51 protein-coding genes are annotated in these 57,671 nt (G+C 42.3%); 21 read left to right on the top strand and 30 right to left on the bottom strand.

Annotation, left to right across the window (positions count from 1 at the left end; translation table 11 throughout):
• Positions 1–879 precede the first annotated feature (879 nt).
• Positions 880–2,424: a M17 family metallopeptidase gene (locus tag AAEY93_RS11510; protein ID WP_351077000.1), complete on the bottom strand. Its 1,545-nt coding sequence runs from the start codon at positions 2,422–2,424 to the stop codon at positions 880–882.
• Positions 2,425–2,606: 182 nt separating this feature from the next.
• On the opposite strand from AAEY93_RS11510, the gene AAEY93_RS11505 reads away from it, so the two are divergent.
• Entirely contained in the window at positions 2,607–4,070 is a 1,464-nt protein-coding gene (locus AAEY93_RS11505; RefSeq protein ID WP_124012089.1) for an aminoacyl-histidine dipeptidase, read from the top strand.
• A gap of 87 nt (positions 4,071–4,157) precedes the next feature.
• Here AAEY93_RS11505 and dinB read toward each other — a convergent pair whose 3' ends face one another.
• The 19 genes from dinB to AAEY93_RS11410 form a co-directional block, all read right to left on the bottom strand.
• Positions 4,158–5,237: a DNA polymerase IV gene (dinB, locus tag AAEY93_RS11500; RefSeq protein ID WP_124012090.1), complete on the bottom strand. Its 1,080-nt coding sequence runs from the start codon at positions 5,235–5,237 to the stop codon at positions 4,158–4,160.
• A gap of 137 nt (positions 5,238–5,374) precedes the next feature.
• Positions 5,375–5,842 carry a bacterioferritin gene (gene bfr / locus AAEY93_RS11495; RefSeq protein WP_124012091.1) on the bottom strand — a complete coding sequence of 156 codons (468 nt, stop codon included), beginning with the start codon at positions 5,840–5,842 and terminating at the stop codon, positions 5,375–5,377.
• A 12-nt stretch (positions 5,843–5,854) separates the two neighbouring features.
• Positions 5,855–6,325, bottom strand: coding sequence for a bacterioferritin (gene bfr, locus AAEY93_RS11490; RefSeq protein WP_101032541.1), 471 nt, complete (start codon positions 6,323–6,325; stop codon positions 5,855–5,857).
• 232 nt (positions 6,326–6,557) lie between these two features.
• Positions 6,558–6,782: a (Na+)-NQR maturation NqrM gene (nqrM, locus tag AAEY93_RS11485; protein WP_101032542.1), complete on the bottom strand. Its 225-nt coding sequence runs from the start codon at positions 6,780–6,782 to the stop codon at positions 6,558–6,560.
• An 86-nt stretch (positions 6,783–6,868) separates the two neighbouring features.
• Positions 6,869–7,891, bottom strand: a complete 1,023-nt coding sequence (locus tag AAEY93_RS11480; protein ID WP_124012092.1) for an FAD:protein FMN transferase — start codon at positions 7,889–7,891, stop codon at positions 6,869–6,871.
• Between the two features lie 122 nt (positions 7,892–8,013).
• The gene (nqrF, locus tag AAEY93_RS11475; protein WP_124012093.1) at positions 8,014–9,261 is read right to left on the bottom strand and encodes an NADH:ubiquinone reductase (Na(+)-transporting) subunit F; all 1,248 of its coding nucleotides are present in this window, start codon (positions 9,259–9,261) and stop codon (positions 8,014–8,016) included.
• Between the two features lie 46 nt (positions 9,262–9,307).
• Complete coding sequence (gene nqrE, locus AAEY93_RS11470; RefSeq protein ID WP_101032545.1) at positions 9,308–9,916, bottom strand: NADH:ubiquinone reductase (Na(+)-transporting) subunit E; 609 nt, start codon at positions 9,914–9,916, stop codon at positions 9,308–9,310.
• Between the two features lie 5 nt (positions 9,917–9,921).
• Positions 9,922–10,554 (bottom strand): NADH:ubiquinone reductase (Na(+)-transporting) subunit D, encoded by a 633-nt coding sequence (locus tag AAEY93_RS11465; RefSeq protein ID WP_101032546.1) that lies wholly within the window; start codon positions 10,552–10,554, stop codon positions 9,922–9,924.
• Complete coding sequence (locus AAEY93_RS11460; RefSeq protein WP_124012094.1) at positions 10,554–11,339, bottom strand: Na(+)-translocating NADH-quinone reductase subunit C; 786 nt, start codon at positions 11,337–11,339, stop codon at positions 10,554–10,556. Before AAEY93_RS11460 ends, AAEY93_RS11465 begins: the two co-directional genes overlap by 1 nt.
• Entirely contained in the window at positions 11,332–12,531 is a 1,200-nt protein-coding gene (locus AAEY93_RS11455) for an NADH:ubiquinone reductase (Na(+)-transporting) subunit B (RefSeq protein ID WP_101032548.1), read from the bottom strand. Before AAEY93_RS11455 ends, AAEY93_RS11460 begins: the two co-directional genes overlap by 8 nt.
• Complete coding sequence (locus tag AAEY93_RS11450) at positions 12,531–13,865, bottom strand: Na(+)-translocating NADH-quinone reductase subunit A (RefSeq protein ID WP_124012152.1); 1,335 nt, start codon at positions 13,863–13,865, stop codon at positions 12,531–12,533. Before AAEY93_RS11450 ends, AAEY93_RS11455 begins: the two co-directional genes overlap by 1 nt.
• 456 nt (positions 13,866–14,321) lie before the next feature.
• Entirely contained in the window at positions 14,322–16,397 is a 2,076-nt protein-coding gene (locus AAEY93_RS11445; RefSeq protein WP_351076988.1) for a TonB-dependent receptor domain-containing protein, read from the bottom strand.
• A 201-nt stretch (positions 16,398–16,598) separates the two neighbouring features.
• Positions 16,599–17,108 (bottom strand): S-ribosylhomocysteine lyase, encoded by a 510-nt coding sequence (gene luxS, locus AAEY93_RS11440; protein ID WP_101032551.1) that lies wholly within the window; start codon positions 17,106–17,108, stop codon positions 16,599–16,601.
• A gap of 90 nt (positions 17,109–17,198) precedes the next feature.
• The gene (locus AAEY93_RS11435; protein ID WP_124012097.1) at positions 17,199–18,323 is read right to left on the bottom strand and encodes a TRAP transporter substrate-binding protein; all 1,125 of its coding nucleotides are present in this window, start codon (positions 18,321–18,323) and stop codon (positions 17,199–17,201) included.
• A 150-nt stretch (positions 18,324–18,473) separates the two neighbouring features.
• Positions 18,474–18,773, bottom strand: coding sequence for a BolA family protein (locus tag AAEY93_RS11430; RefSeq protein ID WP_124012098.1), 300 nt, complete (start codon positions 18,771–18,773; stop codon positions 18,474–18,476).
• 142 nt (positions 18,774–18,915) lie between these two features.
• On the bottom strand, positions 18,916–20,337 hold the full coding sequence (locus tag AAEY93_RS11425) for a DASH family cryptochrome (RefSeq protein WP_351076983.1): 1,422 nt from the start codon (positions 20,335–20,337) through the stop codon (positions 18,916–18,918).
• A 370-nt stretch (positions 20,338–20,707) separates the two neighbouring features.
• A complete protein-coding gene (locus AAEY93_RS11420; RefSeq protein ID WP_124012100.1) occupies positions 20,708–21,367 on the bottom strand; it encodes an alpha-ketoglutarate-dependent dioxygenase AlkB family protein in 660 nt (219 codons plus the stop codon).
• A 31-nt stretch (positions 21,368–21,398) separates the two neighbouring features.
• Positions 21,399–22,367, bottom strand: a complete 969-nt coding sequence (locus tag AAEY93_RS11415; RefSeq protein WP_351076978.1) for a magnesium transporter CorA family protein — start codon at positions 22,365–22,367, stop codon at positions 21,399–21,401.
• A gap of 41 nt (positions 22,368–22,408) precedes the next feature.
• Entirely contained in the window at positions 22,409–22,735 is a 327-nt protein-coding gene (locus AAEY93_RS11410) for a winged helix-turn-helix domain-containing protein (protein WP_124012102.1), read from the bottom strand.
• 228 nt (positions 22,736–22,963) lie between these two features.
• Between AAEY93_RS11410 and AAEY93_RS11405 the strand changes: the two genes are divergently transcribed.
• The 3 genes from AAEY93_RS11405 to AAEY93_RS11395 are packed head-to-tail and all read left to right on the top strand — an operon-like array spanning position 22,964 to position 25,863.
• A complete protein-coding gene (locus AAEY93_RS11405) occupies positions 22,964–23,689 on the top strand; it encodes a PH domain-containing protein (RefSeq protein WP_351076974.1) in 726 nt (241 codons plus the stop codon).
• Positions 23,682–25,298, top strand: a complete 1,617-nt coding sequence (locus tag AAEY93_RS11400) for a PH domain-containing protein (RefSeq protein ID WP_351076971.1) — start codon at positions 23,682–23,684, stop codon at positions 25,296–25,298. The genes AAEY93_RS11405 and AAEY93_RS11400 overlap by 8 nt, the downstream gene beginning before the upstream one ends.
• Positions 25,299–25,302: 4 nt before the next feature.
• A complete protein-coding gene (locus AAEY93_RS11395) occupies positions 25,303–25,863 on the top strand; it encodes a DUF924 family protein (protein ID WP_351076968.1) in 561 nt (186 codons plus the stop codon).
• Positions 25,864–25,900: 37 nt separating this feature from the next.
• On the opposite strand, the gene AAEY93_RS11390 is transcribed toward AAEY93_RS11395, so the two are convergent.
• Positions 25,901–26,332: a universal stress protein gene (locus AAEY93_RS11390; protein ID WP_101032560.1), complete on the bottom strand. Its 432-nt coding sequence runs from the start codon at positions 26,330–26,332 to the stop codon at positions 25,901–25,903.
• 328 nt (positions 26,333–26,660) lie between these two features.
• Between AAEY93_RS11390 and AAEY93_RS11385 the strand changes: the two genes are divergently transcribed.
• Positions 26,661–28,082: a coniferyl aldehyde dehydrogenase gene (locus AAEY93_RS11385; RefSeq protein WP_351076965.1), complete on the top strand. Its 1,422-nt coding sequence runs from the start codon at positions 26,661–26,663 to the stop codon at positions 28,080–28,082.
• A gap of 141 nt (positions 28,083–28,223) precedes the next feature.
• On the top strand, positions 28,224–28,826 hold the full coding sequence (locus tag AAEY93_RS11380; RefSeq protein WP_101032562.1) for a TetR/AcrR family transcriptional regulator: 603 nt from the start codon (positions 28,224–28,226) through the stop codon (positions 28,824–28,826).
• A gap of 309 nt (positions 28,827–29,135) precedes the next feature.
• Here AAEY93_RS11380 and AAEY93_RS11375 read toward each other — a convergent pair whose 3' ends face one another.
• Positions 29,136–29,453: a DUF1289 domain-containing protein gene (locus AAEY93_RS11375; RefSeq protein ID WP_101034727.1), complete on the bottom strand. Its 318-nt coding sequence runs from the start codon at positions 29,451–29,453 to the stop codon at positions 29,136–29,138.
• Between the two features lie 234 nt (positions 29,454–29,687).
• On the opposite strand from AAEY93_RS11375, the gene AAEY93_RS11370 reads away from it, so the two are divergent.
• The 3 genes from AAEY93_RS11370 (at position 29,688) to AAEY93_RS11360 (ending at position 31,821) form a co-directional block, all read left to right on the top strand.
• Positions 29,688–30,224, top strand: coding sequence for a DUF4136 domain-containing protein (locus tag AAEY93_RS11370; RefSeq protein WP_124014047.1), 537 nt, complete (start codon positions 29,688–29,690; stop codon positions 30,222–30,224).
• 157 nt (positions 30,225–30,381) lie between these two features.
• Positions 30,382–31,026 carry a DUF2913 family protein gene (locus tag AAEY93_RS11365; RefSeq protein ID WP_124014044.1) on the top strand — a complete coding sequence of 215 codons (645 nt, stop codon included), beginning with the start codon at positions 30,382–30,384 and terminating at the stop codon, positions 31,024–31,026.
• Positions 31,027–31,077: 51 nt separating this feature from the next.
• Entirely contained in the window at positions 31,078–31,821 is a 744-nt protein-coding gene (locus AAEY93_RS11360; protein WP_124014043.1) for a substrate-binding periplasmic protein, read from the top strand.
• Positions 31,822–31,828: 7 nt separating this feature from the next.
• Here AAEY93_RS11360 and AAEY93_RS11355 read toward each other — a convergent pair whose 3' ends face one another.
• The gene (locus AAEY93_RS11355; RefSeq protein ID WP_351076961.1) at positions 31,829–32,401 is read right to left on the bottom strand and encodes a DsrE family protein; all 573 of its coding nucleotides are present in this window, start codon (positions 32,399–32,401) and stop codon (positions 31,829–31,831) included.
• Positions 32,402–32,515: 114 nt separating this feature from the next.
• Between AAEY93_RS11355 and AAEY93_RS11350 the strand changes: the two genes are divergently transcribed.
• The 4 genes from AAEY93_RS11350 to AAEY93_RS11335 all read left to right on the top strand — a co-directional run bounded on the left by AAEY93_RS11350 (position 32,516) and on the right by AAEY93_RS11335 (position 34,175).
• Positions 32,516–33,010: a GNAT family N-acetyltransferase gene (locus tag AAEY93_RS11350; RefSeq protein WP_164839519.1), complete on the top strand. Its 495-nt coding sequence runs from the start codon at positions 32,516–32,518 to the stop codon at positions 33,008–33,010.
• Positions 33,011–33,124: 114 nt separating this feature from the next.
• Positions 33,125–33,220, top strand: a complete 96-nt coding sequence (locus tag AAEY93_RS11345; RefSeq protein WP_351077032.1) for a DMT family protein — start codon at positions 33,125–33,127, stop codon at positions 33,218–33,220.
• Positions 33,221–33,383: 163 nt separating this feature from the next.
• Positions 33,384–33,638, top strand: a complete 255-nt coding sequence (locus tag AAEY93_RS11340) for a DUF2960 domain-containing protein (protein WP_124014040.1) — start codon at positions 33,384–33,386, stop codon at positions 33,636–33,638.
• Between the two features lie 27 nt (positions 33,639–33,665).
• Entirely contained in the window at positions 33,666–34,175 is a 510-nt protein-coding gene (locus tag AAEY93_RS11335) for an RDD family protein (protein WP_101032569.1), read from the top strand.
• An 84-nt stretch (positions 34,176–34,259) separates the two neighbouring features.
• On the opposite strand, the gene lptG is transcribed toward AAEY93_RS11335, so the two are convergent.
• Both lptG and lptF read right to left on the bottom strand, forming a co-directional pair.
• Positions 34,260–35,318: an LPS export ABC transporter permease LptG gene (gene lptG, locus AAEY93_RS11330; RefSeq protein WP_124014039.1), complete on the bottom strand. Its 1,059-nt coding sequence runs from the start codon at positions 35,316–35,318 to the stop codon at positions 34,260–34,262.
• Positions 35,315–36,427 carry an LPS export ABC transporter permease LptF gene (gene lptF, locus AAEY93_RS11325; protein ID WP_124014038.1) on the bottom strand — a complete coding sequence of 371 codons (1,113 nt, stop codon included), beginning with the start codon at positions 36,425–36,427 and terminating at the stop codon, positions 35,315–35,317. Before lptF ends, lptG begins: the two co-directional genes overlap by 4 nt.
• Positions 36,428–36,700: 273 nt before the next feature.
• On the opposite strand from lptF, the gene pepA reads away from it, so the two are divergent.
• Complete coding sequence (pepA, locus tag AAEY93_RS11320) at positions 36,701–38,209, top strand: leucyl aminopeptidase (protein ID WP_351076954.1); 1,509 nt, start codon at positions 36,701–36,703, stop codon at positions 38,207–38,209.
• Positions 38,210–38,349: 140 nt separating this feature from the next.
• Here pepA and punR read toward each other — a convergent pair whose 3' ends face one another.
• The gene (gene punR / locus AAEY93_RS11315; RefSeq protein WP_101032574.1) at positions 38,350–39,252 is read right to left on the bottom strand and encodes a DNA-binding transcriptional activator PunR; all 903 of its coding nucleotides are present in this window, start codon (positions 39,250–39,252) and stop codon (positions 38,350–38,352) included.
• 207 nt (positions 39,253–39,459) lie between these two features.
• Between punR and punC the strand changes: the two genes are divergently transcribed.
• From punC to AAEY93_RS11285, 6 genes are all read left to right on the top strand, one after another.
• Positions 39,460–40,743, top strand: a complete 1,284-nt coding sequence (gene punC, locus AAEY93_RS11310) for a purine nucleoside transporter PunC (protein ID WP_351076951.1) — start codon at positions 39,460–39,462, stop codon at positions 40,741–40,743.
• 367 nt (positions 40,744–41,110) lie between these two features.
• Positions 41,111–41,560, top strand: a complete 450-nt coding sequence (locus AAEY93_RS11305) for a DNA polymerase III subunit chi (protein ID WP_124014035.1) — start codon at positions 41,111–41,113, stop codon at positions 41,558–41,560.
• 33 nt (positions 41,561–41,593) lie between these two features.
• A complete protein-coding gene (locus AAEY93_RS11300; RefSeq protein ID WP_351076947.1) occupies positions 41,594–44,506 on the top strand; it encodes a valine--tRNA ligase in 2,913 nt (970 codons plus the stop codon).
• A 145-nt stretch (positions 44,507–44,651) separates the two neighbouring features.
• Positions 44,652–44,990, top strand: a complete 339-nt coding sequence (locus AAEY93_RS11295; RefSeq protein ID WP_101032578.1) for a PBPRA1643 family SWIM/SEC-C metal-binding motif protein — start codon at positions 44,652–44,654, stop codon at positions 44,988–44,990.
• Between the two features lie 169 nt (positions 44,991–45,159).
• Positions 45,160–46,695 (top strand): MFS transporter, encoded by a 1,536-nt coding sequence (locus AAEY93_RS11290; RefSeq protein ID WP_124014033.1) that lies wholly within the window; start codon positions 45,160–45,162, stop codon positions 46,693–46,695.
• 421 nt (positions 46,696–47,116) lie between these two features.
• Positions 47,117–47,284: a hypothetical protein gene (locus AAEY93_RS11285; protein ID WP_351076943.1), complete on the top strand. Its 168-nt coding sequence runs from the start codon at positions 47,117–47,119 to the stop codon at positions 47,282–47,284.
• A gap of 158 nt (positions 47,285–47,442) precedes the next feature.
• Here AAEY93_RS11285 and AAEY93_RS11280 read toward each other — a convergent pair whose 3' ends face one another.
• The 4 genes from AAEY93_RS11280 to AAEY93_RS11265 all read right to left on the bottom strand — a co-directional run bounded on the left by AAEY93_RS11280 (position 47,443) and on the right by AAEY93_RS11265 (position 54,686).
• Positions 47,443–49,836 (bottom strand): OmcA/MtrC family decaheme c-type cytochrome, encoded by a 2,394-nt coding sequence (locus AAEY93_RS11280; protein WP_351076940.1) that lies wholly within the window; start codon positions 49,834–49,836, stop codon positions 47,443–47,445.
• 421 nt (positions 49,837–50,257) lie between these two features.
• A complete protein-coding gene (locus tag AAEY93_RS11275; RefSeq protein ID WP_351076937.1) occupies positions 50,258–52,615 on the bottom strand; it encodes an OmcA/MtrC family decaheme c-type cytochrome in 2,358 nt (785 codons plus the stop codon).
• A 336-nt stretch (positions 52,616–52,951) separates the two neighbouring features.
• Positions 52,952–53,908: a LysR family transcriptional regulator gene (locus tag AAEY93_RS11270; RefSeq protein WP_124014030.1), complete on the bottom strand. Its 957-nt coding sequence runs from the start codon at positions 53,906–53,908 to the stop codon at positions 52,952–52,954.
• Positions 53,909–53,978: 70 nt separating this feature from the next.
• The gene (locus AAEY93_RS11265) at positions 53,979–54,686 is read right to left on the bottom strand and encodes a 16S rRNA pseudouridine(516) synthase (RefSeq protein ID WP_351076934.1); all 708 of its coding nucleotides are present in this window, start codon (positions 54,684–54,686) and stop codon (positions 53,979–53,981) included.
• Between the two features lie 81 nt (positions 54,687–54,767).
• Here AAEY93_RS11265 and glnD point away from each other — a divergent pair, with 81 nt between their 5' ends.
• Positions 54,768–57,419, top strand: coding sequence for a [protein-PII] uridylyltransferase (gene glnD, locus AAEY93_RS11260; protein WP_351076931.1), 2,652 nt, complete (start codon positions 54,768–54,770; stop codon positions 57,417–57,419).
• Positions 57,420–57,671 lie beyond the last annotated feature (252 nt).

Genomic DNA, 57,671 nt, shown 5'->3' with positions numbered 1-57,671 from the left:
CTACAGATGAGGATGCGGTAAGCCATATACCGCTTAACATTGTCACTACGTCGACATCTTTACAGAGGGCTTACTTTAATGCGGGGGAATTATAAGTACTTACGACCTTGATAGCTATAAATAGCCTTTTTCCTGAAAGATTTCAGTTTTTTATATAGCGCACGAAACTGCGACAATTCAGCTAATAACATCCTAAATCAATGCCGCTAACACTAAAACGATCCCAAATCACTACAACTAAATTATCACACCAAAATTGGGACAAAAAAAAGCCTACTCAATAGAGTAGGCAGACATGTTACAAGCATCCCATATGGGGAGAGGAAAACTAGCATCACTTAACATGATGAGGCGATAAATTAATTTACCACCCTGTCTAAAAACGTCAAACAAGACGAACAAAAGGTTGATGAATATTAAAACGACGTAAAGAGGGTCAATTCTTAACGTTTCATGGCGAATATACCGCCACGTAAAACGGTTACATCAGCAAACCAAGTGTTTTGCCAATAAAATTTGCTGTTACCTGTATAAGACATGGTCTTCTCCTGAATAATGTAAAGTTGCATAAACCTAGTAAAGCTTGGCTCGATTCCCTGGAACGTACATTTCTCAAATCCATTGAGACAACTTGTCACTCAGATCCTTGGAGGCTATATCCATCCTGGATTAACTAGAGCCGACAACCACAATGCTTGTCGACCCGATGAATTATACCGAACTGTAATTAAATTACAAGTATTATCGGCTTTAATTCACAAAAAACGCATTAAAAGTGACTTTATTACATTAAACCCGGATTATAATTATGTAATTATATTGTAAATAGCATGTTTTATTTATATTAAAATCTATAATATCATGCACTTAATAAGGTATTTACCACAACTTAGACAAGTGTAATAAAGCAACCAAAGGGCTTGCCGTTGGCTTACCATAGAGAGGATCGCCCTCAACAGCACTGCCAGCAATATCAATATGAGTGAATGCCAGTGTTGTTTGCATTAGTCCAGAGGCTTTTATTAAGAATGCTGCAGGATATTGATGTCCGCGAGCCGTAATTGAAGACGGTCCATTATTAGAAGACACCACATCGGCAACGCCATTTTTATCGGCAACCTTGTCAAAATCCTCAGTGCGTAAGCGAGAGACCTCGAACGGCTCACCCCATAATTCACCCACGTCTGCTAATAATGCGGCGACGCCTTGCTGTTTAGCGGCGCTATTTTCAACTAATGCTGGATAACCACCGTACGCGCGCACGACGTGACCGGTTAATGTTGCCAACGAAAATAATTGTGGATTCACAGCTGTTTGTGCCTGTATACGCAAATGTGATAACAAGTCAGCTAACACTAAACGACCTTCGGCATCAGTATTACCTATGCGAACTCGTACACCCGCATGGCTAGTAATAATTTCATCGGTGACAAACGCATCACTGCCGATACTATTTCTAACCAACCCAAGCTCTGCAACCACTTTGATACCTTTAGGTTTAAGTATCGACAATGCTTTCATTAATCCGGCGACAGCAGCTGCACCGCCTTTATCACGACTCATACCTGCCATAGAACCGGCCACTTTAATGTCAGCCCCGCCAGTATCGTAAATCACCCCTTTGCCCGCAAAGAATAACGTTTTTGTTATTGTTCCTTCGCCAACATATTCAAGCTTTACCACTCGAGGATGATGACGTTCAACCCCAAATGAGCTTCTGCCAACCGCACTCAATAGGGGATATTGCGCCTTCAACTGCTCCACTTGATCAATCACAGACACAGCTAAACCGCTATCAGCAAAAGCATCAATACAATATTGTGCAAACCCAATAGCGGACATCCGCTCAGGCTCTGTACCGCAGAGATCGCGTGCCAACACTCGCCCGGACTCCGCAGCATTAAGTAACATACTGTGTGCCGATGTATTCAATAATCCGATAGCCTCTAAACTTGGTAGTAATGACTTTGCTTCTCGCGCCTCTAAGGGTTGCCATAGCTCTTGCCCACACGCCAATGCTGCAACTTGTTCTGCATAGACAAAACGTTTATCGCTCACGGCGGGGACCACTAACAAAGGTTTAATGGCTCCCGCTGCTTTGGCAATGGCAATACCTTCTCGGGCGGCTTTAGCAAAAATTCTGACATCGCTGTACTCGTTAACGCTATCGGTCACGGGCGAGATAATCAAGCGACCGCCGGCTAAGCCAGGTGCAAATAATAGTGTTGCACTTTTACCGACACGCATATCGATTTGACTGGCGTGCGCCGCCAGTAAACTGATTTCATCTTGCTTAATCTCAGCCAAACTTGTCGCGACGACGACTACCGCATCCCAACCTTCACCTTCAAAAATGGCTTCATCACTGGCGACATCAATAATGGGCACTTGAAATGCAGTAACAGCTTTGTTTGCTTGGTTCATAAAAAATCCTTAATCAATGGGTATACCGGTAGATTGATGGGTTCATAATTATTTACAGGTTTTGTGGACTAAACCTTGGCAAATTGATATCGCAATATCAAGTAACCGCGCAGAATATGTTAAAATAAATGACATTATATTTTGTGTCGTATATCGACTAAATTCATCTTAGAGGGCGTTTCGTGACTGCATTAACTCAATTATATCCTCAGCCTCTTTGGCAATGGTTCGAACAAATTTGCGCTATTCCACATCCATCAAAACATGAACATGCGTTGTCGCAACACATTCAACAGTGGGCAAAAGCCCAAGGCCTTGAGGTTGTTGAAGACAAAGTAGGTAATTTAATCATCCGTAAGCCTGCCACTGCTGGAATGGAAAACTGTAAAATAGTGGTATTGCAAGCACACATTGATATGGTGCCACAAAAAAATACTGACAAAGTACATAACTTTGAAACGGACCCAATTGAAGCCTATGTTGATGGTGATTGGGTTAAAGCCAGAGGGACAACGTTAGGATCAGATAACGGCATTGGTATGTCTTCAGCGCTTGCGGTATTAGGCAGTAAAGACATCAAGCATGGGCCACTGGAAGTACTGCTCACCATTGATGAAGAAGCCGGTATGACAGGTGCTTTTGGTTTAGAAGCAGGTTACCTTGATGCAGACATCTTGATCAACACCGATTCTGAACAAGAAGGTGAAATTTACATGGGTTGTGCAGGCGGAGTTGATGCACATATCAGCGTACCTATGTCATGGCAAGCCCCTGAACACACAAATAGCAGTTTTCAGCTGACATTAGCTGGACTTAAAGGCGGTCATTCAGGGGTGAACATTCACCTTGGTCGCGCCAATGCAAACAAACTACTTGCCCGCTTTTTGTTTAAACACAGTGATGAACTGGCATTAGAACTTGTCAGCTTTAGCGGTGGCTCATTACGTAATGCCATTCCGCGTGAAGCCCATATCAGCTTTATGCTTCCTGCTGAAAATGTTGATAAATTACATCAAGCGATGGAGGCTTTCCAAGCATTAGTAAGACAAGAGCTCGCGCTCGTCGATCCAGCAATGGTGCTCAGCCTAGAGTCCATTGACGCCCCCACCAAAGTGATGGATGAAGAGGCACAAAATACCTTAATCGACTTATTGCATGCGAGCCCTAACGGCGTGATCCGCATGAGTGATGAAGTTCAAGGTGTGACTGAAACCTCGCTTAATATCGGCGTGATCAGTACCGAAGATGAAAGCGTTGAAGTCTTGTGTCTTATTCGCTCGCTAATCGATTCTGGTCGTGAAGAAGTCACAGGAATGCTCACCGCTCTGACTAATTTGTCGGGTGCAAGCATTGACCTAAGTGGTGCTTATCCCGGTTGGAAGCCAGATACAAGCTCACCCATTATGGCGATTGTGCGTGAAACTTATAACGACATTTATAAAAAAGACCCAACCATCATGGTGATCCATGCTGGTCTTGAATGTGGCTTATTTAAACAACCTTATCCACTTATGGACATGGTCTCAATTGGGCCAACCATTCGCTATCCCCATAGCCCTGATGAAATGGTCAACATCACCACCGTTGGTCAGTACTGGCAATTGCTACTTGCGGTACTAGAGCGTATTCCAGCTAAAGATGCTTAATCCGTTTTAGTGATGACGTTATCAACACAATAAACAAATTAAAAGGCGACAATAATGTCGCCTTTTAATTTTTGTATTGTTCCAGTGTTAAAACTGTAAATCGAGCTGGGTGATTTTATCCGCACCATTATCTGTCGCTGCCAACGTCACGTCGGCTAAACCAACACTCACGCCAATCAAACGAATACCCCGCCCTTGGCTACGCTGCAAAGCTTGTTGCAGCAAGTCATGAAACAAGTTAATCGAAATCTCATCACTGCGATGCTCGATTGTGGTCTGTTTAAAATCATTAAATTTAAGCTTAACAACCTGTTTGTGGATCTGTCGGTCTTTAGCACTGCGATGTACCCGAGCACTGAGTTCTTGAATAAGCTGTGGTAACACTTGATGACATTGTTCTAAGGTAAAAATATCCTTGGCTAAGGTGGTTTCAACCCCAACAGACTTACGCACTCGGTGTGGACTAATTTGCCTTGAGTCGATCCCTTGTGCACGCTCAGCCAACACATGGCCAAATTTACCGAAAGCCTTAATTAATTGAGCCTTAGGATATTGTTGCACGTCATAACAAGTGGTTAAGCCAATATCGGCTAACTTTTTTGAAGTAACCTTGCCAACGCCAGGAATTTTACTCAGTGGCAAGTCTTTTACAAAATCACTAATTTGATTAGGGGTGATCACATATTGACCATTGGGCTTATTTAAATCGGAAGCGATTTTGGCTAAAAACTTAATCGGTGCAATACCCGCTGAAGCCGTTAATCCTGTGGCCTCAAAAATATCGTTGCGAATGGCTTTAGCAATTAATGTGGCACTGCCTTGGTGAACGTTGCAATCGCTGACATCAAGGTAAGCCTCATCTAAAGATAATGGCTCAACGAGATCTGTGTATCGATGAAAAATCTCACGAATTTGCAATGAAACCGATTTATACACTTCCATGCGTCCAGGCACTAAAATTAACAGCGGACACAACTGCAGTGCATGATAACTGGACATCGCGCTACGCACCCCAAATTGACGGGCCTCATAACTGCATGTGCTTATTACACCTCGGCGATCACTTCTGCCACCGACAGCAATAGCTTTGCCTCGTAGTTCAGGAAAATCTCGCATTTCAACGGCAGCGAAGTAGCAATCCATATCGATGTGAATGATTTTACGCATTCTATGACCATCATCATTAACTCAATTACCATGATGATACTGTATATATAAACAGTATTCAATCATTGTCTCACTGACACAAAAAAGCCCAAACTCAGTTGGGCTTTAGTAAATGGTAACCTGTATCAATGGATACGTTACATTTTGGTCTGTAAATAATTCTGTAAACCAACCATCTCAATCAGACCTAATTGCTTTTCTAACCAGTACATGTGATCAGACTCAGTGTCATCCAACAACACCTCTAAAATTTCGCGAGTTTGATAATCACTTTTGTCTTCGCATAGCGCGATCACCTTACGTAAATGATCAGCAACATGATATTCATAGGCTAAATCACTTTTAAACATTTCTTGCACATCTTTACCAATGTTCAACGCTTCACGACTGGCAACATCGGGAGTGCCTTCAAGAAATAAAATCCGTTGGACTAATTTAGCAGCATGCAACTTTTCGTCGTCTGACTCGTGCAAAATTCGGGTATACAGTTCGTTGAATCCCCAGTCTTCGTACATATGAGCATGGACGAAATATTGATCCATGGCAGACAACTCGCCGGTTAATAAACTATTTAGTGCATCGATGACTTCTGGATGGCCTTTCATGATAATTTCCTATTAGTCGTTAATTTGTGATTGAAGATAATTTTGAATACCCGTTTGATTGATAAGCTCTTGTTGCGACTCAATCCAATCTAAATGTTCTTCTTCATCTTCGAGTAAATCTTCAAATAAATCGCGGCTAACATAATCTTGCTGAGTTTCGCATACCTTAATGGCTTCACGCAAAAGCGCAATTTGTGCTGTTATAGCCGCCAGATCGCAGTTGAGCATTTCTTCAGCATGCTCACCGATACGCAATTTATCTAATTGTTGCAGATTAGGTAAACCTTCAAGAAACAATACACGTTCAATCAGCTTATCAGCATGCTTCATGTCTTCAATCGATTTTTTATATTCTTTCTCATTAAGCTTTTCCAATCCCCAATGTTTAAACATGCGTGCATGTAAAAAGTATTGGTTAATGGCAGTCAGCTCACAGGTAAGTACTCGATTGAGTTGGCTAATGACTTTAGGATGACCTTTCATAGTAATGCCCTCGATAAATAACGTGATCTAGATCAATTACAAATAGAATAAAACACTATAGGGGAAAAGGCAAATTTTCCTTTCTTTTCACACACTTACTATTGATAACCATTATCATTATAACTAAGATTTGTAACTCACTAGTAATACACAAACATAAAAAAAGCCTTCAAAATGAAGGCTCTTTACAAAGCATTAGTTTGGTAACCTAGGCTTTAAATGACAAACGTCGTTAAATAATTCGATTTTGATTAAGCAACTCATTTCGAGCTTGCTCTTTTTCCATACGGCGTTTGCGGCTATCACATGGGTCGTCACAGTCACACGCCTTCTCAATACCTAAAACGCCTAAGCCACCACAACTGCCTGCTACGGCTTTCTTCTTTACAATATAACCCACAGACATAAATAAAAAGAACAATAATAATACTACAAACGCTGCAATAAATGTGCTCATCACAAACTCCAATTAACTCATTTAGATTAGGGTACTACTAGTTGAATCAATCAGTCGTTTAATCAACTAGTTTAAAAATAAGGAACCTACTCAAGATACGATTTAAACGCATCGCTGTAATAGACCTGATATCCCTGCTCTTGCTTCTCAATTAACATTACGGCTAAATTTTTCTCTCTAGCAAGTGTCAATGAAGCTTGTGTACCTAACACCATCATGGCCGTTGCATATCCATCCGCTGTCATACAACTAGAGTGTAACACGGTTGCAGAAGCAAGTTGATGCTTTATCGGGTAACCGTTACGAGGATCAATTAGATGTGAAAAGCGTTCGCCATTGTCTTGATAAAAGTTACGATAATCACCCGATGTTGCTAATGACATAGTCCCGGGCTCAATCACTTGCTGCACCGCTTGTCCTTCGCTTGTTGGCTGTTCTACTGCAACTCGCCAGGCGACATTATGGGCTTTAGTGCCTTTAACATTCAGTTCACCACCAATTTCGACTAAATAACCAGACACGTGATATTTGTCTAATATTGATGCAATTTTATCGACACCAAACCCTTTTGCTATTGAGGATAAATCAACATACAAGTCTGCATTGTGCTTAATTAATGTTAAGCCTTTTATCGACAGTTCCTTGATCCCCATCTTAGCTTTAGCGGCGTCAATTTGAGCTTGAGTCGGGATCGTTGTAGGCCGCTTATCGGGGCCAAACCCCCACAGGTTAATCACTGGCCCTAAGGTGATATCTAACGCACCATCAGTCTCTTGATAAAGACGCATGCCCTCTTTTATGACTTTAATAGTATCGGCCGATACTTTAACGCTTTGCTGTACTTGCAATTGATTAAACTTAGACAGTTCTGAGTCATGTCGGTAAGTCGACATTTGATTGTTAACCACGTCCAATGCCATATCAATTTCGGCTTGTAATAATTGTGGTCCTGGCAAGCTGCCATTGGGGACCACTTTAATATGATAAGTGGTCCCCATGGTACTACCAGATAATGAAATAATCGGATCTGGTGAGCTGCAGCTACTGGTCAATAATATTGGCAGTAACAATATTGGCAGTAACACTTGCTTGATTGATTTTACAGTCATCTCAAATTTACACTTGTATTAAATGAACAAAAAAAATTGCAGCGTGCAAGACTCGTGTTTGACCACCCTGTCTGCACTGCTGCAATTTAATGACTTACATGTCAATGTTATAAGTTAACGCATTAACCACCAAAATCATCTAATAAGATGTTTTCGTCTTCGACACCTAAATCTTTTAGCATACCAATAACCGCTGCGTTCATCATTGGAGGTCCACACATGTAAAACTCACAATCTTCTGGCGCATCATGGTCACGTAAGTAGTTTTCATACAATACGTTATGAATGAAGCCTGTATAACCAGTCCAGTTATCTTCAGCTTGCGGATCCGATAACGCTACATGCCATTTGAAATTTTCATTTTCAGCCGCTAAGCCGTCAAAATCTTCAACGTAGAACATTTCACGTTGCGAACGCGCACCGTACCAGAAGCTAATCTTACGTTTAGATTTAAGACGCTTTAACTGATCGAAAATGTGTGAACGCATTGGGGCCATACCGGCACCACCACCAATGAATACCATTTCCGCATCGGAGTCTTTAGCAAAGAACTCACCAAATGGACCAGAAATAGTCACTTTATCGCCAGCTTTTAAGCTCCAAATATACGAAGACATTTTACCACAAGGCAAGGTTAAATTACGTGGCGGTGGCGTAGCAATACGCACGTTTAACATAATTATGCCAAACTCTTCTGGGTAGTTAGCCATAGAGTAAGCACGAATAGTTTCTTCGTCTACTTTTGATTCTAACTTAAAGAAACCAAAGTGTTCCCAATCGCCACGGTACTTATCAGGCACTTCAAACTCAGCATATTTAATATGATGAGCAGGCGCTTCAATCTGAATATAACCACCGGCACGGAAAGGCACGGTTTCGCCATCAGGGATTTGCAGCTTAAGTTCTTTAATGAACGTCGCTTTGTTATCGTTAGAGACAACGTCACATTCCCATTTTTTGATGCCGAATATTTCTTCATCAAGCTCAATTTCCATGTCAGTTTTCACGTTTACCTGACAAGATAAACGACACCCCTGACGGGCTTCGCCTTTACTAATGTGGTCAAGTTCAGTGGGTAGAATATCACCACCACCAGACATAATGTTGACACGACACTGGCCACAAGAGCCACCGCCACCACAAGCACTTGAAATGAAGATACCGTTGTCGGCTAAAACGCCAAGTAACTTGCCGCCAGCACCTGTTGTAATTGTTTTATCTGCGTTGCCGTTAATACCAATCATGATATCACCGCTTGCCACCAGTTTTGATTTAGCGAATAAAATCACTAATACCAACACTAAGACAATCACAGTAAACATACTCACACCTAGATAGACATCTAGTGGAGTAGATTCAAGAATACCCATTCACTTATCCTTAAAGGTTCAAATTAATGTGTCGACTCAGTGACTCTTACAGAGAAACACCTGAGAATGACATGAAACCTAGAGCCATAAGGCCTGCTGAAACGAAGGTTATACCTAGGCCACGTAAGCCATTTGGCACGTCAGAATATTTCATCTTTTCACGAATACCGGCTAACAATACAATTGCTAATGCCCAACCAATACCAGAGCCGATACCAAATACTACGCTCTCGCCAAGGTTATAATCACGCTCTACCATGAAAGAGACTGCACCAAAAATTGCACAGTTCACGGTAATTAAAGGTAAGAAAATACCTAACGCGTTGTACAAAGGTGGGAAATATTTGTCTAACGCCATTTCCAAAATTTGTACCAATGCTGCAATCACACCGATAAAGGTGATGAACTTCAAGAAGCTCAAATCAGCTTCAGGCAAACCAGCCCAAGCTAATGCGCCTGGAGCCAGTAAACTTTGATAAATAATTTGGTTAGCTGGAACCGAAATAGCCAGTACCACAATAACGGCAACACCAAGTCCCATCGCAGTAGTCACTTTCTTTGATACCGCTAAGAAAGTACACATACCTAAGAAGAACGCTAGCGCCATGTTTTCAATGAAAATTGAACGAATTAATAAACTAATATAATGTTCCATTGCGTTTACCCTTTTGCTTCAACTTGCTCTGGCTTATAAGTACGGATCAACCAGATCAACCCACCGATCAAGAAGAATGCACTGGGTGGCAACAGTAATAAACCGTTAGGCTGATACCAACCACCATCAGAGATTTTGCTGAGGATTTCTACGCCAAATAATGAACCATTACCAAATAGTTCTCGCACAAAACCAACAGACAATAGAATAGCTCCATAACCTAAACCGTTACCGATCCCGTCCATAAAGCTCATCATAGGAGGCGTTTTCATTGCGTAAGCTTCAGCACGACCCATTACGATACAGTTAGTAATAATCAAACCAACAAATACTGACAACTGTTTAGAAATGGCATAAGCATAAGCTTGCAGTAGTTCGTCTACTACAATCACTAATGAAGCGATAATGGTCATCTGTACAATAATACGCACACTGCTTGGAATATGATTACGAATAAGCGAAATAAACAGGTTAGAAAACGCTGTTACCGCTGTTAATGCAATCGTCATTACCAATGCTGTTTCTAATTTACTGGTCACAGCAAGTGCACTACACACACCCAAAATTTGCAATGCAATTGGGTTGTTATTGATAATTGGTCCGGTCAGAATCTGTTTAAGTTCTTTAGCGTCAGCCATTAGCTTAACCCTCCGTTGCGTGCTTTAGCGATAAAGTCAGCAAAACCTTCTTTACCTAACCAAAAATCCAATGAGTGTTGAACACCGTTACTGGTCAATGTTGCACCGGAAAGTGCATCAACACCATGAACAGAGCTCGCCACTACAGGGTTTTTAGTTACACTAATTGCCAAGTTACCTTGAGCATCAAATAACTCTTTACCTTTCCACAATGCTTTCCATTTTGGATTTTCAACTTCGCCACCTAAACCAGGGGTTTCACCTTGGTCATAATAAACGAGTCCTTGCACCGTATTTAGGTCTGTGTCTAATGCCAAAAATGCATACATGGTTGACCACAAACCATAACCGTGGATAGGTAAAATCACGCTAGTCAGTTTACCTTCGTCATTACGAACAAGGTACACAACCGCTTTATCTGCAACACGTTTGATTGAGGCAACATCATTTTCAGGGATAGATGACCGGGCAGTATCACGAGAGGCTTTACGTTGATCATAAACGTTAGCATCACCCTCAACAAATTCACCGGTTTTAAGGTCAACTAACCGAGCTTCAACATATTGCTCGTACTTGCTTAGAATTTCTTTTTTGGTGACGTTACCTTCTTTGGTATTGATAAGGCTCGCCGCATCAAGAATATACTTTTGCTTATCGAGTAACTTATTTTCTTGCTGAATAGGTTTTAATAACACCGCCGCAGTTGAAACAAGCACTGAACAAATAAGACATAAGCCGACAACAACAAATAGCGTTCTACCGAACGAATCTTTATTACTAGCCACGAGCAATCCTCCGCTTAATATTTGCCTGTACTACAAAGTGGTCAAATAATGGCGCAAATAAGTTAGCAAACAGAATAGCTAACATAATGCCTTCAGGGAATGCAGGGTTAACCACACGGATAAACACCACCATTGCACCAATAAGGAAACCGTATGCCCACTTAGCCGTACTCGTAAACGACGCTGAAACAGGATCTGTCGCCATAAACATCATACCAAAGGCAAAGCCACCTAACACTAAGTGCCAATACCATGGCATTGCAAACATCGGGTTTGTGTCGCTACCAATCATATTAAGTAGAGTAGAAATTGCCACCATACCTAAGAAGACACCACCGACAATACGCCAAGATGCAATACGGGCATAAATAATAACTAGACCACCTAGTAAAATAGCAAAGGTAGACCCTTCACCTACAGAACCGGGGATAAAGCCCATGAAAGCATCAATCCAGTTGGTGGTTGAGGCATAGTCGAAAGTACCTTGTGCCGCTTGACTTAACGCCGTTGCACCAGAGTAACCGTCAGCGACAACCCATGTAGTATCACCAGACATGCTTAAAGGGTAAGCAAAGTATAAGAAAGCACGGCCAGCTAATGCAGGGTTTAAGAAGTTACGCCCTGTGCCGCCGAAGATTTCTTTTGCAACTACCACACCAAAGGTAATACCTAGTGCGACCATCCACAATGGGATAGTTGCTGGTAAGGTCAGTGCAAAGAGAACCGAAGTAACGAAGAAACCTTCGTTAATTTCATGGCCACGCACTGACGCAAACAGCACTTCCCAAAAACCACCGACAATAAAAGTCACTGCATAGATAGGTAGGAAGAAGCACGCACCATAGAACATCAAGGACGCAATGCCAGAGTCTGCAGAAAGTTGAGCTCCAAATAATTCAAATAAGCCTACTTGCCAAATATCGGGGGAACCGAAATCGGCGCCCATCGCGATTTGAGCTTGTAAACCTACGTTGTACATACCAAAAAACATTGCTGGGAATGTACATGCCCAAACCGTAATCATAATACGTTTTAAGTCAACATTATCGCGAACATGGGTTGCCCCGTGATTCACTTTACCTGGAGTATAAAATACTGTGGCAGCCGCTTCATAAAGGGCATACCACTTTTCGTACTTGCCGCCTTTTTCAAATTGCGGCTCAATACGTTCGATAAAATCTTTCAAACTCATTAGCCTTCCCTCTCGATCGTATCTAGACAGTCACGCAAATATGAACCGTAGTCATACTTACCTGGACATACGAACGTACACAATGCCAAGTCTTCTTCATCTAACTCTAATGCGCCTAAACGGGCTGCGCCGTCAAAATCACCAGAGAGTAAATCACGAAGTAGCATAGTAGGTAGGATGTCTAGAGGCATCACGCGTTCATAGTTACCAATAGGCACCATTGCACGGTCTGAACCGCAAGTGCTAGTGGTCATATTAAATAGACGCGATGGGCTTAAGTGACCTAAGAATGCACGAGTGATAGAGAACTTATCGGCACCAGGCATAGCCCAACCAAATAATTCTTTCTCATTACCTTCTTCCAGTACACTTACCTGTTGATGATATCGACCCAAATAAGCTTGAGGTCCTACCGCAGTAAGGCCGCTTAACACTGACCCCGAAATCACACGAACACCATCACCAACCGTTTCATCAGCAGTCAGTTCAGTGATGCTAGCACCTAAAACGCTACGAACAAGACGAGGGTTTTTCGCTTTAGGACCGCCAATCGCAACCACACGCTCAGTGTTTAACACACCTTGAGTAAACAGTTGGCCAAAAGCAATCACATCCTGATAGCCAACATGCCAAACAGTTCGTGCTGCAGAAGCGGGAAGAACGTGATGAATATGCGTACCCACCAAACCTGCTGGGTGTTTACCCGCAAATTCTTGAACGTGAGCATTGGCTGCTGGAATATCGGCACCTTGTGCTTTACATAGGTAAACTTTACCTTCAGTTAATCGTGCTAGGACATTAAGGCCGTTAGCAAAATCTTCTTTATGTTGAGCTATGACTACCACAGGATCGGCAGCAAGAGGTTGGGTATCAATGGCAGTCACAAAAATACCTGCTGCAGTAGAATCTACGGCGGGCACTTTACTGAAAGGGCGTGTACGCAAAGCCGTCCATAAACCTGAGTTAATCAGATTATCACGAACAACTTGTGCGTCTAACGTGTCTAACTTATCAGCATCATATTGAGCAAAAGCAACGCTATCGTCACCTTCCACAGCAATAACTACTGACTGAAGTACACGTCTTGCACCTCGGTTTATTTCTAAAATAGTACCACTGGCTAAAGCCGTATATTTAACGCCTAGATTCTTTTTATCTTCAAAAAGAACTTGGCCTTTTTGTACTTTGTCGCCCACTTTGATCTTCATCGTAGGACGTAAGCCAATATACTCTTCACCCAAAGTAGCTACGTGTCTAATGGCTGGGCCATTATGGATAACTTGCTCTGGACCGCCTGCTATAGGCAGTTCCAATCCTTTCTTAATTGTAATCATATCCACAAGCACTACGTTTGAAGGAAAGACAATGCGCCACGTTCCGCTAAAAAAACAAAGTATTAACATATACTTGCTATTTGAGCTAGCGCAGATTTAACTCGAAAATGCGATCATAATCACGCTGGTCGCGCGCATTTTACCGCAAATATGAGACTATCGCCACGAAAATTATAGGTGTTTTCATAACAATACATTACTTTGATAAATGGATTTTAGATCAGACTAAACGGATAAGAACCTGAGGGGGTTATGCCGTATGCTAGATTCTAACAAAGAGACTATAGCATTAATTTTAAAGAAATAATTTTAGTTGTTCACTCACAAAAACAGTTGTAGCAAAAATAATACCACCCAAATGAGTAGTCACTTGGGTGGTATTGGTGTTTTGACATAAAAACAACATAAGCTGTAACCAAATATGACTCAAGCTTGCCAGCGTCTAGAAACGACTCTCTAGAAATGACCTTTATAACCAAAATACGTGGTCATTTCCGACTGTCCTTGAAATCCCATTGCAGTGACATTTGCGACTAATTCTTCCTCTAACAGATTTTCAACTCGAGCATATAATTCATGTTGTGCGGTCAAACGATAAGTTGCGGCTAAATCAACCTTCCACTGACTGTCAATAGTACGCTCATTAGTAAGTGTTGCTTGATAACCTAACTCAGATTGATACAAGGCTTGCGCTATAATAGACATGTCGCCATAAATAACACCCGAGCTTAACGTCAGTTGTTGTTCTGGTACCCATGGTAATTGGCTATTAGTAGCAAAGCATCCCATCAACTCATTGCAATCGGCGTTATCGGTTTCAGCTTGGGTATATTGGTACTTTACGTTCAATGGAATAGAAAAGTGATCAAATGTCAGCCCATACGCTATGCTCAAGACTGCGCCCACAACAGAAACGTCATTAATATTCTCTTGTAATGATATTTGTTCGTAGTCACATATCATGCCCTGCATACAGCTTACGTGTTGGCTATCGTAATCATGCATATAACCCGTCATTGCAATCGATAAAGCATCTTGCTGGTAGCTTAATGCTAATTGATATTGCAGTGCTTCTTGAGCAGTTTGCTCAATATTCCCCGCTGAAGCGACTGTCCAAGCTTGTTTGACTTGCAGCGCGGTTAACCATGATCCACTCTGATAAGCCACTTCAACAGAAGGCGACCAGCCATCATCAGAAAAGTCCGCCGCATTAAGGCTCGTATTTACATCACCAAGCTCACGAGAAACGCTGACATGTTCATAACCTAAACCGAGATTGATAGACCACTGATCATAATTTAATTTAGTGTCTACCGCTGATGAAAAAGCAGAAGCATCATCAGTATAGGTAAGCGCATACTCATCATCTGTTGTCGGCGTCAGTGATAAATCATTGTTCCACGACCACTCACGTTGACCTAAACGCATTTCAGCTTTATCTGTATGGTAGCGCGCACTATAAGTCACCTGATGCTGACCATACATGCTGACACCTTTGGTTTGCATACCAAAGCCTGCAAAATCGTTATTTTGTGTTAACGATCCTAAGTTCATCCCATCCGCGGTGGGAACGGCTTCAAACATGGCGATACTAGACAACAAAGCGCTGTCAATTTGCTGACCATCAACAAAACGCATTTCTCGAGATTGTTGTGAATAGGTTTGGTAATAAAAGTCTGTCGCCATCGTCGAAGTAGCAGACAATATGACCTTATGGGCTAATACGTAGCGTTGACGTTCGCCTTCAATATTGTCGGTGCTGGCTGCGGAGTATAATTGAGTCGGGTCTAACGAAAAATCAGCAGCTGTTAACCCCAATGTTCCTCGATCATCATCTTGCGATGAATATTGATAACTGAACTCGGTCGTTTGTTGATTGCTTGCACCAGCTAAACTATCGGCCGCAATTTTGAATAGAATATCTTTATGAGTAGCATCTGCATCTTGCGGGGCACGATAACCCACATCGTCAGATGCCGATTGATAATCGAGTGCCAGTAACATGCCATTTTGCTTTGTAGTACCGCTCACTACTACGCCACCATTTATTGCATTACTGTCACTGCCTTCGAGGTTGAGATCAGTTGCATATTTTTGGGGACTAATTTTTATAGACTGATAGTCAAGCTTACCAAAAGCCGCTTGCGAACTCTCCGTCACACTGGTCATGCTCGAAAAAGACACTTTTTGCTGGTGCAATAAATTGGGCTGCAACACTAAATGTTGTCCAGAATACGGCGCAGGAGAAAAGAAAATACCATCCTGTAAAATGGCTACACCGTCAATGGCACCTGCATGTGTGATGGTCACATCCTGATGTGATCCGGTAGGTAACACTGTCGCGCCCGTCAACCCTAGCGCAATATCACTTTGGCGATAATGAAATTGGCTTATCGATGACTGCTGCAAATCGAGTTGATTATTAAGGTTATCAATAGACTCTGTTACCGTTTCTGCAACGGCATTGGTAGAATGACAAACATAAAGCACTGCGGCTGCTAGCACTGACAGGCTAAATGGGTGGTTAGACATATTAATCTCCGTATATGTGTCTGTTCACGCAAAAGATCGTTTAAAATGACGAATAAATCACTAAGTTACGCTTATTACAATAACGGTTTCAGTTACATAAAAATAGCGTGCTATTAACGTTTACTCGACATTGGGTGTTTTATTAGCAAAAAAAAGCGGCCAAAGCCGCTTTTCTCGTGGGTATGAACTCAATCAATTAAATTAAAGATTGCCTAAAATTTCGTCACTCAGTTTTAAGTCATCATTTTGGTTAACGCTCACGCCCGCGGCAATGATCATCCGAGCAATGTCTTGCGCTTGTGTTAACGAATGCATTTCGTAAGTACCACATTGATATTCATTTAACTCAGGAATATCTTTCTGGTCAATGACATTGGTTACGTCAATCATTGCCGCTAGCCAGGCATCTGCAACTTTACTTTCTGTCGGTTGACCAATTAAGCTCATGTAAAAACCGGTACGGCATCCCATCGGTGAAATATCAATAATCTCTATACCATCACCGTTTAAATGTTCGCGCATAAAGCCTGCAAACAAATGCTCAAGGGTATGGATACCTCGTTCACTGAGGATATCTTTATTGGGTGCACAAAAACGCAAATCAAATACAGTAATAGCATCGCCACTAGGGGTGCTCATGTGCTTGGCAACGCGAACCGCTGGAGCATTCATACGAGTATGATCTACGGTAAAACTGTCTAGTAAAGGCATTGATTTCTCCCTAAATAAATAAAATAATTCGACAATATATTGCCTAATTCCAAGATAATACCACTATTCAAACATTGTCACAGTCTGAGTTTACTCTTGCTGTTGCGCGTCTAATTCAAACCGACTTAACGCATCTTCAGTATAACTAAAATAGCGTTTTACTGATTTTTCATTGGCTATGTAAGACTCAAGAACTTTATTAAACAGCACATCTTTAGCGGCTTCATGGTCAAGAACTTCATTTCTTGCTTGTTTTAACGCACGGATCACAGCATTAGGGAAGGGTTTAACCTGCACATGGTGTTCATTAAGCAAAATGTCCATCGCAGCGATATGGCCTTGAGTATAATCATCTAGCATATCTTGATTTATCGCTCTGGCAGCTACTTTCACAATCGCTTGTAAATCATCGGGCAAGGTCGAAAAAGCCTGCTTATTGATCAGAAATTCCATCGTTGACCCCGGTTCATGCCAACCAGGGTAATAGTAATATTTGGCCACCTGATCTAGTCCAAGAGGCAAGTCATTATAAGGTCCAACCCATTCGGCAGCATCAATCGCGCCAGTCTGCAGCGCACCGTATAATTCTCTACCCGCTAGCGCCGTTACCGGAATGCCCCCCAGTTTCTTAAATACTTCGCCACCAATGCCCGGTAAACGCATCTTAAGACCCTTAAAGTCTTCAGGTGTTGCAATGATTTTATTAAACCAGCCCCCCATTTGCATACCGGTGTTTCCACCTGCAAGCGGTAAAATACCAAAAGGCTGATAAACTTCCTCCCACAGCTCCATCCCGCCGCCATAGTGAAGCCATGCATTCATTTGTTGTGCCGTTAAACCAAAAGGGATCGATGAGAAAAACTGGGCTGCGGGCGCTTTTTCTTTCCAATAATATGCCGCGCTATGCGCCATTTCAATCGTGCCATTGCTAACAGCATCGAACACGGATAAGGCTGGCATTAACTCGCCCGCACCGTAAACATTGATCACTAAACGGCCGTTAGACATCTTATTGACTAGTTGAGCAAACCGTTCTGGTGCCATGCCCAAACCGGCTAGGTTTTTTGGCCATGACGTTGCTAAGCGCCATTCAATCACTTGAAGGGGGGGTTGATCTATTTGAGAAAGAGAATTTGTCTTTGAAGGAGTCTCTTGTTGGCAGCCCAACAACAAGGTTAGGCCCATTAACCAGCAGGTTTGAATCACCTTGCTCATGTAAATATCCTTTTCAATCGCACTCTTCTATTTCATAACTGTAACATAATCATAACCAGTGACAAATACCGCCACGTTACAATACAAAATAAAAAAGCCTCACATAATCCGTGAGGCTTTTTTATAAATAGACCAGTAAGTTAATAACAATTAGCCTTTACAATTAGGGGTTTTAGGTACTTTATCCAATGCTTGCCATTCTGGCTGAGTATAAGCATTGATGGATAATGCATGCACACCGTTAGCTAACTCATCTGCAAGCGCTTGGTTAATCAAACGGTGACGGGCAAGCAAACGCTGGTCACTAAATTTATCGCTAACCACAACCACTTTAAAATGGGTTTCAGAATTAGGCGGAACATGATGACGATTACTTTCGTTAATCACCTCAAGATGCAATGGCTCGAAGGCATGATTCAATTTATCAGTAATGATTTGTTGGACAGACATAGTAATACTCTTGTTAATCCATATCGATGAAATCGAAGGGTACTGCTTTGCCGAATAAAGGTCAAACAAGCAGACTAAAACTTAAAGTTTGTGCACACCTTCTGTCGAGTCGATATCGACGCATATTAATGACCATTATCGATCAGCTTCTTGGCCAATCTGCTATATCGACACTATCCATGCAATACGCAGCATTGACCTCGTCTTGTTGTTGTAACACCTCACGCCCTAGCCATGCATTGATAAATAGCCCGTGTGGGTCATATGTCTGCTGCTGTTTTTCAAGATTAAAGTGCCTAGCGCCGCGGGGATCGGCGCCAACACCCGCCAGATACTGCCAATTGCCCCAATTCACGGCAACATCATAATCAATTAACTGCTGTTGAAAATAAGCGGCACCATAACGCCAATCACATTGTAGTTCATTCACAAAGCAACTTGCCACAATTTGCCTACCGCGATTTGACATATAACCAGTGTCATTTAATTGCTTCATCAACGCATTCACTAAAGGGAAAGGTGTACTGGCAGTTTTCCACGCTTGAATACGTTGCACATAAAAACTGGTTAACGGCTTACGCCCACTAATGCCAGAGAATCGAAATAGCTGTTTATTGAATTTAAAGCCATACCAATGAAAATACTCACGCCAAAGTAGCTCATACAAAATCCACTGGCTTGATTGGCTCGCACCATGTTGTGATTCAAATTGCTGCAAGGCAGACACCACTTGCCTTGCAGATAAACAACCATTAGCTAACCAAGGTGAAAACTTTGTCGAGCATTCCCAACCATCAAGCTCATTACGCATCTCCTTGTAGTGATGCGCTAAGTTTGAAGAAAAATAGCATTCTAATTGTAATAGCCCTTGTGCTTCGCCACCGCAAAATACATTGCTCATCATTTGAGTTTGTGGCACCCAGTCGGGGTAAGACAGCCAAGCCTGAAGCTGTTTATCTTGCTGCTTAAGCGCGACCATAGGTGGCAACCAAGATATTGCGTCAGCTGCTGCGGTAATATTGATGTTCTCGACTTGCTTGCGAAATTGACTGAATGTTGGCGCAAGTTCGGCTAGCTCAAAAGGAAGTTGCTGTGAGTGAAACAGAGTTTGAGTGGTCATGGTCGAATATTGAATATCGGGGCATTGCTGCTGAATCGATTGCCAAGCGGTCTGCTCATCTGCACCACAATGATCACTACGATAGACCCGGGAAATATCATGGGCTTGGATAATATAAGCCAAGGATTTTTGCGCTGAAGCGTAAACAATATGCAGCTGTTGACCATATTGATTGAGCGCTTCGTCTAATGCCCGTAATGACTCAAGCAAAAATCGTAACCTGTGCTTACCAAGATACTGAGCTTGATATTGGGCTGTTCGAAACCAATTGGGGTCGATGCAATACACTATCATCAACTGCTGAGCATGCTGAGCAATATCAGAAAATATCGCATTGTCTGCCATTCGCAGGTCATCACCTAACCAATAAAGCGCCCGGACTGTTGATTGCGATGTCGTTTTTATGTTTGAGTCTACGCAACCTTTGCCACCCGCATTGTTCATCTATTTATTACCACATCTTGAAACCATACCTAATAGGTACGTAAACACAGTGGTTAACGGTTCAGTAATAATCTATTTTCGCTATATACCCAAACTAGCTCGACCTTCGGTCTGCGAGGTTCTAGAGTCGCTTCGCTGCTAGTTCGCTACGCGGATAGAGCGCTTCGCTTCTAGGGACAGCTTCGCTGCTAAGATTTTATAGCATCTAACCGCGCAGCGTCCTAGGCGCTTAGCTTTTTCACTCGTTATCGCTTGTCATCTATAGTTATCGCCTGTCATCTCTGGGATAGGATCAGCTTGGCTGCTAAGATTTTATAGCGTCCTAGCCGCTAGGCCTTTCGCTTTTAGCTATGGCCATTAACGATATCTATTAACGATAATAATTGGGGATGATTTGTCGAAAGGTAAAGTTAATACGCGGCTCAACAACCTTAAGGCGTTTAGGCAAAGCATGCTGCCAGTGCTGCTGCATACCGGGATGCATAATAAGTAAGTCCCCCGATGCGAGCGCAAAATTAACTTTGGTCTTAGTTTGCTTATGGCGCACAACAAAGTCTCGACAGGCCCCCAAGGTAACCGATGCAATCGCCGAACCACTGACAATCTCAGGTTCATCATCACTGTGCCATCCCATACAGTCGTGGCCATCGGCATAGCGATTAACTAATACTGAATTAGTGTCGATTTGATGATCGTTAAGCAATTTTGCACGTAATCGGCTTAATACTTTTGGCCAAGCCAGTGCAGTGATGTGTAATTTGGAGTAATGATAATCGCAACCGGGGTCGCCAAACCAAGCCTGGGTTCGAGGAGTCAGATGTTGCTTACCATACACTTGTATAGAAACCCGCTCTAACGGATAGTGATTAACTTCATTTATCAATAACTGTTGCTGCTTAGGCGACAAAAAACCTTTAATCCAAGTGACAGGTGGACTGATTTGGTTTTTAGTCCTTGCCTCGACAATATCATCTTGAGTTAAGCCGTCGTGAGGATCGCCAAAATCTAACCCATGTTGAAACTTTGTCACCTCAATAGCCTCCTTTAATCACTCACTTCGATTAATACCAACGCTTTATTTTAGCTATCCACAAGCCTGATAACACAATCACTGCCATTAGGCTCAATACTGCAAAATAGCCAAAGTGCCATTTTAACTCAGGCATATTATCAAAGTTCATTCCGTAAATGCCCGCGACTAAGGTTAATGGTAGAAAAATGGCCGTGACCATGGTTAACGTCATCATCACTCGATTGGTTTTATGGGCACTGACTGAAATATAGCCATTGATTAAGCTGTCCACTAAACCTTGATAAAGACTGGCTCGACTTGATAACCGTTCAAACTGGTTATATAAATAACTCAGTTGTTCATAGTCCATCTTAATATGCTGATGGCTGTCATCGCGAAGCCATTGTTGCAATATCTCTTCATGGTAACTAAACGAACGTTTTGCTTTTTGTAATTTACTGCTATAAGCGATTAACTCTGCAAGTAAATCATCGGTTGAAACATCAAAAATCTCATCTTCTATTTCACTTAAACGTTCTTCTAACGCCAACATCACTGCCAGATAATCAATCACAATTTGACGCATTAGTTCAAAACACACTTGGCTCATGTCCGTGCTATCTAGGTGACCTTGCTCGCGGATCCGTTGGATAACTTTGCTGACACTGATTGACGGTTTAAGGTGTTGTGTCACTAAAAAATGGTCATTCACATGTAGCAGTAACTGGCTACGCTCAAGCAGAAGATACTCTTCCCTGTCTTTAAGCTCGTGGGTTAACAAATACGAATGGGTGCCATATTCTTCAAACTGTGGAGGATGACGTTCACGCTGTGCTTCTTCAAAATCGAGATGATCAATACCAAAGTCAGGATGTTGCTTAAAAAACGCTTGGCTATGCTGACCCGTAATATCGACCCATATTAACTGCTGTTGCGGATCATATTGACTCATGAGAGTCTCATCACCTTCAGCTAACAACAGACCTTGCCCATTGAATAATAGTATCTGTATCGCCATGAATAGCCCTTTCAACAACAAATTATTGCAGTATAAACCGCTTAACGGGTCATGTCTGACTCGCTCACCATTTCAATGTGTTGTTTGATCTGCTCGAAATGGCTATTCACCCAAGCACTGCTGATTGGGCCCCAAGTTGAAATGCGATAATAGCCTTCATTATGACGCTGGCCTTGCTGAACAAAATCCACTTCAATACCAATATCGACAAATGCCGCTAGCGCATCTTGCAATGTCCTTCGTGGCATAAGCGTCAGTTTTTGCAAGCTTAATAAGTTATGTTGTTCTTCATCTAGCAGATGCGCTAAATACAATTTTCGTAAAAATGCTTTTTGCGATTTATTGATCACGTAATTATTCGAAAACATCCTTCACACGCCCTATTATCTCTACATCACTGGATAGAAATTACTGTATGTCTAGCCAGTCACGCAAGCACTATTGCCAATGTGGGCAAATTGCGGCGTAATTTATCACTGATTTTGACGCTAATAGATTGATTTATCGATAACCAATATGATTAACACTACCTAAGTTGCGACAATCTCGTTATAGTTTTTAACAATAGAAATAGCCGACATGGAAAGCGAACAAACATGGATACTCCGCCGCACTCAAAGAGCCCATTAGCGCCATCGCCAATAACAGATCCGTCAACGCTAAACGATACATCCTCATTGTTGGCAGTAAAAGCAACCTCAGCAGACACTTATGACCATGGCCCACGTTTATCCGAAGATGATTATATTCAACTTGCCGACTTGCCACTGAGCAATATTGATCCTAATTACCCTAAACTATTATTGATAATTAGCAGTGTCGTTATGATGATTATCATCACGGCCTTAACGGTGTTTCTGCTGATAATTAACCCGCTGCCATTGATAATCGCGACCGGGTTTATAGTATTGACAATCTTGGTGGCTGCCCTGGTGATAAAACTCATTCACCTCAAAGCAAACAAAATTGCTTATGGCTTGTTTAAACATGAAATGGTGTTACGTGAAGGGTTATTTTGGGTGTCAACAACGGCACTGCCCTACACTCGACTGCAACATGTTAATTTATCTCAAGGCCCCGCAGAACGAAGGTTCAACTTAGTCACCTTAAAATGCTTCAGTGCAGGCAGTGGCTTAGCTGAAATTGATCTACCAGGCCTCAATGCCGATTTAGCAGAAAATTTACGCCAACATTTATTGAGCCAAGCGGCAGCAAGTCATCAACTACCTGCCACTAAATTAAACACACGCGAGCATTCAACATCAGTTGATGACCCTACACCAGCCATTGAACGATCTCAGCAGGATAACTATAATGGATAAGTCACCAGCATCACAGGGTGATGATCCACATCTTGACTCAAAAGATATTGTTACCAATAAATCGATCAATTCAGAGCAAACCAATACCGATGATTTACAGCAGTGGCAAGCACTTTCAGCTTGGTCCGTCGTCAGTAATATTTTCAGTACCTTAAAATACATCCTCAGCAATGGTTTTGCTATCGTACCCATTGTTTATACTGGATGGCGGCAAGGCTTTGATATGCAATGGGGCATATTGGCTTCTAGCCTACTATTATTGCTGGTGACACTTTCTGCGATAATAGAATGGCGGAAATTTCGCTTTCGTCTTAATAACCATCAACTTGAAGTGAAACGCGGCTTATTGTTTACCAAAAAAGATGAAATACCGCTGAGTCGCATTCAAAATATTCGATATGAACAACCGTTTTATTTTAAGCCATTGTCACTCGGTACCCTCGTGATTGAAACGGCAGGGTCTAAAAGTGACGAAGCTCATTTAGCCGCTTTAGATACGCAACAAGCCCAAACCTTAAAACGTTTACTGCTAAATTTAAGTCACACTGATGCTACTGCACCGACACACGAGCATCCGCATACTGATAATCAACATGGCATCGAGAATACACAGCCGATTGTGCGTAAAAGTTTATGGGATTTAATCTTATTTGGTTTTTATCAAAATAATTTTATTTGGTTTGCCGTAATTGTGGGCCCCATCGCTGGTCAAGTTGATTTGGATAAAATATTCGACTCCCCACTCGCGCAGCAATTTTGGTTATGGGTCCAACAGCAAACTCATCAAAATATTGGCTTGCAGACCATCATGGCAATCGTGGGGTTGTTTGCGCTATACAGTTTGTTTGCGTTAATTTCAATTGTCGCGGCAATGTTAAAATATCACCCATATCAGCTCGATAAACATGATGACACTTTACAACGAAGTGGCGGTGTCATTTCACACCAGCAAGATGCGTTGGCCATAAAACGTATTCAATTAGTCCATCTTCAACAACCCGTTATTGCACGCTTATTTAAACGCTGGACCTTATACTTTAAGCAAGTCAAAGGACATGAAGTTGGACATAAAACCAAACAACACATGTTAGTTCCAAGTGTTAAATCCACTGAAATCGAATTACTCTTGGCCAAAATCCCTCAACTCAGTGGCGGTGCCAGCGCATTACCCAGCAGTTACTCGTCTATTGATATTAATTGGCTAACCAAGAGAATTGCCTTGGCACTGATCCTGGCCAGTATACTCACCATCATGGGTTATTATGGCCATCAAAGCCCTGGTTTTTTTGAGTTCACTTGGTTCATCACCTTCGTGGTGATATTAGCGATTTACATACGATACAAGCAATGGGGATATGTTGTGGCAGATAAAGTCATTTGGCAACATAGCGGCTTTTTCGGTCAACAATGGCAGCGGGTCGCATTTGAAAAAGTTCAACACGTTAACATCATCCAAACTCAAGGCCAAAAACAAGCTCAGTTAGCCTATGTAGAAGTCGGATTAGCCAGTGGCAGTGTGGTGTTCCCCTATATTCCCACTCATGTGGCAGAGCTAATTATTACTCGGTCACTCAATGCTACTAGTCACGATAACCGTAATTGGATTTAGCCTAATGAATGAAATAAAAACGACACAGGTCACCGTCGATGATGTTATTGATTTTTGGTTTGTTAAAATTTCACCTAAACAATGGTGGATAAAAGATACCGAGCTTGATTTACAGATAAAAAAGACTTTTGGCACCGCTTTAAACGCTGCCATAATGGGAGAGTTACAACACTGGCGTAAAGACACTCAAGGGCGATTAGCCGAAATTATCGTACTAGATCAATTTTCGCGAAATATTCATCGCGATACGCCAGCCGCATTTGCCGCTGACAATATCGCGTTAGTGCTTGCGCAAGAAGCCGTTGCATTAGGTTGTTTAGCAGAGTTACCGACTCACCAAGCTGGATTTTTAATCATGCCCTATATGCATAGCGAATCAATGATTATCCACCAGCAAGCATTGCCATTATTTGAGCAATATGCGCCGAATAATCTACACAGCCAACGACAACATCAAGCCATTATAGCTCAATTTAATCGTTATCCTCACCGAAACGCGATCTTAGGGCGCGACTCAACGGCTGCCGAAATCATCTTTTTAACTCAACCCGATTCCAGCTTTTAACCAAGCTATACTCCAACGCCAGCTTCTATAGCCGATGCTATTTGACCACTAGAACAGGGCATGTGGCTTTATTTGCAATAGTTTCGGCGACATTATCATTCAAAAAATGAGACAGTCCGCTTCTACCATGGCTGGCAATAACCACCATACCAATATCACCGCTATTGGCCTCGGCCAAAATTTCGGCAATAGCATCACCACGTCGAATCACCGTTTCAATCTTTAAGTCGGTATTAAGTTGACCCAATAAATCATGCATTTTCTTGGCCGCAGCAGCTTCCATCGTTTTCGCCAACTCTTCAGGGGTAACGGCAAGGATCATATAATTCTCATCACCGAAAGGCTGATCAACTACGTGCACGATACGAATGCCAACTTTATATAAGTTAGCCATTTCAATTGCGTAACTTAAAGCATGTGACGACGTGTCAGAAAAATCGGTAGGCCATAAAATATTACGTGTTCGCATATTATCCTCCTTCGCAGTGTAAAATGTGTCTTTGTAGTGACATTTTATGCCTCACAGAAACACACCCAGTTCCATCTCAACAATATAACTAATCTAAACTCTGGATAATAAATCCGTTGTTAACGATTTATTCCATCTCCTACCCCGAGTTAAGTTTTAGTATAGTCAGTATTAAAGACCTCATTAGTGATTAATATCAAATTAAACCCGAAAACTTGCTTTAGATCAAAAACGAACATAACATAAAACCGACTAATCAGTCGGTTTGCTGAATGGGTTAATCACACTTCATCAAACCAACATCGTTATTTTTTGCTGGAGATCAAATATGAATATGGCCGTTGATAACATTCAAACACAATTACAACAATTACTCACAGATCAACGCGCGCGTTTTCAAGCTAATCCAGCGCCTCATTATCAATCACGGGTAGATAAGTTAACCCAATTAAAACAAGCTTTGCTTGATAATCAACAATCTATCATCGACGCATTAATTAACGATTATGGCCATCGCTCTGCAAATGACACCATAATTTCGGATATTATGCCTTGTGTAAACAACATCAATTACACCATCAAACACCTTAAGTCGTGGATGAAACCCAGTCGTCGTCATGCAGGTTTATTACTATCGCCCTCTAAAGTGTCGGTGCAATATCAGCCCTTGGGCGTGATCGGTATTATTGTGCCGTGGAACTTCCCGGTGATGTTATCAATGGGCCCATTGATCACGGCCATTGCTGCAGGCAACGGGGCCATGCTAAAAATGTCCGAATTCACCCCAGCAACCAATGCGGTATTGCGCAAGATGTTGGCAACGATTTTTGCCCCAACTGAAGTCGAGTTAGTTGAAGGTGAAGCTGATGTGGCCGCAGCATTTTCAGCATTACCGTTTGACCATATTCTGTTTACGGGTTCTTCCGTTGTCGGCCGCCATGTTATGCGTGCCGCAGCCAATAACCTGACGCCGGTAACATTAGAATTAGGCGGTAAGTCCCCAGCGATCATTGCCGCTGATATGCCAATAGACACAGCGGTAGAACGGCTTATTTTTGGAAAATGTTTAAATGCAGGTCAAATTTGTGTCGCCCCTGACTATGTATTGTGCCCAGCGGAAAAAGTCGAGGCGTTTATTGCCGCTTATCAACGTCGATTTAATAAAATGTACCCTAACTTCGACACAAACCAAGACTATGGCAATATCATTAATGATCGTCAACACCAACGCTTACTCGCAGTATTAGAAGATGCCAAAGCCAAAGGTGCAACCGTCACCTCCGCAATTGATGGCCCAATATCAACAACGCAACGAAAAATAGCCACTCAGCTAGTCACACATACCACAGACGACATGCTCATTATGCAGGATGAAATATTTGGACCATTGTTACCGATTATTAGCTATCAGTCGGTTGATGAAGCGATAGGTTATATCAACTATCATGATCGCCCCTTAGCCCTATACATCATGAGCTTTGACGATAAAACGCAGCAAGACATTCTGCAGCAGACTCATTCGGGCGGAGTGTGCATTAATGACACGGTATTTCATGTTGCCGCTGATGACGCACCCTTTGGCGGTATTGGTCCATCGGGCATGGGACACTATCACGGCAAAGAAGGCTTTCTAACCTTTAGCCATGCTAAAACAATCCTCAACAGTGGTAAAATTAATACCGGCATATTTGTTCATCCACCTTATGGCGGCGTGATCCAACGATTATTGATGAAATTTTTCTTACGCTAACACCTCAAAATATCACTACGGCAAGTATTACTTTAATGATACTTGCTGAGCCGAATCCGACATTAACCAGTCCGCAATCAAACTGATTTAATGAATAAACGGTAGATAAACAGACACTAGATAGAATAGGTATGTGACTCAATGAGCAGTAAATCCATTAGCAGTAAATCCATTGTTACCACAGATAAAAAACAAGCTATTCTAGACTCGGCATTACAGCTGTTTGTTAATAATGGTTTTAATGCTACATCGACCGCATCAATTGCCAAAGCGGCTGGCGTGGCAACGGGCACTTTATTTCATCATTTTCCGACAAAAAAAGACATCATGAGCCAGCTTTTTTTATCCATTAAACAAGAGTTTGCTACCAACATGGTTAGCAGCACTCATTTTAGTGGTGATATCGAACAAGATGCCAATACCCTATGGCAAAAAGCCATCGACTGGGCCATTGCACAACCGTTAAAACAGCTTTTTTTTCTACAGTACTCTATGTCCGCAGACATCGATGCCGACGTCAGAAAGCAAGCGATGAACAGCATTCTAGGATTTGTTGTCGAATTGATTAATCAAGGTAAACAGCAGCATATTATCGCTGACTTTCCCAATGCGTTATTGCTCGAAAACTGCCATGGTCAGTACTTAGCTGCCATTCGTTTTTTTACCGACAATCCTCATTTAGGTAACGATGACATTCACCGATGCGCCAGTTTCAGGTTATTTTGGCAAGCGATGAAAGCCTAAGCCTGTTGACCTTTCGTGTTTACAATTTGTTCGAACTAAACGGTTTTCTGCTTACATAAGAATGCTGTGAAAAGACTAGAGACAAAGTCTTTAACTAGGCTAATACCTTGCAACAAACTTATTTTATAATAATAACTAGGACGGTTTAGGCGGACCCTTCGGGCTGCGTTCGTGGCTTCTTTGTACTGGGTTATCGCTTATTTAAGGAGAATAACGACATCTCATTAGCTCTGCCTTGAAAAAAATGGCCACTAACAGCAGCAAAATTCATCTTGAAGGTTCAACAGGCTCTAGCATTTATCCCATACATTATTCATCTAAACTAAAATTCGTTAGATCAATCTGTTCATTTTCAGCCTTTGTCTGGGTGTCAAAATCTAATTGAAGAGTATGCGACGTTTGTTCTACTTGTAGCGCCAGTTGCTTCGCTTTATGAATAGCATATTGACGACGTCGTTTGCGCTGTAAACACAAACGGATCACATCTTGTTTTCTTAACTCGCTGTAACTCATCCAGTTAAATCGTTCATCTCGGCTTCGAAGGCAGCCCATACAATAGCCACGACTGTCAGACTGACAAACGCCAACGCATGGACTGGGCACCGCAAAAAAACTTAACTGTTCCATCATTAGAGTGCTTAACCTCAGCTAATATTGAATTTAGTACGTAAATGCTAAATATACGATATAGTCATTGGTAGGTTGATTTAATGATGAGGCTAGTACTTAACCAACCAAAGTCACCATCAAATACCGTTATGTTAAGGTTATACTAATTGAGTTAATTTTGTACATTATTGCACGTTAGTCGGAGGGCTCATGACAACATCAAGGCGTTCGAGTAAAGGGTTAATACACACAATGGCAGCTTGTAAGCCCATTTTACTTTTATGTGGCCTGTTATTGCTGGCCTCTTGTGCGACAAAACCCAAGCAAGATTATGATGTCAATTACGACTTCTCTGTACTCAAAACATTCAGTCAACTCACCGTAAAACAAACTGATGATCCTTTAACCGCTGACCGAATTAATGACGACATTAAGCAAACCTTACTTAACCAAGGTTATCTCTTTAGCGCCAGCAATGCTGATTTTGTAGTCAACTATGCCTTTATCACTGAAAACAAAGAAAAAGATTCAGGGCTTTCTATCGGCTTAGGTTCTGGAACTTGGGGCTCTAGTGGTGGGATAAGTCTTGGCACGAGTATCGGTATCCCGCTAGGCAGTAACACAGCTAAAACGCAAACTATTCAAATTGATATTATCGACCCAGCCGACAAACGCTTAATTTGGCGCGGCAATGGTCAGTACCACTTTGATCAAGGTGGCGAAGTTAAAGCACAAGGCATTAACCAAACTGTTGCCGCTATCTTGGCGCAATTCCCCCCGAAAAAGTAATCTACACTCTATTTTAGTTGCCGTTTATCCTTGTTGAACGGCGACTACTTTACATAGAAACGCCAGCTCTTCGAGCCGACTTAACACAAATATCTATTTAGCAATTTGCGACTACGCGGTAAACTAGCTATCACACTACTTTATTGACCTCGTTAAAATGACTACAGAAACATACAACCAAGCTTTATTAACCCTTGCGCTAGCTGGAATAGATGCCATAAATACCTCGGCATCACAACACAAAGCCGTCAGAACTGCAGCACAAGAAAGCCATTTTTTATGTAACTGGATGGTTGAGTCGTTAAAAACAAAACGCTTTTCGAAACTAATGGCCGACGACTTAACGGCCTGGATAAGTCAAGCTCGAAGTCAAGGTGCTGGGGCTCAACTTAAACAACGATTAACCTGTATTGCCGATCAATACCAACAAGTTAATAACAGTGCTATCGCCACTGGCACTGGGCTTAAAAACCTATTAACCGGACTCGCAGCACAAGAATGGGTGGTGGTAACCGATACCGACATTGATGCCAAATTGAAGATCAACAGTGACGGTAAATCAAGTTTAATAATCTCAGCAAAAGAATTTAATCAACACATTGTTGATGATAAAATTGTCAAACCAATCTCAATGTACATTCGTGGTGATGAAAAGTTGGTTGCACGGTTAGCATTAGAGCAAGGTGTATTACTCAGCCAAGGCAATAAAAAGACCTCATTGATCAAACATCATAAAACTTATGTATTAATACCTGATAACTTACACTCAAGTTTATGTTTACTGTGCCTTGATCTTTATTAAGCAGCGAAAATTGTTGTAGTATTAATAGAATATTAAAGATAAGGAGTCACCATGAAAAAAGGCTTTCTAGCACTCACCTGCTTGGTGATATTTTTTTGTGGTTCCACCGTTCAAGCGAGCACAGCACTTAAGTATAACGTCAATGCCTCCAGCAGTTGGGTGCCTTATTACATTGCTGGATCGGCTGAAAACCCAGGAATACTCGGCGAGCTGGTTCCGTTACTGCTTGCAAAGGCCAACATTGAAGTTGAAAAAAACAATTATCCTCCAAAAAGAACTAATTACGCCTTAGCGAATGGCTTACTAGACTTCGACTTTGTTAGCCCAAGCTGGTTTGAGGATCAAAAAGTAGGCGATAATTTTGTCTCATCGATAGCGATATTAGTCATTCAAGAAAACATTATCACTTTAGACAAAAATGCTCAAAAATGGCAAGACGTTAATCAGATTAAAGGTAAAAAAATAGGCACAATTCGTGGCTACCTTTACCACGACGATACAGAGTTTACTCGAGTTGATTTTACCTCTGAGAGAGAACTCATCAAGGCATTACATAAAGAGCGAGTTGAAGCGGTTATCTCTGGAGATTTACCCGCCTTGTATTGGGCAAAAAAACTCAATAGACCAGTCACCCTTGCCGCGATTCATTCAGAAGGCCACTTGGTCATGCGCCTTCGTAAAAAACATACTGCCTTATTACCACAAATTAATGCCGCTATTGCTGAATTTAACCAAAATGGCACCACTCAAAGCATTATCGAAAAATACACCAAGCAGGATGTGTTTAGTCGTTAATATGGGGTTAAAACGGATTAACGCTGTAACCTTCGCGGGCTAATACTGCATGTGCAGTTAACGCCGATAAAGCCATGTCAACACCCGGCAGCAAGTCATCAGGAGTAATGCCGTAATAGGCGGCTGTTTGACCACACACATAGAACTTAACCCCCTGTCTTACCAACTGCGCAATTAAATCCGAATTAGCATTCTTCTGCCCTGCATTCAACTGCTGATAAAAACTATCCTTGGTCATATCGCTAGCCGCTTTACCATGCACCACCATAGCAAGCGAAATGTCTTTCAGTTTAACCCCGGCTGCCACATGCATATTAATAAAGCGCGCCAAAGTATCAATACTAGAGTTTATTTCAGCGGGTTTAGCGGCTGTACCTAAATCAAAAGCAACGTTAAACTTCATGCCTGTTGGTATGGTTAAGCTGCTATTCACTTCGGCCACTTTTCCGTAGTCTTTAATCACTGGTCCCGGTTTAAAAGCCTCAATACCAGCGGTTGCCGTAAATGATGAACACGCTATTAATGTCAACACGGCCGATGTGATAACGCATCTACTCATTGAAGGTAAACTGATTTCCATTATGTTGATCTTCCTTATCTCTATTTTTATGATTACTCTAGCACAGATTAACGCTTAGGTTTTAGACCCTTGCTGAGTATAATGATGCGCTCAAAAACACCAAGAATGAATGATATGTCAATACGTCCAATTTACGCGACCGACTGGCCCGCTATTATGGCGATCCAAGCACAATGTTATGTTGAACTAGCGCCAGAGTCGCTTGGTGTTATGCAAAGTAAATGGCGAACGTCACCGACTAGCTGTGTCGTGTTTGAACGACAAGGTCGCGTTTTAGCTTATGCCCTTGTTCACCCTTGGCAACGAGGCGATGCCCCGTCATTGAATACCGAAATCAGTGGCCAGATTGACGCTAACTGCTGGTATTTACATGACATGGCCATTTCACCCAATGCACAAGGCATGGGAATTGGTAAACAACTCTTCACTTATGTTGTAAATCAAGCAAAAGCGTTGACGGTGAAGGGGATTGGACTGGTGGCCGTACAGGGTGCGCAAACGTACTGGCAACAACAAGGGTTTAAAGCGGACATCACATCAGCAAAACTGACACAATCACTAGATAGTTACCCTGATGGGGCATGTTATTTGTATTTACCCTTATTATAAAGGTTCCCCTCTAAGCCGCCAGCAGTCGTCACGACGGTTTTGTTAGCCAATACTTTTTATGATGTTTTTGTTTGCTATGGCGATGTTAAAACCTTAAACCGCAAGGATTAGCTTATTACAGCATTAGTCAGCAGGGGCATCGTATTATTTGAATATTTATTGCAAGTTCATGCCGATCAGCTTGGTTATACGTCGATGAACGTGGGATAATTGAAGATTGTGCATTAGATCATTACCCTATGGGTATTTGTCTCTTTTACCATTTGGCACCTAAAAATTCATAACGCTTAAGTCTTTGTCGGCAGATTGATGCCTTTAGGGTGCCGTATTGTTTACATTAAAAAATGAATTACATTAATTTCAGGAGTTCGCCATGGCGCGCCAAGTTATCTATACCTTTAAAGGCAAAACCAAAACTATCGCGTTTAGCTATGACATACATCATGATCTTTATGAAGCAGCAGCTCAAGCTGAAGGGATTGATTTAAAAAAGTTTTTAGCCATGGAGCAACAAGTTGCGTTAACGTCAAAAAAAGGCGCGAAAGCAGAGAAAGAATTTCGTAAAACTGAATTTGCACGTTTTGGTTTTACTAGCATCAAATTTGTTCGTGAAGATGATGAGGTTTAATCATTTTGGTTTACATAAGGACTCTCTATGTTGAATTCAGATCATGCTAATTTCCCTCGAGCCAGTTTTTTTCGACGTTTAGGTGCAATGACGTATGACTCAATGCTTGCTGTAGCCGTTTATATGTTTGCTGGCGCGGTTGGTTTTGCCGTTTTCTTGGGTCTGCAAAGTAGCGGACTTATCGCGATGAATGGTCACGAAGACGTGTCAGATTTGCTCAATAACACTCCGGTTTATCATGGACTTTATCAACTCTGGATAGCCATTTGTGTCGGCGGATTTTATGCCGTGTTTTGGAGCCGAGGTGGGCAAACATTAGGTATGCGAGCTTGGCGACTTAAAGTTCAACATCCCAATGGCCAAGACTTAAGTTTCATTACCGCCTGCGCTCGGGTAGTTTGGTCATTATTAGGTATTGGTAATCTGTGGATTATCATCAATGATGACAAATTAGCATTACAAGACATGATGACCCGTTCTGAGGTTGTGGTATTGTCAGTAGAAGCTAATCAAATGCGTAACTGGCGTGGCGCATAATCAATTGGCCTTTACCAATAACAAAATGGCAACCCAAAGGTTGCCATTTTTGCATCACAGTTTAATGTTCAAATTAACGTTTAGTTACTTACGAATATAATACAAAGCTAATCCAGTAAATAACATGCTGGGGGCAATTGCGCCAACCACCGCAGGTAACTCATACACTATGCTCATAGGACCAAATATCTCATTACTAATATAAAAGCTAAATCCTGCTACTACACCGAGTAACACACGAGCTCCCATGGTCACAGTACGTAACGGACCGAACACAAACGACAATGCCACTAACATCATCACTGCCACCGTTACTGGCTGCATAATCTTGCGCCACAGTGCCAGTTCATAACGACTCGGATCTTGTTGGTTGATTTTTAAATAATCCAAGTAGTCAATTAAGCCACTAATGGATAATGCCTCTGGTTTAACCGACACAACACTCAGCTTATCTGGGGTTAATGAAGACTGCCACACATCAGTATCAAGATGGTCGCGAATAACTCGGTCCTCTTTTACCGTGGTATTATCAACTGCAGATAGCTGCCAAGCATCGCCAATAAATTCGGCGGTTTTAGCATGGGTCACTCCGGTTAATTCTTGTTGATCGTTAAACTCATATAAGCGAATATCAATCAGAGTATTAACGTCTTTAACCTCACCGATATTAACGAATAAGTCACCATCTTTAGCCCAAATACCCCGATGTGATTTAATCAAACTGCCACCCGATATTTTAGTCGCTTGAAGTTCTTTAGCACTTTTTTCGGCAATAGGCGCGCCCCATTCACCGAGCGCCATGACCATGATCATTAATGGAACAGCCGTTTTCATTGCAGATTGGGTGATTTGTAAGCGCGACATACCAGAGACTTGCATCACCACTAACTCAGAGTTAGATGCCAGCATGCCCATACCAATTAACGCACCTAGCAGTACCGCCATAGGGAAAAACATTTCAATATCACGGGGCACTAAAAACAACACGTATATGCCAGCATCTAGCATGGTATAAGCACCACGCCCAACCAAACGCAGTTGATCAACCCACTTAATGATGCCTGACAACCCAGTCAAAATCAGTAAACACAAGCCTGATGTACTAACGATCATACGAGCAATATAAAGGTCTAGTATTTTCATGCAGTCACCTGCTTGCGTTTAAATAAACCCAGGAACTTCATCCCTGTCGGGCGTTCTTTAATAAGTAATAACAACCCTAATATCAACGCAAAGCCATGGATCCACCACATGCCTAAAAATTGCGGCACCACCTCATCTTGCAGGGCTTTTCGACCTGCAATCATTAATCCAAAGTAGCCCAAATAAAGCAAAATAGCGGGACCCATTTTAGCAAACTTACCCTGGCGGACATTAACCCGCGCTAACGGCACCGCAATTAACGTCAACAATGGGATCGCGATAGGGATAGCTAAGCGCCATTGAAATTCAGCTGCCGCTTCAGGTCCTGGAGTATCCAACAATTGATCAACTGGCATTGCAGATAATTTGCGTCGCCGCTCATCCACTTCTTGTTCTTTGATCTCCATTTTATAACCACCAAACTCAATTATTTGTAGTTCAAGTGATTTAGGGCTGCCTTGATAGCGGAAGCCTTTTTCGAGCTGTAATTGCTGGCTGCCAAAATCATCTTCAATCACTCGACCTTTGTTAGCCACCACAATATTAGTTAAGCCATATTCGTCTTCAGGATCGGGAAGTTGTGCAACAAATACTTTATCCAAAGTGTTGTCTTTATTTATTTTTTCAACAAACAATACCGCTCGCCCATTCGGGCTTGCTTGAAAGCGACCTTGGGTTAATGCCGCTAATCCGGCTTCGGATTGGGCTTTTTCTAAGACCTGGTTTTGACGTTCTTCCGCCCAAGGGCCGACATAAACAGACAAATAAGCGGTAAACAATAAATTGCCAATCGCAAGTAATAAGGTTACTCGAGTGACATACCATTCACTCACGCCAACACCATGCAGTACCACCATTTCATTTTCGGCATACATTCGCCCATGGGCCAACAATATCCCTAAAAAGAAACTCAGCGGCAACACTAACACCGTTAATTGAGGCAAATTTAAGCCTAATAATGTCATCACCAAGGAAGCCGGGAATTCACCATCAGAGGCATCAGCTAACACGCGCACAAACTGTTGACTGATAAAAATAGTTAACAGCACTAAAAGTACTGAGAATTGCGCTTTTAAAACTTCACTAATAAGATATCTAAATACAATCACAAGTAGGATCCGGTGGCTAAACTTATCTTTTTACTGGTATCAGAGCAACTTTCATGTAAACTGTCTACTTTCAGCAGTTTTGCTAGTTTTCTGACCAGCGCGTAAGGTGCTTTGGGGTCATGGTTAACATCTATTTTGGCTGTCAATTTACGCCTTTTTTTCGTTAATAATCCCAAACAGCTATCACCTTTTCGTTGATTATATGCCAGATGGCCTAATGCAAACATTATCTAATAAATATAGTAATTTGTCTTTAAGAATCTAGGAGTGCTCATGGAGTTTAGCGTAAAAAGCGGTAGCCCCGAAAAGCAACGTTCAGCCTGTATCGTTGTCGGAGTATACGAACCCCGCCGTCTGTCTGGTATCGCAGAGCAATTGGATAAAATAAGTGAAGGTTACATTAGTAACCTACTTCGTCGTGGTGACCTTGAAGGTAAACCGGGTCAAATGTTGCTACTGCATCATGTACCAAACGTACTAAGTGAGCGCGTTTTACTGGTTGGTTGTGGCAAAGAGCGTGAGTTAGATGAACGCCAATACAAACAAATTATCACAAAAACCATCAGTACCCTCAATGAAACCGGTTCAATGGAAGCAGTGTGCTTCTTAACTGAACTGCATGTCAAAGGCCGCGACACCTACTGGAAAGTTCGCCAAGCCATTGAAAGTACTAGGAATAGCCTGTATTCATTTGATGCCTTAAAAACCCGTAAAGACGAAACTCGTCGTCCATTACGTAAAATGGTATTTAACGTGCCAACACGCCGCGAATTAACCATTGGTGAGCGCGCAATTGAACACGGAACCGCAGTGTCAGCGGGTATGCATTTATGTCGAGACGTGGCCAACATGCCACCTAACATCTGTAATCCAGCCTACTTAGCGTCCCAAGCTCGTCAAATGGCTGAAGTGCATGAAAACCTCACTGTCACGACTATTGGTGAAGAGCAAATGGCTAAGTTAGGCATGAACGCTTATCTTGCCGTAGGCCGCGCAAGCAGCAATGAATCGATCATGACCGTGATGGAATATCAAGGCGCAGTCGACAGCACTGAAAAGCCAATTGTCCTTGTCGGTAAAGGGTTAACCTTTGATTCTGGCGGAATTTCATTAAAACCTGGCGAAGCCATGGATGAAATGAAATACGACATGGGTGGCGCGGCAGGTGTTATTGGCACCATGAAAGCATTATGCGAAATGAAACTGCCTATTAACGTCATTGGCATATTAGCGGGTTGTGAAAACATGCCTGCGGGCAATGCCTATCGCCCAGGTGATATTTTAACCACTATGTCAGGTCAAACGGTTGAAGTGCTTAACACTGATGCCGAAGGTCGCTTAGTATTATGTGATGTATTAACCTACGTTGAGCGCTTTGAACCTGAATTAGTCATTGATACTGCAACCTTAACGGGTGCCTGTGTTATTGCCCTTGGTAAGCACGCTTCTGGTTTATTCAGTTCGCATAACCCGCTTGCACACGAAATGCTAAATGCTGGTGAGCAAAGTGGTGACCGCGCATGGCGCATGCCGTTATGGGATGAATATCAAGACATGCTAGACAGCCCATTTGCCGACATGACTAACTTAGGCGGCCGTCCTGCAGGGTCGATTACTGCCGCATGTTTCTTATCTCGCTTTACTAAGAAGTACAATTGGGCGCATTTAGATGTCGCAGGTACTGCTTGGAACAGCGGCGCGAATAAAGGATCTACCGGTCGTCCGGTACCGATTTTAAGCCAATTCTTAATTAATCGCGCTGGTGTTGAAATTAGCGAATAAGCATTGTTAGTGCGTGATACGCAAATAAAAAGGGTAAAGCATCATGCTTTACCCTTTTTTTGTATCTCGATAGCGCAAATCAAACAATGCTAAACCATAACTTGGATTCAAATAATAAGCCCTTTTATCGCGCGGTAAGCCTAGGCTAACCATTGACGATGTAATTGCTCACTATCACCTAAATAATCTAACACCCAGGCGAGTGCTGGCGACATTTGCTCATCATTCCATGCTAAGCAACAAGGGCTAGGTTGTTTAACGGTGCACAGCACTTTACTGACTAATTTACCGGACTCGATTAACGGTGCAGCCAAATGTTCAGGCATGTACCCTACCCCTAAGCCTTCGACAAAACAGTTGATTGCACTGTGCCAATCCGGTACCACTAAACGCCGTTGATTATTGAGCAACCAATCAATTCGTTTAGGGATCTCTCGCGAGGTATCTTCAAGACAAATAGACGGAAAATCACGTAACTCATCATCCACTATAAGCCGTGTAATATTCGCCAATGGATGATCAGCACTCACCACAAATAACCAATCAATATCCCCCATATGAGTGAATTTAAATGACCCATCAACTGGATTTGCAGTTGTCGCACCAATAGCGATGTCACTGCGCCCTGTGGCGAGCGCTTCCCATACACCATTAAATATTTCAATCCGAATAATCAGCTCAACATCCTGAAACTTTCTGTAAAAGTCAGCGATTAAGGCATGCACACTGTCGGTTCTGGCAATATTATCCAGCGCAATAGATAACGAAGGCTTCCACCCATTTGCCACTCGTTGAGTGTCTCTTTTCATCAGCGCCATATCGTTAAGAAACTGGCGAGCTTTAGCGACAAAATGTTTTCCTGCCGGGGTTAGGCTGACACTTCTATGATGGCGAATAAATAACTCAACCCCAAGCTCAGTCTCAATTTGTTTAACTGAATAACTAATCGCAGACGGCACCTTATGCAGTTTTTTGGCTGCCGCGGTAAAACTGCCTGTTTGGGCAACAACATCGATTAATTCAAAAATGTGCTGTGAAAGCATATCAATTTGCTCATTATAAAATGTACCTTAACAGCACTAGATGAATAACATCTTCGGCTGAGGTAATACTGGTTTCAAGTGATCATACTCAATTCCACTCACTCCTTGCAATCAAATTTTTTGATAGCTGCCTTCAAAATTAAACGTTTCCAGCTAATTTAGTAAGCCATTAAACTAGCAGGCTTTATTGACCAGACGAAAATATTTATGCCTAATTTTAGCAACAACAACATAATAATCAACAATAAAGAAACAAACATAACATTTTACTTGTTCCTGTTTTATTTAGCCTTGCTGAGTATGTTGGGATTTATTGCAACCGACATGTACCTCCCTGCATTCAAATCTATTGAATGGACATTTAATGCTAACACTTCTGAGGTGGCCATATCATTAACCAGTTTTTTGGCAGGCCTTGCTATTGGACAGTTATTATACGGGCCATTAGTTCATAAAATAGGTAAGCGGAATTCACTCTTTGTTGGGCTAAGTCTGTTTATGTTGGCAAGCGCACTCATTGCGAACAGTGAAACCATAATGATGATGAATATTGCGCGCTTCTTCCAAGCCATCGGCGCTTGCAGTGCAGCAGTGATCTGGCAAGCAATAGTGATTGAACAATACCCCGCCGATAAAGCTCAAAATATTTTCTCTAATATTATGCCTTTGGTCGCTTTATCTCCGGCATTAGCGCCCATTGCTGGCGCATTGATACTCAATAATTTTGGCTGGCGTGCAGTGTTTATTACCTTATGTGTTATCGCCGTAATATTAATCGCTATGACACATTTTTTTGTACCTAAAGAGCCTATTCGTTTACACAAAAATAAGTCCCATATCCGCTATCAACAATTATTAGCCAACACACGTTACTTAGGTAATGTCATCATTTTTGGTGCCTGTTCGGGTGCGTTTTTCGCTTACTTAACCCTATGGCCTGCGGTGATGGAACAATATGGTTACGCCGCAACTGAAATTGGATTAAGTTTTATTCCCCAAACCATCATGTTTATTGTCGGTGGCTATTCCGGTAAGTTACTTATTCGACAGTTTGGCACCAAAGCCAGCCTACGCTATTTACTAATTTTATTTGGTTTTTGTGTTGTTGCCATTTTTGTATCAAGTGTGATCCTCGATACTAAAACAATATTACCGCTTATGGTTGCATTCTCATTGCTAGCAGCAAGCAATGGCGCTATTTACCCTATTGTGGTCAATAATGCCCTCCAAGAATTCAGCAATAACGCATCCAAAGCGGCAGGATTGCAAAACTTTCTCCAAATCAGCATCGCTTTTGGGGCATCAAGTCTGGTTGCCGTTTGGGCAAGCTCTGGCGATAACGCGATTGGTTGGGGAATTCTAGCCTGTTCAGTACTGGTTGCTGTAGGCCTCTTTATTAAAAGTCATGATTCTTGGGCGCAAATAAACCAGCATTTCACGTTTCCGGATCCAGCAAGATTATCTCAAGCAACCACTAAGGATGATGAATAAACACCCCATAGCGATAAAATAAGCCATTCAATGATGAGGTTATATTCTTATTTATAATCTCATCATATTGAGGTTTATTGATTAAACAAATTATCGCTTGCTCTAATATTCACAATCCATAAATCCGTCTATTTGACAATGGCCCCAGAGCGTCACAGAAAACCAATCATGGCTGCGATTTATATTGGATTAATGAGCACCATCAACTCGCATTGTGGCTGTAATACCAAATCCTGCTCATTATCGGCTAAGTCAGCGAGTCACTTAGGGGAAATTCAATAAATATCAACTCACGTCCCCATTAACCCGCAGCCGATTTTAGTGTAAACTCGTGCTCAACTTATTAACCTGTCAAAAGCATCACCACATGACTCAAGCCTTGTTTTACCTTATGCCTGATAATCATAATCAAATGAGTGCATTAGATGCGGTTTATTTGGCTGCATGCAGGTTAGCAGAACAAGAATATCGCCAACAAAAAACCGTCTACATTCACTGTGAAAACAAGCAGCAAGCGTATGCCATTGACGAATTACTGTGGCAATTTGAGCCTAATGCCTTTGTGCCTCACAACTTAAAAGGCGAAGGTCCGGTGACCGGTGCACCTGTCGAAATTGGTTTTGACACCCTAGGGCCAAATAAAAGTCGCCAAGTTCTGATTAATCTTGCAGACCACATGCCCAGTTTTGCGGTAAACTTGGCCCATATTATCGATTTTGTCGCTAATGATGATGAACTCAAGCGGATTGCCCGCAATCGCTATCGTCAATACCAGAATGTTGGCATTACGCCCAGCACTCAAGCATTAGCTGAATAAACACTCAATTTAGATAGAGAACATAACGCTCCTATGGAAAAAACATACAACCCAAAGTCTATCGAACAGGCCCTTTACCAAAACTGGGAAGAGCAAGGTTACTTCAAGCCGCATGGCGATGAATCTCAAGGCAATTATTGCATCATGATCCCGCCACCGAACGTAACCGGTAGCTTGCACATGGGACATGCCTTCCAAGACACCATCATGGACACGCTTACTCGTTATGAACGCATGAAAGGTAAGAATACCTTATGGCAAGTGGGTACCGACCACGCTGGTATCGCCACCCAAATGTTGGTTGAGCGTAAACTTGAAGCCGAAGAAGGTAAAACACGCCATAATTTAGGCCGTGATGCCTTTATTGATAAAGTGTGGGACTGGAAAGAACAGTCTGGTGGCACCATCACCAAACAACTACGTCGCATGGGCGCATCGGTTGATTGGGATCGCGAACGTTTTACCATGGACCAAGGCTTATCAAAAGCGGTTCAAGAAGTGTTTGTCCGTCTATACGATGACGAACTTATTTATCGTGGTAAGCGCCTAGTTAATTGGGATCCAAAGCTTCACACCGCCATTTCAGATTTAGAAGTTGAAAATAAAGAGAAGCAAGGCCACATGTGGCACTTCCGCTTTCCTTTAGCCCAAGGCGCATTAACTCGCGATGGTAAAGACTACCTAGAAGTCGCCACCACGCGTCCTGAAACCATGTTAGGTGACAGCGCAGTAGCCGTGCATCCAGATGACGAACGTTATCAGTCATTGATCGGTAAGTTTGTGCTATTACCTATCGTTAACCGCTTAATTCCAATTGTTGCTGACGATTATGTCGACATGGAATTTGGCACAGGCTGCGTAAAAATCACTCCAGCCCATGACTTTAACGACTATGAAGTTGGCAAGCGTCATCAACTGCCTATGTACAACATCTTTACCTTAGATGCCTGTGTCCGCGGTTTTGTAGAAGTAGTTAATACCGACGGCACACCAAACAAAGACGTCGAAATTGCGCTACCTGAACGTTATGTTGGCCTTGATCGTTTTAAAGCCCGTGATGCTATTGTGGCTGAATTTGACAGCTTAGGTTTACTTGAAAAAGTCGCTCCGCACGGCTTAAAAATACCTTATGGCGATCGCTCAGGCGTAGCAATTGAACCCTTATTAACCGATCAGTGGTATGTGGCCGTTCAATCAATGGCAAAAACAGCCATTGAAGCCGTGGAAAATGGCGACATCAAGTTTGTGCCCCAGCAATACGAGAATATGTACTTTTCGTGGATGCGCGATATTAAAGACTGGTGTATTTCACGCCAACTTTGGTGGGGACACCGTATTCCAGCTTGGTACGACGAGAACGGTAAAGTCTACGTTGGCCGTAACGAAGCTGAAGTACGCGCTAAGCACAAGTTTGCAGATTCTGTGGTATTACGCCAAGACGATGACGTATTAGATACCTGGTTCAGCTCGGCATTATGGACCTTCTCAACCTTAGGTTGGCCAGACAATTTAGAAGATTTAAAAACCTTCCACCCAACCGATGTGTTGGTCACAGGTTTTGATATCATCTTCTTCTGGGTTGCGCGGATGATCATGATGACCATGCACTTCATTAAAGATGAAGACGGCAAACCTCAAGTACCTTTTAAAACGGTGTACGTGACCGGGCTTATCCGTGATGAAGCCGGTAATAAGATGTCAAAATCCAAAGGCAACGTGCTTGATCCATTAGACATGATTGACGGTATCGACCTTGAAACCTTGGTCGCTAAGCGGACTGGCAACATGATGCAGCCACAATTGGCGGCAAAAATTGAGAAAAGTACCCGTAAAGAATTTGCCGATGGCATTGAAGCTCACGGTACCGATGCACTGCGCTTTACCTTAGCGGCAATGGCATCAACCGGGCGTGACATCAACTGGGACATGAAACGTCTTGATGGTTACCGCAGTTTCTGTAACAAATTATGGAACGCGTCACGTTATGTGTTAATGAATACGGAAGTGCAAACCAATCCAGATAGCGATGAAGCTGGTGAGCCTTTAGATTGCGGTCAACTGTTAGTTGATGGCAAACCGGGTGCGATGGAATTGTCATTAGCCGATCGCTGGATCATTGGTTTGTTTAATCAGACCGTGAAAACAGTTGAAGATCACATGGCCGCTTACCGTTTTGATTTAGCCGCTAACACTTTATACGAGTTCACTTGGAATCAATTCTGTGACTGGTATTTAGAATTAACCAAGCCTGTTATGCAAAACGGCACTGAAGCGCAAATGCGCGGCACACGCCATACGTTAGTCAATGTGCTTGAAAAAATGCAGCGTCTAATGCATCCATTTATGCCATACATTACCGAAACGATTTGGCAACGCGTCAAACCGTTAGCTGGCGTAACGGGTGATACCATCATGCTGGCATCGTTCCCAACGTATCAAGCAGATCAAGTCGATGCGACCGCAATGGCGGATCTGGAATGGGTTAAGCAAGTCATTGTCGCAGTACGTAATATTCGTGCTGAACTCAATATCGCCCCGTCTAAGCCGCTTAATGCACTGCTTCGTGACGTGAGCTATGAAGATCGCATTCGTCTTGAAGCAAACCAAACATTCTTTACCAGTTTGGCTAAACTTGAGTCAATGACCATTTTAGCCGAGGGTGAAACGGCACCGATGTCGACCACTCAGTTTGTCGGCAATATGGAACTATTAATCCCAATGGCAGGCTTAATCGATGTCGGCGCTGAATTGGCCCGTATCGACAAACAGCTTGAAAAGCTTGCTCAAGAGATAGCCCGCATTGAAGGCAAATTATCTAACCAAGGCTTTGTTGCTAAAGCACCTGCTGCGGTTATTGATAAAGAGCGGGCAAAAATGGCCGATTTGACTCGTGACATTGAAAAATTAAACGAACAAAAAATCGAACTGGCCAAAATAGAAGCATAATCAATAAAATACCATTAGAAACAAAAACCAGCGATGCATCGCTGGTTTTTTATTTCGCACGAAACTGAAACGTTGATTTCTCAATTTACATTTTTGGTGTATAAGCTTCGGCCAATATCACCATTCTATTTAATGGGTCAAAACCATGTCTGATAAATTCTTTTTTAAAGGTCGTAAAACACCTAAACCCGCTTATGGTGAAAGTGGTTATAACACCAAGCGCACAGCAAAACCGGGGACGGAAGCTTTACCGCTAATATTGTCAGTCCAAACCGAAGCTCGCCAACATGAAGTGGCGGCAATGGTTGCTGAACAACAGCTATTGGCTAATATCACCATTAATGCAGACAAACCTGAAAACATTATTGAATTAACCGGTGTTTTGAACAAACCTAAAACGGTAAAGTTTGACGCTAAGCCTAACCGTAACGATGTATGCATCTGTGGCAGTGGAAAAAAGTACAAAAAGTGTTGTGGTGCATAAATCACCATACTGAGGTGAACGTCCCTTAGTGGGATATTTATCAATAAAACATTAAAGTGGGTCTTAGGATCCGCTTTTTTTATTGATTTTGGATATTTCCCCAGAACTTAGGTAAAGTGTCAGCCTTTGTTATAAAAATGATATAGAACATAAAATAAAAGGGTGACCTATGAGCACTAATTCACATTCAGGCAACGATCTGAGTGAAGTAAAACAGTTGGGCATGTGGGCCGCGATATCCAGTTTAGGCTATATTTTTTGGCTTGTAGGTGGCATGGAACTGGTAGAGCGTATTGCCTATTATGGCGTCAAAGCCAGTGCGGGTTTATATGCTAAAACGCCAGTATCTGAAGGCGGACTAGGCATCAACTTAAGTGACTATGGTCTAATCGTGTCAGTCTGGGCGTTACTGCAAACCTTCATTCCAGTGCTAACTGGCGGCATATCTGACCGAGTAGGCTACAAAGAAACCATTTTCGTTTCAACCATAGTCAAAATTTGTGGTTATTTAACCATGGCTTTTTTCCCTAGCTTTTGGGGATTTCTCGCCGGCGCCATGTTGCTAGCTATTGGCACCGGAGTATTTAAACCGGGCATTCAAGGTACCTTGGTGCTGTCTACTAATCGTAATAACACCTCCATGGCTTGGGGCATTTTTTACCAAGTGGTTAACATAGGTGGTTTCTTAGGCCCATTAGTTGCGGTGCACATGCGCCAATTGTCTTGGGACAATGTGTTTTTTGCTTGTGCGGCGATTATCTCATTTAACTTTTTATTTTTACTCGCTTACAAAGAACCGGGAAAGGAAGACCGACTTGAACGCACCCGTCAAGTAAAATCCGGCGAAGTGAAACAAGAAGCGTTGTGGAAAGATGCCCTTAAAGAACTGAAAAAGCCAATAGTGATTTACTACATGTTAGTGTTTGCCGGTTTTTGGTTTTTATTTAACTCATTATTTGATGTGCTACCTATCCACATTGCTGAATGGGTTGATACCAGCGTCATTGTTACCTCGTTATTTGGTCCAGAAGGCACTAGCAATGGCATATTACAATTTTGGTTGGGGCTGAGTAACGACGGTACCAAAGTGATGCCAGAAGGCATGCTCAATCTCAATGCCGGGATGATCATGACCACTTGCTTTATTGTCGCGGCACTCACCGCTAAATATCGCATTACCACCACCATGTTTGTCGGCTGTTTACTGAGTATTTTAGCCATTGCCTTAGTCGGTGCTTTTAATGCGGCTTGGATGATTGTACTGGCTATTGCCATGTTTTCCGTCGGTGAAATGATGATTAGCCCTAAGAAAAATGAATTTATGGGCAATATCGCGCCAGAAGGTAAAAAAGCCATGTACTTAGGCTTTGTGATGCTACCTCAAGGCATAGGTTGGACTTTAGAAGGTTATTTCGGCCCAAAGCTTTATGACATATACGCCTCAAAAGAGCGTATTGCCCGTGAAGTCTTATCAGATAATGGTATGAGCTTAACCGATATAGCCAACATCCCCCAAGGTGAAGCCTTTAGTCGCTTAGTCAGTTCTACGGGACAAGATCCCCAAGTTCTCACCCAAGCCCTCTATAATGCCAACAACATCGGCATGGCTTGGTATATTATTGCGGTTATTGGTATTACTTCGGCGGTAGGGATTTTCATCTACGGTAAATGGTTATTAAGGATGCAGCGCCAACAAGTCGCTTAGTTCATCGTGTGCAATTTGTTAGCATCAGCAACTGATTTAGCAAAAGGGAGGCAGCAATGCCTCCCTTTTGCTATCCACAACAAAATAACAATAAATGGTCATCAAGTTGCCATACCAACGCCATTAATTAACTATTCGGTTTACGACCAAATCACTAGCAAATCACTAGCAAATCACTAGCAAATCACTAGCAAATCACTAGCAAATAGTAAACCATAAGCGAAATACCGCACTCGACAAAACGGCAACCTCAATGATTTTCTGAGCAAAAAGTCCCGACTAAGTGTCCAAAAAGAAGTCTGACCAATAAGTCGCTATCGAATACAGCAACAAACCACGATACTAAGATACTAGGATACTAGGATACTAGGATTATGCAGCTCACCTAAAATACAATTAACACCCATTGAATGACTCATAAATGGCTACAAATCGAACCGCTGACATCGGCAGAATGTGCAGGAGAGTGAAGCTGATAGTCATTATCGACGTGGTATCTATCGTCGAGGTATTTATCGTCAAGGTCTTTAGCGACCGGGTGTTTTTCGCGGCTTTTGTTGCCGTGACATTGTCGCTAGAAAAACATTAATAACCGATAGTCATAGAGTACTTATTACTTGATCCAGCTGCACTGAGTTACAAAAAATCAATTAAAAAAATCAGTTAAAAAAACAGGGAGGCATTGCGGCCTCCCTGTTACTGACGTTGTGACGTTCTTAATTGATGATTAACACCTTATCTTAATAACTAGTCCGCTGCAGCTGAGTGAACTTTATCAATACCGTAAGTTTTACCTTCAGCATGACAAGTCGCACATGATTCAATTGGCACAGCATCTGCTGAGGTGATGTTATCACCAAAGACTGTCGCGCCATTACTCTTAAAGTGAGAAAGAGCAGCAGCGCCAGAGTGAGCGTGACAGCTACGACATGCTTCAGAGACTGGGGAGATAAACTCGCCAGGAACACCATCAAATTGATTCACATCGACTTCAATTGAAGTTCTACCTGAGGTTAATGCGCCAGTGCCAGAGAAGAATGGCATAGCATCTCCTGCAGCATTGGTCTCTTTATGACACGCTTGGCAATAGGTTTGCACAGCAGGATAGTTAACTAACTCGCCATCTGTGTCTAAGTAAATGCCAGCACCTTCATCATCTGCAAACAAGCCACTGTGAAAACGGTGAGCAACAGTGGCTAAATCACGGTTGTAAAACTCTAGGCCTTCAATTACTGCAAACGTCGGTTTACCATCAGCATCTACACCTGATTGCTTATAAACATCACTATGGAAAGAACCGGCATAACTGTTGTTATGGCAATCTGCACATTGGGTAAAGTTAGTCACACCATGGTTAGGTGATTTAACGTGAGACAAATTGTCATGACAAGCATTACATTTTGCTTCATCAGCCGTTGTACGGTCGTTACCCACCTGTGTAGGTGAACTATAAGCGGTCAATGCAGGGCTGACAAAACGTAAGTTATCAGTAGTTTCAACACCTGTTGTAGCAACAGCATCAAACTTAAAGAACTTAGTAACAATGTTAGCCGGAACCGCGACATCACAAGCACCCGTGTCGGTACCAGCACCATCAGCTAACATAGTATTGATAACAATCATGTCAGTTGTAGTGTTGCCACACATGTTCATTTCAGAAGACACTGAAAGTGTTTTGCCACCAAGTGGAGTCATGGCAACGTCTTTGGTTAAGGTTAACTTACCACCTAGAACCATAAACATTTCTGGATTATCTTTCGTATTAATACTTAATCCACGTACATAGTCACCATTGCCATCAAGTGTACCGATTAAGATATCATCACCTGATTGGAATTTATTTAAGTACTGGGTTAAATCAGTAGCATCAGCCGCAACCACACCATTTAATGTTACATCAATGATGACAGTTAATAGGTCTGCAGCCACTTCAGCAGAAGCTACGTTTAAGACTAAGCCATTTTCAAAAACGTCACGGCGATCAACACCATGTGCCTGGATTGGGCTTAAACTACCTGCGCCATGACAGCCAGAACAAACCGCATCACTTGACGGTACAATGCCTCTATGGTTTTCACCGGTCGCTAAGTTCACATTTACGTGACAAGACAAACAGGCTTCAGCATAAATATTGTCATTCCACTGGGTGCCATTATCATGACAAACAGTACATTCATTTAGCTCAGCAGGAAATCCAATGCCACCAAACTCTGCTTTGGCTTCGCCAGTAAGCGCGTCAACAATATGGTGGCCCGCGTGAATGGTGTGGATCATAGCGTTGAAGTTAGCATTAAAGCCTTTTTCAGGATCGTCTTGTCCACCTGCATAAGCAGGGTTATGACAAGCGACGCAGTTTTCAACTTTTTGGTAATTACCATGGGCACCAATGTTGGCAATACGCATATCGGTATCGGCGTAACCTTCCATTGGACTGTGACATTGAATACATGCCGCATTAGACACAGCATCTTTTGCTGACACTGCAGGTTCGCCAGTAGCAGGAATAAAATCAAGAGGAGTCGATAAAATCTTACCACTTACCCCTGAACCATCAGCCATCACAACATCATAAGCACGAATAAACACCCGCGCTAAGTCATTAACATCGCCACTGGCTAATACCACAGGCGCGTTACCATCGTGTGCCCAAGTACCAGTATAAGTACCAGGATTGGCGGCATCCTCAACTAATGTACACGCATCAACTACAGCGCCGCCTCGCGCTTCAGCAGTACCCGTTAAGGTACAATACATGCTGCTGCCAAAATCATTGGCAAGTGTATGGTTTGTCCATAACATGGGTGCGCCAGTATCTGTCATATTAGCAGACTGGCTAGTCACATATAAGGCAACTCTTTCAAGTCCAGAGAAGGGAACGCCAGCGGCATTTTTTGCAGTAAATGTAAGCGTAAATGGATCCGCACCAACGACGACAATATCTGCTGGAGCCAGTGTAATGTTTAAGTCAAATGCATTTTCAACGCTTGTTGCAACCGAACCAGCGGGAGTACCCGGAGCGCCATCAGCACCCGGAGCACCATCAGCACCATCGACACCATCACTGCCGTCAGAGCCACAACCTGTCACAGCCAAAGCTGCCATAAACGCTGCAGCCAATAATGTTCTATTATATTTTTTCATCTTAAATCCCCCGATTTAGATTTGTTGATTAGCAGACTTAAAATAGAAGCAAATAGACCATAACACCCACAATATGTTTCAATTATGTGACCGATGTTGCAAGCTAGTTAACTAAAATAGTAATTTCAGTCTTAAGTCTCCGTAAATAAGTCGCCGTAAAATGGAATCGCCAGTGTCATATCATATAAATCTAAACAGGAGTTTGTAGAGGGGAAAATTGATGTGCGAGGAAGAAACAAAAATTTATAGCTAACCAATTGAATTATAACTATTAAGAAAATGTAACTAGTAAGCAAATGTAACTAGTAAAAGTACACTTAAGTACACTCAGGTACAAAAAATCAATAAAAAAGAGGGAGACATTGCTGTCTCCCTCTTGGTTTCTTACTTTCTTAAGTGATGATTAAGAAGTTTTCAATATCTAGTGAGCTGCACCAGCGTGAACTTTATCAATACCGTAAGTTTTACCTTCAGCATGACATGTTGCACACGATTCGACTGGTAGGTTAGACGTAGATGATGGAGCACCATCAACTATTGCACCATTGCTCTCGAAATGCGCCATCGCAGCGGCATCAGAGTGAGCGTGACAAGTACGGCATGCTTCAGCAACTGGACTGATGAACTTAGTAGCACCACCATCAACAGCAATTGCACGCTTACCAGAGGTCAGGCCACCATCAGCAGCGAACAGGTTCACACCGTCTTTATGACAAGCTGCACATTGAGTTGCTACCGCAGGGTAACCTTGAGTTTCCATATCAGCATCAAGATGGATTGCAGGGAAACTACGGTTGTCGTCCCATAAGCCACTATGGAAACGGTGAGCTACCGCAAAGATGTCGCGAGTGTTGTAGTTTAGACCTTCAATCGCTTTGAAGATTGGAGCACCGTCAGCATCAACTTCGTCAGTTTTATACTCTGGTTGTGGATGATAAGAACCGCCCCAAGTATCATTATGACAACCAACACATTGGTCAAAACGCTCATTACCGTAATGCTTAGCGATACCTAGCGATGTATGACAAGTATTACACTTGGCTTCATCTGCGGTAACACGCATTGGGTCACTTAAACGAGAGATGGTTGCGCCGCTACCGTCAGCATTGGCAAGATTCCAATACGTTGGAGCCATAGTAATTGCAACATATCCGACATCGTATTGTGCTTCACCACTTGCATCTAGACATTCGATTAACATGCCTTTTGAATCAGTACACACTGAGAAACGAGGAGTAATCGCAATGCTCTTAGCGTCGAGGTCATAGTTGGCTACTTGAGTAACAACTAACTTGCCACCCGCTGCAACAGTACCATTTAGATTGACTGACTCACTGCCATAGTAAGTACCATCGGCATTGACATAGCCCGTCTTCATTTCGTCGTACTTAGTGAACTTGGTAAACTCGAAGCCATCAGCAACAGGAGCGCCATCAACAGTCACATCAAATGTCACAATGATTTCATCTTGTACTTCATCATGCTCAGCAGTTACTGTGCCATCCCAACCTGTGGCCGCTGGAATAGTAACTGTTACAGCATCTTCAGTATAAGAAACAGAACTAACCGCAATCTCAATTGAATCTGTCGCCATTGCACGCACGCCAACATTATGCGCCTGCACAGGACTTAAACTACCCGCGCCATGACAACCAGAACAAGCGGCGTCACTTGAAGGCACAATGCCCTTATGACCGTCACCAGTCTCTAAGTCAACATTTACGTGACAAGACACACAAGCTTCAGCATAAACGTTGTCGTTCCACTGGGTGCCATTATCATGACAAACAGTACATTCGTTTAGCTCAGATGGGAAACCAATTTCTCCCCATCCTTCTTTTTTAGCGTCGCCAGTCAATGAGTCAGCAATATGATGACCAGCATGGATGGTGTGGATCATGGCATTGAAGTTTGCATTAAATCCTTTTTCAGGATCATCCTGTCCACCCGCATAAGCTGGGTTATGACAAGCGACACAGTTTTCAACTTTTTGATAATTATGGTGAGCACCAATGTTGGCAATACGCATATCAGTATCAGCGTAACCTTCCATTGGGCTGTGACATTTAATACAAGCAGCATTAGACACAGCATCTTTTGCAGAAACAGCAGGTTCGCCAGTAGCAGGAATAAAATCAATCGGCGTTGATAAAACCTTATCACTTATATCTGTACCGTCAGCCATGGCAACATGATAGGCACGGATCATCACACGGACTAAATCGTTAGCATCGCCATCGGCTAATACCACTGGGGCATTACCATCATGCTCCCAAGTACCAGTATAAGTTCCAGGATTGGCTGCATCTTCAACTAATGTACACGCATCAACTTCGGTCCCACTCCATGTTTTGGCTGTCCCCGTTAACGAACAATACATGCTGCTACCAAAATCATTGGCAAGGGCATGGTTGGTCCATAACATTGGCGCACCAGTATCTGTGGTATTGGCTGATTGGCTGGTCACATATAAGGCAACTTCATCAAGTCCCGAATATGGCACATCCGCTCCGCCAGTACCTTTAGCTGTCACGGTAAATTTAACGTTAAATGTCTCGGTACCCACAACAACAATTTCTTTAGGATCCAGTTGTAAGTTAAAGTCATAGGCATTTTCAACTGTAGTAACAGTTAACCCTGCTGAAGTACCATCAGCACCAGCAACGCCATCAGTACCAGCAGCACCCGGAGCACCATCACTGCCGTCAGAGCCACACCCCGTCACACCCAACGCTGCAATTAATGTTGCAGCAAGTAAAGTTTTATTATATTTCTTCATTTTAAATCCCCCGATTTAAATTAGTTAGTTTTACCCATACAAAGTAAAAGGAAACAGACATAAATGCTTGCTTGCTGTAACAAACCTGTGAACCTTGGTTGTAAATTCGTTAACAGGAATCAGTAGTTTCAGTTTTAAATATCCGCAAAAATAAAACTGGCAGTTTTACTTTCAGTAATCCTAAAGAGGTACCTAATGAACTAGAGGCAAGTAGCAGAACAATGAAATACAGACAAAAACACCTAAAACATTGAATTTAGAGGGTTTAATATTTAAAAAAAAGATCCAACTGACAAACCTCGTCGAGTTGAATCTCATTTAAAACTCAATTAAAGTTCACACCAACAATGACTTAGTGATATCTATTATCATTTGTTTGGTTTTTAAAGAATAACGACGGTAATGCTCTGCACGCTCAATTAAGCAGTAACTGGGCATAGGCATGACCGTATTAAGCTTATTAAATTCGCTACTAGGAAGTCTTTCAACCCGTAGATGAGGGATTTTTTCGGCAACAGACGCTTCATTACAAATCGTTAAGGCTAAACAGTCCATAGTGAGCATGTGCCAGTACCAATCTTCTAACTTTTCAACACATTCAATATCTTCAATTAATAAACCATGAGTTTGGCAATAGAGTTCTAATGGATCAATGCGGTTATTAAATCCTTTACAGCGCAAATACACGATAGGATGTTGAATAATGTCATCTAAGTTAATATTAGTGGCAGTGTCCCAAAATAGATGATGACTCTGACCCACCACACACAGGGAGGTGACACTCGCAATCGAAGAGGACTCTAAACCATGAGTATCTTGAGTTTCAAAGCCAATACCAAAATCAAGCTCACCGTTATAAATCAGCTCTTCAGTGTCGTCTTGCCAGCTGTGAAGTTTAACTTTGCCGATAACATCACGCTTAAGATGACTCAAGGCAATCGCCACACTGGTAATAATGCTAGGGGAGACGGCAATATGCAAAATAGGCATTTGTTGATGATTTAAACGGTCATCTGTCACTCGCTCAATTTGACCTACCATGTCACATAATTGGCATATAGGTTGATACAAACGTTCTGCTAACGGTGTCGGTTTTAATCCTTGTTGACGCCGAAAAAATAACTCATCATTAAACATGGCTCTTAATGATGTTAAACAACGGCTAATTTTAGGTGCAGAGACAGCGAGCTCTTTGGCTGCAAAATTAGCAAAACCCGTCTCGTAAATGAGCTTAAAGACCAACAAACTAAAAACATCTAACTCACGGACTTTTTTTAATGCTTGAATATCCATATATCACTTAACTTGTTGCAATGAAGGCAATAAATTAACATGTAATCAAATAAAAAAAGTTGATCTAGTGCTAAATAATACTATCAACTTCAGCTTTTGTTAATGAACGAAATTCGCCAGGTTTTAGCTGATTATCAAGGTAAATGTCACCAATCGACTCACGATGAAGTGCCACAACAGGATTACGAAAACGGCCAAACATGCGTTTAATTTGATGATACTTACCTTCACGCAATACAACGCTTGCTTGATGACTCGATAGTAGCGTTAATTGAGCAGCCAAGGTGGTCATGTTTTCATATTCAAAATACATCCCATTGGCAAATGCCTCGACATATTCTTGGTCGATAGGATTAGCCAAGGTGACCAGATAATGTTTAGCAACCTTATGTTCAGGCGCCATTAATGCCGCTGACCATTTAGCGTCATTAGTGATTAATAACAGCCCAGTAGAATGCAGATCTAATCGACCCGCAATATGCAACATATCGTGTTCAACACCGTGTAATAAAGACAATGCCGTCGTATGTTTATCATCAACCGTTGCACTCACCACGCCGTCAGGTTTATTGAGCATAAAATAACAGGGTTGATATTGACGTAACACCACACCATTACATTCAATATGGGTAAATTCATCAATTTGTAAGTCAGGTGATTTGGCAAATTGACCGTCGACAAGCACTTTATGGGTGATTAACAATCCACGGACGGTTTTTTTCGAAATTTGTAACGTGCCAGCAATAAATTGATCAAGTCGACCTCGTTTAGACACCATAAAACTTCACCAATATAGAATGATACCAATTTGTTTAAGAATACCTTATTCTGTTAATGCACAACATCATTAAGGAGTAACATGCTTTCGCAACCTGCTTGTACAGATTTGCGTCCAGATATGACCAGCGCTGAATTAAAACAGGCAATTAAGTCACTGGATCAATATTTACAAGATAACATTTTTCAAAGTGCCATTATTGACACCTTGAACAAGCGCTCGCAGTTCTTCGATGCATTATTATGCCAACTTTGGCTGCCTTTCGAATTAGATCCCGCGCGGATCTCGCTCAATGCTGTCGGGGGTTATGGTCGACAAACCTTACATCCTTTTTCAGATATCGACATTTGCATTATCCATGATGGCCCATTAACGCCTACCGAAGCATCTCGTATTAGCCAATTTCTTACCCAACTATGGGATCTTAATCTCGATTTAGGCCATGCTGTACGCAGCTTGGACGACACCTATCAAGCGTGTAAAGAAGACGTCACCATTGCGACCAGCTTACTGGAAACTCGTCACTTATTTGGTAATAATCAGCATCAACAGCAGGTTCTTAATGCGCTGTACGGCCAAGATTTATGGCAAAGCCAAGCGTTTTTTAATGCCAAACTCAGCGAACAGCAAGAACGCCATGCTAAAGCCCAAGGCACCTCATATAGTATTGAACCAAATCTTAAAACCAGCCCTGGCGGTATGCGCGATATTCAAACCCTTAGCTGGGTGGCCCGCAAGCATTTCGGCGTCGCCAATATGCAATCACTTCGCCACTTTGGTTATTTAACCAATGATGAATACGCCGAATTAATGGAGTGCCAACACTTTTTATTTAGGGTGCGATTTGCCTTACATCAAGCAGCCCAACGCTCCGAAAATCGTTTATTACTGCAATACCAAGCTGAAGTCGCTAAATTAATGGGGTTTGGTGATGGAATGCCCATCGGCGAGAGCGGCAATATTGCCATCGAAAAAATGATGCGCCAATTATTTCGTGCCATGAAACGCATCAGTGAATTAAACAAAATTTTAATGGCCTATTTTCAACGGGAAATTATTCCAGAGCGCAATCCAGAAATTATTGTGATTAACGATAATTTTGAAATTGTCGATCACTATATTCACGTTCGAGACGAAACCGTTTTTATCGATCGCACCCAAATTATGGCGTTATTTGAGTTTATCGCGATTCATCACGACAAAATAATCGGCATTACCGCTGAAACATTACGATCACTGCGCCAAGTAAGACGCCGCTTAATGGGCGACCTGCAAGATTTTGAGCGTTGTCGCGAGCAATTTAAAGCCATCTTTGTTCATCCTCAAGGCATGGGCTTGGCCATTACCTTAATGCATCAACACGGCATTTTAGCGTCTTATTTACCCCAATGGCGTGAAGTGGTTGGCCAGATGCAATTTGACTTATTCCATGCCTACACCGTCGATGAACACACCCACAAGGTGCTTAAAAACATTTACACCTATGATAAAGATATCAAAACGTTAGATAAAGATCTGGTATTAGCCGCTGATATCTATCAGAAAATGTCAAATAAATCGACACTACTCTTTGGAGCATTATTCCATGATTTAGCAAAAGGTCGCGGCGGTGATCATAGTGAATTAGGGGCTGTCGATGCCAGTTTGTTTGCCAAGTTTCATGGTATTAAAGCCTCGCAAGAAGCACTGATTTGCTGGTTAGTAGAACATCATCTGTTAATGTCTATTACCTCACAACGTATGGATATCTACGACCCCGAAGTCGTCAACGCTTTTGCCAAAAAAGTAGGTACCTTAACCCGTTTAGACGCCTTATATTGCCTGACCATTGCCGACATTCAGGCAACTAATGATGACCTGTGGAATGACTGGAAAGCGTCATTATTAAAAGACTTGTATTTTGTTACCCGTAAAGCACTTCGTAATGGTTTTGAAAATATTCTCCAACTGCGCACTTTGGTGCGAGAACATAAACAAGAAGCCCTAAACTTATTAGCCGCTGATGAAGACAGCAGCGTATATATCAAGGCATTATGGCGTCGATTACCTATCGCATTTTTCAGTAATGCCGAAGCCGATGATATCGCCAGATATACCCAAGCTATGATTAATCACGATCTTGCGCCAGTAACCGATAATCAATATAACACCTTAATTTTACTCGACGATGCAGTAGTCAAAGGCTGCAGTGACGTGTTTGTGTACACTAAAGATCGCTCAGGCTTGTTTGTTAAATTATTTAATACTTTAGCAACGCTGCGTATTTCGGTAAAACAAGCACAAATTGCCCGTACTAAAGATGGCTACGTGGTTGAGTCATTTAAGGTCCTCGATTTTGATGAAAAACCGATCACCAGTACACAACGTCGTAAACAAGTGATCAATAAACTGCATCAAGTACTGGATAAAGGCATGATTTTATCAAAAAAACGCCAATCTAGACGGCATCAAAGTTTTGATAATCAACCCAATGTCGAATTTTTACATTCACGTAAATCAAACCGCAGTTTAGTCAATGTATCAGCCTTAGACACCAGTGAGTTTATGGAACAAATCGCCAGTACGTTTAAGGAATTAGATTTGCATATTCATTCGGCTACCATCAGCACGGTCGGTGAACGGGCAGACAACGTGTTTTTATTATCGAACAAAGATGATCAGCAATTAACCCCAGATCAACAACAACAATTGTCAGCGACGTTAATGCAAGTCATCAGCGAAGACGATCTCTGAGATGACAAGCGGTGACGAGCGATAGCAAGCGATGACAAGCGAAAGAGCCTAGAACGCTGCGCTGCTAGTACGCTTCGCGGCTAGAGGCTATAAAATCAACAGCCTAGTCGCAAAGCGATACTAGCAGGACGCAGTCCGCCCTAGCAGCGAAGCGATACTAGCAGGACGCAGTCCACCCTAGCAGCGAAGCGATACTAGCAGGACGCAGTCCGCCCTAGCAGCGAAGCGATACTAGCAGGACGCAGTCCGCCC

The organism is Shewanella sp. CAL98-MNA-CIBAN-0140 (assembly GCF_040309905.1).
GTDB classification, from domain to species: Bacteria; Pseudomonadota; Gammaproteobacteria; order Enterobacterales; family Shewanellaceae; genus Shewanella; species Shewanella psychromarinicola.
The sequence above is the reverse complement of the archived record's forward strand: the minus strand, read 5'-3'. Positions and strand labels throughout refer to the sequence as shown.

What these genes read in the sequence shown, in the direction of transcription:
- AAEY93_RS11510 (WP_351077000.1), bottom strand. Translation starts at nt 2,424, where the DNA reads ATGAACCAAGCAAACAAAGCTGTTACTGCATTTCAAGTGCCCATTATT.
- dinB (WP_124012090.1), bottom strand. Translation starts at nt 5,237, where the DNA reads ATGCGTAAAATCATTCACATCGATATGGATTGCTACTTCGCTGCCGTT.
- bfr (WP_124012091.1), bottom strand. Translation starts at nt 5,842, where the DNA reads ATGAAAGGCCATCCAGAAGTCATCGATGCACTAAATAGTTTATTAACC.
- bfr (WP_101032541.1), bottom strand. Translation starts at nt 6,325, where the DNA reads ATGAAAGGTCATCCTAAAGTCATTAGCCAACTCAATCGAGTACTTACC.
- nqrM (WP_101032542.1), bottom strand. Translation starts at nt 6,782, where the DNA reads ATGAGCACATTTATTGCAGCGTTTGTAGTATTATTATTGTTCTTTTTA.
- AAEY93_RS11480 (WP_124012092.1), bottom strand. Translation starts at nt 7,891, where the DNA reads ATGACTGTAAAATCAATCAAGCAAGTGTTACTGCCAATATTGTTACTG.
- nqrF (WP_124012093.1), bottom strand. Translation starts at nt 9,261, where the DNA reads ATGGGTATTCTTGAATCTACTCCACTAGATGTCTATCTAGGTGTGAGT.
- nqrE (WP_101032545.1), bottom strand. Translation starts at nt 9,916, where the DNA reads ATGGAACATTATATTAGTTTATTAATTCGTTCAATTTTCATTGAAAAC.
- AAEY93_RS11465 (WP_101032546.1), bottom strand. Translation starts at nt 10,554, where the DNA reads ATGGCTGACGCTAAAGAACTTAAACAGATTCTGACCGGACCAATTATC.
- AAEY93_RS11455 (WP_101032548.1), bottom strand. Translation starts at nt 12,531, where the DNA reads ATGAGTTTGAAAGATTTTATCGAACGTATTGAGCCGCAATTTGAAAAA.
- AAEY93_RS11450 (WP_124012152.1), bottom strand. Translation starts at nt 13,865, where the DNA reads ATGATTACAATTAAGAAAGGATTGGAACTGCCTATAGCAGGCGGTCCA.
- AAEY93_RS11445 (WP_351076988.1), bottom strand. Translation starts at nt 16,397, where the DNA reads ATGTCTAACCACCCATTTAGCCTGTCAGTGCTAGCAGCCGCAGTGCTT.
- luxS (WP_101032551.1), bottom strand. Translation starts at nt 17,108, where the DNA reads ATGCCTTTACTAGACAGTTTTACCGTAGATCATACTCGTATGAATGCT.
- AAEY93_RS11435 (WP_124012097.1), bottom strand. Translation starts at nt 18,323, where the DNA reads ATGAGCAAGGTGATTCAAACCTGCTGGTTAATGGGCCTAACCTTGTTG.
- AAEY93_RS11430 (WP_124012098.1), bottom strand. Translation starts at nt 18,773, where the DNA reads ATGTCTGTCCAACAAATCATTACTGATAAATTGAATCATGCCTTCGAG.
- AAEY93_RS11425 (WP_351076983.1), bottom strand. Translation starts at nt 20,337, where the DNA reads ATGAACAATGCGGGTGGCAAAGGTTGCGTAGACTCAAACATAAAAACG.
- AAEY93_RS11415 (WP_351076978.1), bottom strand. Translation starts at nt 22,367, where the DNA reads ATGGCGATACAGATACTATTATTCAATGGGCAAGGTCTGTTGTTAGCT.
- AAEY93_RS11410 (WP_124012102.1), bottom strand. Translation starts at nt 22,735, where the DNA reads ATGTTTTCGAATAATTACGTGATCAATAAATCGCAAAAAGCATTTTTA.
- AAEY93_RS11405 (WP_351076974.1), top strand. Translation starts at nt 22,964, where the DNA reads ATGGATACTCCGCCGCACTCAAAGAGCCCATTAGCGCCATCGCCAATA.
- AAEY93_RS11400 (WP_351076971.1), top strand. Translation starts at nt 23,682, where the DNA reads ATGGATAAGTCACCAGCATCACAGGGTGATGATCCACATCTTGACTCA.
- AAEY93_RS11395 (WP_351076968.1), top strand. Translation starts at nt 25,303, where the DNA reads ATGAATGAAATAAAAACGACACAGGTCACCGTCGATGATGTTATTGAT.
- AAEY93_RS11390 (WP_101032560.1), bottom strand. Translation starts at nt 26,332, where the DNA reads ATGCGAACACGTAATATTTTATGGCCTACCGATTTTTCTGACACGTCG.
- AAEY93_RS11385 (WP_351076965.1), top strand. Translation starts at nt 26,661, where the DNA reads ATGAATATGGCCGTTGATAACATTCAAACACAATTACAACAATTACTC.
- AAEY93_RS11380 (WP_101032562.1), top strand. Translation starts at nt 28,224, where the DNA reads ATGAGCAGTAAATCCATTAGCAGTAAATCCATTGTTACCACAGATAAA.
- AAEY93_RS11375 (WP_101034727.1), bottom strand. Translation starts at nt 29,453, where the DNA reads ATGGAACAGTTAAGTTTTTTTGCGGTGCCCAGTCCATGCGTTGGCGTT.
- AAEY93_RS11370 (WP_124014047.1), top strand. Translation starts at nt 29,688, where the DNA reads ATGGCAGCTTGTAAGCCCATTTTACTTTTATGTGGCCTGTTATTGCTG.
- AAEY93_RS11365 (WP_124014044.1), top strand. Translation starts at nt 30,382, where the DNA reads ATGACTACAGAAACATACAACCAAGCTTTATTAACCCTTGCGCTAGCT.
- AAEY93_RS11360 (WP_124014043.1), top strand. Translation starts at nt 31,078, where the DNA reads ATGAAAAAAGGCTTTCTAGCACTCACCTGCTTGGTGATATTTTTTTGT.
- AAEY93_RS11355 (WP_351076961.1), bottom strand. Translation starts at nt 32,401, where the DNA reads ATGGAAATCAGTTTACCTTCAATGAGTAGATGCGTTATCACATCGGCC.
- AAEY93_RS11350 (WP_164839519.1), top strand. Translation starts at nt 32,516, where the DNA reads ATGTCAATACGTCCAATTTACGCGACCGACTGGCCCGCTATTATGGCG.
- AAEY93_RS11340 (WP_124014040.1), top strand. Translation starts at nt 33,384, where the DNA reads ATGGCGCGCCAAGTTATCTATACCTTTAAAGGCAAAACCAAAACTATC.
- AAEY93_RS11335 (WP_101032569.1), top strand. Translation starts at nt 33,666, where the DNA reads ATGTTGAATTCAGATCATGCTAATTTCCCTCGAGCCAGTTTTTTTCGA.
- lptG (WP_124014039.1), bottom strand. Translation starts at nt 35,318, where the DNA reads ATGAAAATACTAGACCTTTATATTGCTCGTATGATCGTTAGTACATCA.
- pepA (WP_351076954.1), top strand. Translation starts at nt 36,701, where the DNA reads ATGGAGTTTAGCGTAAAAAGCGGTAGCCCCGAAAAGCAACGTTCAGCC.
- punR (WP_101032574.1), bottom strand. Translation starts at nt 39,252, where the DNA reads ATGCTTTCACAGCACATTTTTGAATTAATCGATGTTGTTGCCCAAACA.
- punC (WP_351076951.1), top strand. Translation starts at nt 39,460, where the DNA reads ATGCCTAATTTTAGCAACAACAACATAATAATCAACAATAAAGAAACA.
- AAEY93_RS11305 (WP_124014035.1), top strand. Translation starts at nt 41,111, where the DNA reads ATGACTCAAGCCTTGTTTTACCTTATGCCTGATAATCATAATCAAATG.
- AAEY93_RS11300 (WP_351076947.1), top strand. Translation starts at nt 41,594, where the DNA reads ATGGAAAAAACATACAACCCAAAGTCTATCGAACAGGCCCTTTACCAA.
- AAEY93_RS11295 (WP_101032578.1), top strand. Translation starts at nt 44,652, where the DNA reads ATGTCTGATAAATTCTTTTTTAAAGGTCGTAAAACACCTAAACCCGCT.
- AAEY93_RS11290 (WP_124014033.1), top strand. Translation starts at nt 45,160, where the DNA reads ATGAGCACTAATTCACATTCAGGCAACGATCTGAGTGAAGTAAAACAG.
- AAEY93_RS11285 (WP_351076943.1), top strand. Translation starts at nt 47,117, where the DNA reads ATGGCTACAAATCGAACCGCTGACATCGGCAGAATGTGCAGGAGAGTG.
- AAEY93_RS11280 (WP_351076940.1), bottom strand. Translation starts at nt 49,836, where the DNA reads ATGAAAAAATATAATAGAACATTATTGGCTGCAGCGTTTATGGCAGCT.
- AAEY93_RS11275 (WP_351076937.1), bottom strand. Translation starts at nt 52,615, where the DNA reads ATGAAGAAATATAATAAAACTTTACTTGCTGCAACATTAATTGCAGCG.
- AAEY93_RS11270 (WP_124014030.1), bottom strand. Translation starts at nt 53,908, where the DNA reads ATGGATATTCAAGCATTAAAAAAAGTCCGTGAGTTAGATGTTTTTAGT.
- AAEY93_RS11265 (WP_351076934.1), bottom strand. Translation starts at nt 54,686, where the DNA reads ATGGTGTCTAAACGAGGTCGACTTGATCAATTTATTGCTGGCACGTTA.
- glnD (WP_351076931.1), top strand. Translation starts at nt 54,768, where the DNA reads ATGCTTTCGCAACCTGCTTGTACAGATTTGCGTCCAGATATGACCAGC.